Consider the following 56149-nt stretch of genomic DNA (forward strand, 5'->3'; position numbering starts at 1 on the left):
GACCTCGTCATGTCGGGCGGGCTCTTCCACGGGCTCCAGCTCTGGGTGAACCTCCCGGCCGCGAACAAGATGATGGACCCGCGCTACCAGGACATCCGCGGCGGCCAGGTGCAGCTGCTGACCTCCCCTGACGGCGGCGCCCTGCTCCGGGTGATCGCCGGCGAGCTCGACGGGCACGAGGGGCCGGGCATCACCCACACGCCGATCACGATGATCCACGCGACCCTGCGGCCGGGCGCGCAGATCACGCTGCCGTGGCGCGAGGACTTCAATGGCCTGGCCTACGTCCTCGCCGGGCGGGGCGCGGTCGGCGCCGAGCGCCGGCCCGTCCACAAGGGCCAGACCGCGGTCTTCGGCGAGGGCGGCGCCCTGACCGTGCGGGCCGACGACAAGCAGGACGGCGTGGGCACCGGTGATCTGGAGATCGTGCTGCTCGGCGGCCGGCCGATCCGGGAGCCGATGGCGCACTACGGGCCGTTCGTCATGAACACCCGCGAGGAGCTCCAGCAGGCGTTCGAGGACTTCCAGAAGGGCCGCCTCGGCACCATTCCGGCCGTACACGGCATGTGAGTCCCCCGGGCTCCGGGGACGGCAACCCGGGGTGGGCGGCCGACACCGCCCGCCCCGGGCCTCCGGGAGGCAACCGGACGCACCCTGACCGACGAGTCCCCCTCCGGTCCCGACTGACAGGGCGTCACCCGTCCGGCCCGGCGGACGGGACGGGGTGCGCCGGACGTGATCGGCTGGGTACGTGCCGCCGCAGACCCTTCTCCCCCGGCCCGTGCAGCGAGTCGCCGCCTGGTGTGCCGTCGCGCTGCTCGTCGCGGGGGTCGCCGCCGTCGGCATCTGGCTGGTCGTCGAGTTCAAGACCGCCGTCACCCCGCTGCTGCTCGCGCTGCTGGGCACCGCCCTGCTCGGCCCGCTGCACCGGCGGCTGATCAGGATGAAGGTGCAGCGCTCGCTCGCCGCCGGGATCACCTGTGCGGCCGTCGTCGCCGTCGTCGGCGGGGCGTTGTACATCGTGGTCAACGCGCTGATCGAGTCCGGCGACCAGATCATCGCCTCCCTCAAGCAGGCCGCAGCCGACCTCGCCCGGCACTTCGGCGCGGCCGGCACCTCCCTCGACGACCTGACCACCAACTCCAGGGAGCTGCTCTCCAAGTTCGGCGGGACGGCCGCGTCCGGGGTGATCTCGGGCATCAGCGTCGTGGGCGAGACGGTCGCCATCGCCGTGCTGGCCCTGCTGCTGATCTTCTTCTTCCTCCGCGACTCCGACCGCGCGGTCTCCACCCTGCGCTCCCTCGTTCCGCAGTCCACCGGGGACACGGCGGAGGCGATGGGGCGCCGGGCCTTCGAGGCGGTCGAGGGCTTCATGCGCGGCACCACGTTCATCGCCCTGATCGACGCCGTCTGCATCACGGTCGGCCTGCTGATCCTGCGGGTTCCCGGCGCGGTCGGGCTGGGCGCGCTGGTCTTCGTCTTCGCCTACATCCCCTATCTAGGGGCGTTCATCTCCGGTTCGATGGCCGTGCTGGTGGCGCTCGCCGACCGGGGCTTCGTGATCGCGCTCTGGGCGCTCGGCGTCGTCCTCGCCGTGCAGGTGCTGGAGGGGCACGTGCTCCAGCCGATGATCCAGAGCCGCACCGTCCAGATGCACCCGGCGGTGGTGATGCTGGCGATCACGGCGGGTGCCGGCATCGCCGGCATCCTCGGGATGCTGATGGCCGTGCCGCTCACGGCCGCCGCGTTCGGGATCGTCGGCGAGCTGCGCAGCCGCTACGAGGCCGTCGGCGAGCCCACGCAGGGACCCGGCGGCAGCACCTCGGGGGGCCCGTCCAGCGGCCCCGGCTCGTAGAGCTCGAACCAGATCGACTTGCCCTCGCCCCTCGGATCCACGCCCCAGAGGTCGGCGAGCATCTCCATCAGCACCAGGCCCCGGCCGGACGACGCCAGTTCGCCGGGACTCCGCTTGTGCGGCAGCTCGTCGCTCGTGTCCGAGACCTCCACCCGCAGCCGCCGGCAGCCGTGCTCACCGACCGCCTCCGCCACCATCAGCGCGTCCCCGTCGGTGTGCACGAGCACGTTGGTGACCATCTCGGAGACCATCAGCACGGCCGAGTCGATCTGCTCCTCGTCGGCCCAGTCGTGCAGCAGATCGCGCATCTGCCGCCGCGCCGCCGAGATCCGCTCCGGTTCGGCCTGGCGGACGGTCAGGACCGTGCGCCGCGGGGCACGGCGGGCCGGCCTGCCGTGCCGGGACAGCAGCACGACCGCGATGTCGTCCTCGCGCCGGTCCGAGAGCGGACCGGTGGTGTGGTGCGAGGCCGGCCCGTGCACGGCCTGCACCAGCGCGTCCGCGAGCTTCTCCAGCGAGCCCGCCTCGTCCCGGTGCTCCTCCAGCACGGCCCGGATCCGCGCCCATCCGCTGTCCAGGTCGTGGCCGCCGGTCTCCAGCAGCCCGTCCGTGCAGATCATGATCGTCTCCCCGGGCTCCAGCACGATCTGCGTCGTGGGGTAGTCGGAGTCCGGGTCGATCCCCAGCGGCAGACCCCCGGCCGTGGGGCGCAGGATCACCGTGCCGTCGGCCATCCTGATCGCCGGATCGGGGTGCCCCGCCCGGGCGATGTCGATCGTGCCGGTCGCGGGATCGCACTCCAGGTAGAGGCAGGTCGCGAAGCGCGGGGCGGTGTGGCCGCCCACGGGGTCGCCGTCGTCGTACGCCTCGCTCTCCGTGTAGTCGTGCAGCCCGGCCAGGAAGCGGGATGCCCGGGCCAGCACCGCGTCGGGGCGGTGGCCCTCGGAGGCGTAGGCGCGCAGGGCGGTGCGCAGCTGCCCCATCAGCCCCGCCGCCCGTACGTCATGGCCCTGGACGTCGCCGATGACCAGCGCGATCCTCCCGCCCCCCGGCCCCTCGGGACGGGATCCGCCGCCGGGCAGCGGGATGAGGTCGTACCAGTCGCCGCCGACCTGGAGGCCGCCGCCGGTCGGCACGTACCGGGCCGCCACGGACATGCCCGGGATGCCCGGTCCCAGCGACGGCATCATCGATCGCTGGAGGCCCCGCGACAGCTCCCGTTCGTTCTCGGCGACCCCCGCGCGGGCCAGTGCCTGCGCCAGCATCCGGGCCACGGTGGTCAGGACCGAGCGTTCGTCGGGCGTGAAGGCGACGGGATGGCTGAACGCCGCCATCCAGGTGCCCATCGTGCGGCCCGCCACGATCAACGGCAGGAAGGCCCACGACTGCCTGCCGTAGACCTCGATCAGCGGCCACATCGTGGGATACCGGCGCCGGTACTCCTCCGGCGTCGGCACGTAGAGGGCCCGTCCCGTGCGGATGACCTCGGCGACCGGGTACTCGGTGTCGAGCGGCATGTCGGCGAGCGGACCGGCCTCGTGCTCGTCGTAGCCGTGATGCCCGAGGACCTTGAGCCGGTCCGCGGTGACGCCGAAGACGGCCAGCCCGTCGGGCGAGAAGCCCGGCATCGACAGCGAGGCCGCCACCCGCAGCACCTCGGCGGTTGACCGGGCCTCGGCCAGCGCCCGGCCCGCGTCCAGCAGGAACGCCTCGCGGGAGCGCCGCCAGTCACCGGTCACGGGGGTGTGGGCGCTCGTGCCCGGCTGCGGCTCGGGGACCTCCTGGATCGTGCCGAACAGGTGGTAGCCGTCCCCTTCGGGCACCGGCTTGCAGCGGCTGCGCACGACGCGCAGCACCCGCCCCTCCTCGTCGACGACCCGGACCCGGGACTCGGCCAGGGTCCCCTCGGCCACCGCGAGCCCGATGATGCCGTTGACCTCGTTCCAGTCGACGGGGTGCAGTCGGGAGCGCACGGCCGAGGACGTGTACGTGCCGCCCCCACCGGGCAGCCCGAGCAGCCGGGCGGCCTCCGCGTCGAGGCTCACGGTCCCGGAGGCGTTGTCCCAGCGCCACAGGCCGGTCGCCGTCGCGGCCAGGACGTCCTCGGTGCGCATTTTCCTACTGTATTCAGCTTGCTCCGGCCCACACCCGCTGGGTCCGAGGGCCCGGCCTGTCACCGCGGAGCCGCCGCACCGCCGGGCCGCGCTGCACCGCGCCGTAATCCGGAAGGGCGACCACGGGCCGGGCGGTAACCTGGGTGGGTCCGCCCACATCCCCCATCGCGAAGACTGGATGAACGACGATGCATCGGTACAGGTCCCACACCTGCGGCGAGCTCCGCGCCTCTGACGTCGGCACCGACGTCCGGCTGAGCGGCTGGCTGCACAATCGCCGAGACCTGGGCGGCATCCTCTTCATCGATCTGCGCGACCACTACGGTCTGGTCCAGCTCGTCGCCCGTCCCGGCACGCCGGCCAACGAGGCCCTGAGCCACCTGTCCAAGGAGTCCGTCGTCCGCGTCGACGGCAAGGTCTCCGCCCGCGGCGCCGACAACGTCAACCCGGACCTGCCGACCGGCGAGGTCGAGATCGAGGTCACCGAGGTCGAGGTGCTCGGCTCCTCCGCCCAGGTCCCGTTCACGATCAACACGGACGACGGCGTCAACGAGGAGCGGCGCCTGGAGTACCGCTTCCTGGACCTGCGCCGCGAGCGGATGCACCGCAACATCATGCTGCGCACCGCCGTCATCTCCGCCATCCGGCACAAGATGACCGCGCTCGGCTTCAACGAGATGGCCACCCCGATCCTCACCGCGACCTCCCCCGAGGGCGCCCGTGACTTCCTGGTGCCGTCGCGGCTGAACCCCGGCAAGTTCTACGCCCTGCCGCAGGCCCCGCAGCAGTTCAAGCAGCTGCTGATGATCGCGGGCTTCGACCGCTACTTCCAGATCGCGCCCTGCTTCCGCGACGAGGACGCCCGCGCCGACCGCTCGCCCGGCGAGTTCTACCAGCTCGACATCGAGATGAGCTTCGTCGAGCAGGAGGACGTCTTCCAGCCGGTCGAGCGGCTGATGACCGAGCTGTTCGAGGAGTTCGGCGGGGGCCGCCACGTCACCTCGCCGTTCCCGCGGATCCCGTTCCGCGAGGCGATGCTCAAGTACGGCTCCGACAAGCCGGACCTGAGGGCGCAGCTGGAGCTCGTCGACATCACCGACGTCTTCGAGGGCTCCGAGTTCAAGGCGTTCGCCGGCAAGCACGTCCGGGCTCTGCCGGTGCCGGCCGTCCAGGACCAGCCGCGGAAGTTCTTCGACCAGCTCGGCGAGTACGCCGTGGAGCAGGGCGCCAAGGGCCTGGCCTGGGTCCGTGTCGGTGACGACGGCGCCCTCTCCGGCCCGATCGCCAAGTTCCTCACCGAGGAGAACGTCGAGGTCCTCACCGAGCGCCTGGGCCTCAAGCCCGGTCACGCCGTGTTCTTCGGCGCCGGCGAGTTCGACGAGGTCTCCAAGATCATGGGAGCGGTGCGGGTCGAGGCCGCGCGCCGCTCCGGCCACTTCGAGGAGAACGTCTTCCGGTTCTGCTGGATCGTCGACTTCCCGATGTACGAGAAGGACCCGGAGACCGGGAAGCTCGACTTCTCGCACAACCCCTTCTCCATGCCGCAGGGCGGTCTGGAGGCCCTGGAGACCAAGGACCCGCTGGACGTCCTCGGCTGGCAGTACGACATCGTCTGCAACGGCGTCGAGCTGTCCTCCGGCGCCATCCGGAACCACGAGCCCGACATCATGTTCAAGGCCTTCGAGATCGCGGGCTACGACCGTGAGACCGTCGAGCGCGAGTTCTCCGGCATGCTCCGCGCCTTCCAGTACGGCGCCCCGCCGCACGGCGGCATCGCCCCGGGCGTCGACCGCATCGTGATGCTGCTGGCCGACGAGCCGAACATCCGCGAGACCATCGCGTTCCCGCTGAACCAGAACGCGCAGGACCTGCTGATGGGCGCCCCCGCGGAGGTCGAGGAAGCCCGTCTGAAGGAGCTGCACATCGGCATCTACAAGGGCCCGGCGAAGGCGACGCCGTACAAGCCCACCAAGTGAGGCCGTGCGAGGCCGCCGAGTGAGGCGGGCCGTACGGCGGCACTGACGCGGCAGCGATCCCGGAAGGGCCCGGAACCATCAGGTTCCGGGCCCTTCCGCGTTGTTTTCGTGCTCCTTCCGAGTCGTTCACGGCGCCGCGCCGACGAGGGGCGGCACGGCAGCGGGAATGCACGCGAAGAGCCGTCGACGGCCCACCGGGACCCGGCCGCCCGGCGCGGGACGCGCCGCGGGAGCCGCCCGGACCGCACGCGCCGTGTGACCGCCCGGACCGTCCGGCCGCTCGCACCGCGCGAGGATCACGAGAGGACATCGCGGAGTGCTCAGCACCGTACTGACCAGAGCAGCGCTGCCACTGCTGGCCGCCGGACTGCTGCTCGGGGGCTGCGCGAAGCCCTCGGCGCCGCCCCCGGCCGCCGGCCCCCGGACCGCGGCACCCGACGCCGGGGCGCCGTACGCCGGCCCGCCGGCCGGTTCGGCCGCGGGACCGCACGCCGGGCCGCCCGCCGCGGACCGGGCCGGACTCCCCGGGCTCGGGCCCAGGACCAGTGGCCTCGTCCCCGACGGCACCGACCAGGCCTTCGTGGTGAGAGGGAGGTCCACGAACTCGAGCGAGTCCACGGCGACGCTCTACGAGCGCGACGAGGAGAGGGTCTGGCGGGCGGTCGCCGGGCCCTGGCCCGCACGCAACGCCCTGAAGGGCTGGACCGACGAGCACTGGGCCGGGGACCACCGCTCGCCGATCGGCGTCTTCGGGCTCACCGACGCGGGCGGCCGACTGCCCGACCCGGGCACGAAACTCCCCTACCACCAGTCCGAGGAGTTCGTGGCGATCGGCACCGGCTTCCGGGGCGAGAGCCTGCGGGGGTCCTTCGACTACGTCGTCGCGATCAACTACAACCGGGAGTCCGGACTGACCCCGCTCGACGAGCGGCGGCCCATGGGCTGGGACCGCGGCGGGGGCGTCTGGATCCACGTGGACCACGACGGCCCCACCCAGGGCTGCGTCTCGCTCGGACTGGACCGGATGGCGGACCTGCTGCGCCTGCTGGACCCGGACAAGCGGCCGGTGGTGGTGATGGGGGACAGCGTCTCACTGGCGCGCTGACCCGCCGGCCCACCGTCGGGCGTCGGATACGCGGACGGGCCTGGGAAACCGTGTCCCAGGCCCGTCCGTACGCTCGGGCGCGCGTCACGCACGCGGCCGGTGTCGGCGGCGAGTACCGTCCGCTCCGGCCGCTCAGGCCTTGCTGGGCTCCTCGAGACGCGGGAAGAGCACCGCGCCCTTCGTCACCGTCGAGCCCGCCGGCAGCCCGCCCCACTCCGCCGCGTCCTGGACCCGCTGGTCGGCCAGAGCGCCGAGCGACGCCTCCGCGCCGAGGGAGTCCCACAGCTTCTGCGAGGTGTCCGGCATGACCGGGTTCAGCAGCACGGCCACGGCGCGCAGCGACTCGGCGGCCGTGTAGAGGATGGTCGCGAGGCGGGCCCGGCCCTCCTCGGATTCGTCCTTGGCCACCTTCCACGGCTCCTGCTCCGTGATGTAGCCGTTGACCTGCTTCACGAAGTCGAAGACCGCCAGGATCCCGCCCTGGAAGTCCAGCTCCTCGCCGATCTTGCGGTCGGCCTCGGCCACGGCCTTCGCCAGGCCCGCCTGGACCGCCTTCTCGGCCTCGCCGTCGGCGGATGTCCCCGGCAGCGAGCCGCCGAAGTACTTGCCCACCATCGCGGCGACCCGCGACGCCAGGTTGCCGTAGTCGTTGGCGAGCTCGCTCGTGTAGCGGGCGGAGAAGTCCTCCCAAGAGAACGATCCGTCCTGGCCGAACGCGATCGCGCGCAGGAAGTACCAGCGGTACGCGTCCACGCCGAAGTGCGAGGTCAGGTCCTGCGGCTTGATGCCCGTCAGGTTCGACTTCGACATCTTCTCGCCGCCGACCATCAGCCAGCCGTTGGCCGCGATCTTCCCGGGCACCGGGAGCCCCTGCGCCATCAGCATCGCGGGCCAGATGATCGCGTGGAAGCGGAGGATGTCCTTGCCGACGAGGTGGACATTCGCGGGGAACGTGTCCTCGAACTTCGCCGGGTTCTCGTTGTAGCCGACCGCCGTCGCGTAGTTCAGCAGGGCGTCGACCCACACGTAGATGACGTGCTTCTCGTCCCACGGGATCGGGATGCCCCAGTCGAACGTCGACCTGGAGATCGACAGGTCCTGCAGGCCCTGCTTGACGAAGTTCACGACCTCGTTGCGGGCGGACTCGGGCTGGATGAAGCCGGGGTTGGACTCGTAGAACTCCAGCAGCTTCGGGCCGTACTCGCTGAGCTTGAAGAAGTAGTTCTCCTCCTTGAGGATCTCCACCGGCTTCTTGTGCACGGGGCACAGCTTCTCGCCGGCGTACTCCCCCTCGCCGTCCAGCAGCTCGCCGGGGAGCTTGTACTCCTCACAGCCCACGCAGTACGGGCCCTCGTACCCGCCCTTGTAGATCTCGCCCTTGTCGTACAGGTCCTGCACGAACTCCTGGACGCGGTCGGTGTGCCGGCGCTCGGTCGTGCGGATGAAGTCGTCGTTCGCGATCTCCAGGTGCTCCCAGAGGGGCTTCCACGCCTCCTCCACGAGCTTGTCGCACCACTCCTGCGGGGTGACGCCGTTCGCCTCCGCGGTGCGCATGATCTTCTGACCGTGCTCGTCCGTGCCGGTGAGGTACCACACCTTCTCGCCGCGCTGACGGTGCCAGCGCGTGAGCACGTCGCCTGCGACGGTCGTGTAGGCGTGGCCCAGGTGAGGAGCGTCGTTGACGTAGTAGATGGGGGTCGATACGTAGAAGGCCTTCACGCCTTCGCTCGTCCCCTGCTTCTCGGATCCAGTGGCCGCCATGGTCGAAATCCTAACGGCCGCCGGAAGATCGACTCACACGCATAAAACCCGACCGCCCGAACCGCGCCGGCGGACCGGCCACCGGACCGGGCCGTCCGAGGCCGGGTGCGGAAGGCATCGCTCCGCCCCTGGAGAGGTTCCCGAAACATCCGTTCCGGTAGGAAGGGGGGATGCGGGTACTGGTCGCGGAGGACGAGGAAGTGCTGGCGGCGCTGGTCGCCACCGGGCTGCGGAAGGCCGGTTTCGCCGTCGACACCGTCCACAGCGGTGACGAGGCCCTCGCCCAGCTGGGTCTCCACGCCTACGACGTGGTCGTCCTCGACCGCGACCTGCCCCGGCAGCACGGGGACGACGTGGCCCGCGAGCTGGTCGCCACCGCCTCGACGACCCGCATCCTGATGCTGACGGCGGCCGCCTCCACGGAGGACCGGGTGGCGGGGCTCGACCTGGGCGCCGACGACTATCTGACCAAGCCGTTCGAGTTCCCGGAGCTGGTCTCGCGCGTCCGGGCCCTGCGGCGGCGCAGCGCCCGGCCCCCGCTGCCCCCCACGCTGGAACGGCACGGGGTGCGGCTCGACACGGTGCGGCGCACGGCCCATCGCGACGGACGGGACCTGGAACTCTCCCCGAAGGAGTTCACCGTGCTGCAGATCCTGCTGGAGGCGGACGGTGCCGCGGTGTCCGCGGAGGAACTCCTGGAACGGGCCTGGGACGCGCACGCGGACCCGTTCACGGCCGCGGTGCGGGTGTGCATGAGCAAGCTGCGCGGAAAACTCGGGGAGCCGGGGCTCATCCGCACCCTCCAGGGCGTGGGGTACGTGCTGTGACCGGCAGGCTCGGCGCCGGCTCCGCGATCAGGACCCGTATCGCGATGGTCTACGGCGCGGTCTTCCTGGTGCTCGGCGCCTGTCTGCTGGCGATCGTGAACCTGCTGTCCAGGACCGGCACGCGGGACGAGGCGGCGGCGATCGCCCTGCGCGAGGCCAGTGCGCCCACGTCGCCGGTGACCGTCCACCGGCTGTCCGACCTGACGGGCAACGTGAGCGACGCGGCGTCCGAGCAGATGCTCATCTGGTCCGCTTTCGCACTGCTGGGCACGGCGGTGTGCGCGGTGGTCGTGGGGTGGTGGACGGCGGGACGGGTGCTGCGCCCGGTCCACGAGATGACCGCCAGGGCGAGAAGGCTCTCCGAGCGCACGCCCGCGGGAGTCCCCCGGGGCGAGGGCTGGGGAAGGATCGCCGTGCGCGGCCCCGACGACGAGCTCAAGGAGCTGGGCGACACGGTCGACGCGCTGCTGGCGCGGCTGGAGAAGGCCTTCGACAGCCAGCGCCGGTTCATCGCGAACGCCTCGCACGAGCTGCGGACGCCGCTCGCCACACAGCGGACCGCGATCCAGGTGGGCCTGGAGGACTCGGACGTGAAGCAGGTCCTGCTGGACGCCAACCGCCGCAGCGAGCGGCTCATCGAGGGACTGCTGGTGCTGGCGCGCAGCGAACGGGGCCTGGAGGAGACGGAGAAGGCGGATGTCGGGCTGGGCGACGTCGTCGAGGAGGAATGCGCACGGCACGGCGTCCACGCGGACGTCTCGCGGGCCGGGACGGTCCGCGGCAACCGGCTGCTGCTGGCCCAGCTCGTACGGAATCTGGTGGCGAACGCGGTGGCCTACAACGTCCCGGGCGGGTCGGTCGAAGTGTCGGCCGGCGGCGGTCTGCTGACCGTCGCGAACACCGGCCCCGTGGTCGAGGCCGCGGACGTCGCCGGACTCTTCGAGCCGTTCCGCCGCGGGGAGGGGCGGGACCGGATGGGGCCGGGCGCGGGGCTCGGCCTCAGCATCGTCCGGTCGATCGCCGTGGCGCACGGCGGGACGGTGCGGGCGGAGCCGGGACCGGCTGGGTCCGGTCCCGGAGGTGGGCTGGTGGTGCGGGTGTCGCTGCCGGTGCGGGGCGAGCCGTGACCGCGGCGGGGGGCGGCCCGTGCGGAGTCCCCGCGCGGGGACTCCGCCGTCCGTGACCGGTGCGGCCGCCGGGGCCGCACCGGTCGGGTTCGCGGCGATCAGCCTTCGCGGCGGTCCAGCCACTTCGGGAAGGCGCCGAGCAGACCCTCGTAGAGCTCCTCGTCGGTGAGCTCGCGGGGGTCCGGGCCGGCGTGGAAGAAGGCGGCGTTCTCCACGGAGGCGTCGGCGTCGAGCTTGCGCAGGAAGTCGAAGCCCTTGGCCTCGTACTCGCCGAACGCCACGAACTGCCAGAAGAGCGGCTTGCCCGCAGCATCGGCGAGCGCCTGCTTGGCGGGCTGCTTGGCGTCGGGCGCGCCGTCGGTCTGGAAGACGACGAGTGCGGGCCCGTCTGCGCCCGACTTCTCGAAGTGCGCGACGACCTCCTCGACGGCCCGGTGGTAGCTGGTTCGTCCCATGTGGCCGAGGCCCGCGTGCAGCTCGTCGACGCGGCCCTCGTGCTCGGCGAGCGTCAGCTCGCCGGTGCCGTCGATGTCCGTCGAGAAGAACACGACGTGGACGGACGCGTCCTCGTCGAGGTGCGCGGCGAGCGCGAGGGTCTGCTCGCCGAGCTGCTGTGCGCTGCCGTCCTTGTAGTACGGCCGCATCGACCCGGACCGGTCCAGCACGAGGTAGACCTTCGCCCGGGCCCCGGCGGCCCCGGCCCCCTTGAGCGCCACCCCGGCGGCCTTGTACGCCCCGACGAGACCCGCGGCCCGCGCCTTGACCCGCGCGAGGGAGAAGGCGGGCTTGCCCGATGCGGCGTCGTCGGTGGTGGATGCGGCGGCGGGCTCGGGCTCGGGGGCTGCCTCGCTCGGCTCGGGCCCGGCGGCGATGGGCTCGGGCTCCGCGACTGCGGCGACCGGCTCGGGCTCCGCGACCGGCTCCGCGTCGGTCTCGGGCTCGGTGGCCGCCGTGCCGGCGGCTGCGGCGGCGACCGGCTCGGCCTCGGTGGTCGCTGCGACGGCCTCGGGCTCGGTGGTCGCTGCCACGGGCTCGGCTTCGACGGTGGCCTCCGTGCCGGCGGCCGCGGTCGCGGCGGCGACCGGCTCGGCCTCGGTGGTCGCTGCGACGGCCTCGGCCTCGGGCGCGTCCGCATCGTCGGCCGGGGCCGTCCCGGTGGCCTTGCCGTCGGTGGCGACGGGCTCGGGAGTCGTGGGGGCGGTGTCGTCCGCGGCCCGGTCCGCCCCGGCGGCGGTGTCCGACCCGGCGGACGACTCCACGGCGTCGGTGGTCGCGTCCGCGGTGACGGCCTCGGCCTGCGCCGCGTCCTCCTCCGCGGGCTTCGCGATCGCCGCGTCGGCGTCGGTGCCCGGCTCCACCGCGGTACCGGTCCCGGCGGCCGTCTCCGCCGTGACCGGCTCGACCCGCGCGGCGTCCGGCTCCTCCGCGTCCGTGTCCACGTCGGCGGCGGAGGGGGCTTCGTCCGCGCCGGCCACCGGCTTGGCGTCCTCGGCGTCGGCCGAGGGGGCAGGCGCGGCCTCCGGCGTCGTGCCGTCCGCGTCCTTCGCGGCGGGAGCCGTCTCCGAGCCGGCCGCGGGCACTTCGGCCGCGGTCGCCGGCTCGCCGGCCGGGGTGGCCTCGGCCTCGGCAGCCACGGCGGTCTCGGGGGCACCGTCCTCAGCGGGCTTCTCCCGCCCGGCCGCGGCCGGTTCCTTACCGGTGGACGTGTCCGCGTCCGTCGTCCTCTCTCCCGTCGCGGCGTCGGGCGTGGACGGCGTCCGGGCCGGCGGGATCGTCGGGCGCGTGCCCGGGGGAGTGTCGAACGCCGCTGCCACCAGATCTGCCGCACGGTCCTGCGGGTTGGGGGCCTCGGCCTGGGGCGGGACGGACGCGGGGACGGTCGGGGTCGTCGTGGAGGCCGGTGAGGACGACTCCGTACGCTCGCGTCCAAACACCTTTCGCAGCAAGCTCCGAATGCCCATGAGCGAGGCCTTTCGCGTGAATTGGGTGCGATCAATGTCCGCATTTTCCGGCATTGTCCGGCCTGGCTGGGGCAACGCCGCAGCTCCGGCCAGCGCGGACACGTAAGGTTAGCGGCCGCCTCTTCCGTACGGCCGCAAGCCCCTCCCGCGTCAAGAGCGCCCCGGTCGCTCCGGATTCATCCCTCGTTCACCTGGCTGCCTCCGCACTGCACACATGTGCCCCTACCGTCACGGCCGGAGACATTCCGACACGATGTCGGCGCGGGGTGCGCCGAGGGGATTGGGGAAGACGTGCGCAGAATCCTGCCGCTCCTGAGCTCGAACCACGCGGGCGGTCGTTCCGCCCTCACCTGCCGCTACCGCTGCGGTGACGCCTGCTTCCACGAGGTGCCGAACACCAGCGCAAACGAGTACGCCGGCGACGTCATCGCCGCGACGCTGTCCCGCCGTTCGATGATGCGCACCGCCGCCGTCGTGACCGTCGCCACGGCCGCAGGCGGAGCCGTCATCGCGCAGAACGCACCGTCCGCGCAGGCCGCCGCGGTGCCCGCCGCCGGCGACGCCCGCCACGGCGGACCCGGGGGCGGCGCCGCGGACGGTGCCCGTGGTCTGCGCTTCTCGCCGGTCGAGCCCAACACCGCCGACAAGGTGACCGTTCCCGCCGGGTACACGCAGAACGTGGTGATCCGCTGGGGCGAGCCGATCCTGCGCGGGGCGCCGGCCTTCGACGCCGACAGGCAGACGGCGAAGGCGCAGGCCGGCCAGTTCGGTTACAACAACGACTTCCTCAGCCTGCTCCCGCTGCGCGAGCACGGCCGCCAGGTACTCGTGGCCAACCACGAGTACACGGACGAAGTCCTCATGTTCAAGGGCTACGACGCCGCCAACCCGACCCGCGAGCAGGTCGAGATCGCCTGGGCCGCACACGGACTGTCCGTGGTCGTCGTGCAGGAGGAGCGCAAGAGCGGCAGGCTCACGCCCGTCTCCCGACACTGGCTCAACCGCCGTCTGACGGCGACCAGCGAGTTCCGGCTCACGGGCCCGGCCGCGGGCAGCGCCCTGCTCAGGACGTCCGCCGACCCGACCGGCACCAAGGTCCTCGGCACGCTCAACAACTGCGCCGGCGGCACGACCCCCTGGGGCACCACGCTCCACGGCGAGGAGAACTTCAACCAGTACTTCGCCAACGGCACCAGCGCCACCGACAAGCGCTACGGCCTGACCACCGGTGCCACCGAGCGCAAGTGGGAGCGTTTCGACAAGCGCTTCGACGCCGCCCAGGAGCCCAACGAGTCGCACCGCTTCGGCTGGGTCGTCGAGCTCGACCCGTACGACCCGGACTCGACGCCCCGCAAGCGCACGGCCCTCGGCCGCTTCAAGCACGAGGCCGCCCAGCCCCGGCTGACCCGTGACGGCCGCCCGGTCGTGTACATGGGCGACGACGAGCGCTTCGACTACTTCTACAAGTTCGTCTCGTCGAAGCGGATGAAGAAGGGCGACAGCCGTGCCGCCCGCGAGCACAACCTGACGCTGCTGGACGAGGGCACGCTGTACGTCGCGAAGCTCACCGGCGACTCCCCCCAGGACGTCGACGGCACCGGCAAGCTCCCGAACGACGGCGAGTTCGACGGCAGCGGCGTGTGGATCCCGCTGGCCACCGGCGACGTCTCGCACGTCCCCGGCATGACCGCCGAGGAGGTGTACGTCTTCACCCGCCTCGCGGGCGACAAGGTCGGCGCCACCAAGATGGACCGCCCCGAGGACGTCGAGCCGAGCCCGCGCACGGGCCGGGTGTACGTCGCGCTGACGAACAACACCGACCGCGGCAAGGCCGGCAAGCCGGGCGCGGACGAGGCCAACCCGCGCAATCTCAACAAGCACGGCCAGATCCTGGAGCTCGCCGAGCACTGGGACGACCCGTCGGCCGACGGCTTCGCCTGGCGGCTGTTCCTGGTCGCGGGCGACCCGGAGGACCCGGCCACCTACTTCGCCGGCTACCCGAAGGAGACGGTCAGCCCGATCTCCTGCCCGGACAACGTGGCCTTCGACCCGCACGGCAATCTGTGGATCTCCACCGACGGCGCCCAGCTCGGCTCGCACGACGGCCTGTTCGGCGTCGCGACGACCGGTGAGCGCCGCGGTGAGCTGAAGCAGTTCCTCACGGTCCCGAAGGGCGCCGAGACCTGCGGTCCGATCATCCAGGACCGCCGGGTTCTCGTCGCGGTCCAGCATCCGGGCGAGGTCGACGGGGCGACCGTCGAGAAGCCGGCCTCGGAGTGGCCCGACGGACCGGGCCGGCTCGTGCGCCCGTCGGTCGTCGCCGTCTACCGCAAGGACGGCCGCGACATCGGCGTCTGACCCCGGTGAGCCCCGTGGGCCCGGCAGCTCCCGCCGGGCCCGCGGGGGAGGCCGTGCCCGTCCGCTGCGCGCACCGTGCCGGACGGGGGCGTCAGTCCGGGTCGGCGGCCGTGCGGAACCGGACGAACTGCTCGGCGGGGTCGCCCGTGTACGACCAGGGAACTCGCGCCGCCCTCGCGCCCAGCATCGTGAACAGCCGGCGCGCCACGTCGGTCTCGCCCGCGTAGCAGGCTGCGTGTGCCAGGTAGTTGAGCTCGGCCACCTCCTCCGGGAGGACGGGGCCCTCCGGCCGGCCGCCGATCCACCGCTGCCAGGTCCGCTTCACCTCGGTCACCGCCAGCTCGTGCTTCCAGTGCTGGCCGAAGTCGCGCACCGGGGCCCGCCCGCGGGAGCACTCCGCCACGTAGCGGAACTCCTCCACCCGCGCGATCTGCACGAGCACCGGCAGCGGGGAGCCGGGCGGGGCGGCGCCCGCCGCGTCGCGGGCGACGTCGTACATCGAGCCGTGCGTGCCGTGCCAGCGTGCCGACCAGTAGCGCAGCAACTGCACGTGGCCCTCGATGTTGTCGGGGTCGCGCCGCCGCAACTCGTCCCACCAGGACCGCAGTTGGCGCCGTCCCACCCCGCCGTCGTACAGCCGGGCCACCGTCAGCAGCGACACCCAGGGCATGGGATCGGCGGGCGCCGCCTCGGCGGCACCGATGCAGGCCATCACCGCCACGTCGATCCGGTCGCGGTCCACGGCCGTGCCCCGGCCCCGCGCGATGGCGTCGTCGAAGACCCGGACGACCGCGGTCGCGGCGCGCAGCACGGCCGCGTCGGAGTTGTCCGGTTCGGCCGCCCACCACGCCTCTACGGCCGAGGAGCCCGCCGCCGCGTGCGAGAGCTGCCGCAGCCGGTGGGTGCGGCGCGGCCAGTCCCGCCCGGTGGCGTGCAGCAGGTCGCGCACCCCCTGCCAGCGCCCGATCACGATGTCGTGGCGGGCCTCCGTCAGCGCGCGGTCACCGAAGTCCGGGTCGAAGACCGGCTCGAAACGGCGGCGAGCAGCAACCATGTCCCTGCCTGCTTTCTGCGGTCAGAAGTCCGTCGCCATGGCGTCGCGAGGACCGTCGTGCCGGGTGGAGGCCGAACCGGAGTACGCGGCCTCCGCCTCGATGGCGCGGGCCGCGTCCAGTTTCGCGGGCCGGTAGTACGTGCTGCCCTGCCGCCAGTACCAGAGCATCGGCACCACCCCGGCCGCCAGTCCGCCGAGGCCGATCACGAGCGAGGCGGTGCTCAGCTCGCCGAGCGACTCGAAGAAGATCCAGAACATGAAGGCCGAGCCGAGCAGCGGCCATGCGCCGCCGAGCACGAAGTTCTTCACCGACGTCAGCACCATGCTGCGGTAAGCGGCGACGGCGGCGATGCCCGCGAGGCCGTAGTACACCGCGATCTGGAGGGAGATCGCGTTCACGGCGTCGGAGAGCACGTCGCCGACCGAGCCGAGAGCGGTCGCGGCGAAGAGCATCACCAGAGCGACCGCGCCGACCACGGCGATCGCGACCCACGGGGTGTTCCAGCGCTCGTGCACGGTGCCGAGCGCGGAGGGCATCGTGCGGTCCCGGCCCATCGCGAACAGCGAGCGGGTGACCTGGATCAGGGTGGTCTCCAGAGTCGCGACCGTCGACAGCATCACCGCGATGATCAGCAGCTTGCCGCCGACGCCGGGCCAGATCTCGTCGCCCAGCACACCGAGGACGTTTCCGCTGCCCGCCCGGATCTGCTCGGACGTGAGGATGGTGTTGACGGCCACCGTGAACGCCACGAAGAGCAGGAGCACCACGCCGACGCCGACGAGGCTCGCGACACCGGCCGTCCTGCGGCTGTTCCGCGTCTCCTCGCTGAGGTTGCTCGTGACGTCCCAGCCCCAGTAGTAGAACGCGGCGACGAGCGCGCCCGAGGCGAAGCCCGAGGCGCCGTCGAAGTGCGAGAAGCCCAGCCAGGACCAGTCGAAGGCGGCCGCGGAACCCTTGTGCAGCAGCGCGGCCAGCAGGAACAGCACGAGCAGCAGCACCTCGACGCCGGTCATCAGCAGCTGTGCCCGCACGGTCAGCCGCGCCCCGCCGAGGACCACAAGCAGCATCACCAGGAACCAGCCGGCGCCGACGAGCGCCGCGAGCCCGGTGTTGTCGGCGAGGCCCGGGTCGAAGAGCGCGAGGGTCATCGCACCGGCCGGCAGCGAGCCGGCCACCATGAAGATCGTCGCGGAGACGACCAGGGCCCAGCCGGAGAGGAAGCCGAGACAGGGGTGGAGCGTGCGGCCCACCCAGGAGTAGCTCGCTCCGGCGTTGACGTCGATCCGGCCGAGGCGGCCGAAGGCCAGGACGATGCCGAGCATGGGTATCGCGCAGTACAGCAGCGCGGCCGGACCGGCCAGGCCCACCGCGCCCACCAGGACGGCGGTGGTCGCGGCGAGCGAGTAGGCGGGGGCGCTCCCGGCGACCGCCATCACGATGGTGTCGAACGTACCGAGGACGTTGGGCTGGAGCCCTCTGCCGGTGTTGCTGCTCATCGAATGTCCTTGTGTGGCAGGCCATGTGGCGATGGATCAGGGTCGCCGTCCGCACTGAAGGGGTGGTTCCGCGACGGGGGACGGAGCGCATCGTAGTCGTCCCCCGTACCCTCGGTGGTATGGCGGATGACGCAGGGACCCCAGGGGCTGCGGAAGGCACCGTGCGGGTCGACAGCTGGATCTGGTCCGTGCGGCTGACCAAGACGCGTTCCCAGGCGGCGACGGCCTGCCGCGGAGGGCATGTCCGGGTCAACGGCGAGCGCGTCAAACCCGCGCACGCGCTGAGGGCCGGAGACGAGGTGCGCCTCTTCCACGCGGGCCGGGAGCGGATCGTGGTGGTCTCCCGCATCATCCGCAAGCGCGTCGGTGCGCCCGCCGCGGTGCAGTGCTACGTGGACAACAGCCCTGCGCCCCCGCCGCGCGAACTCACCGCGCCGATGGGAGTGCGGGACCGGGGCGCGGGCCGGCCGACGAAGCGCGACCGACGGGACATGGAGCGCCTCCACGGCCGCACCTCGTCCCGCTGACAGGGACGCCTGCCGGGCCCGGGGCCCGCGGCTCCGCCCCGGTGGGCGGGGGCGCCGCCGCCGTCACGGCCTGCCGGGCCCGGGGGCCGGACACCTCCGGCCTCAGGGGCCCGGCGCGTTGGACGCGGGGGACGGGGACGCGATGGTGCGGGCCGCCGTCACCTCCTGGCGCAGCGGCTCGAGGACGCTCCGCTCGTCGCCCTCCAGCTCCGCCCGCGGCCCGGTGCGCCCCTCCCGGGAACGGATGTCCTCGGCGAGTTCGCGCAGGTGCCGTACGACGTCGTCGACCTCGGCCCGCGTGGGCGGTGGGGCGCCGTGGTCCACCCGGACCCTGGCCGCGGTCGTGGCGTCCGCGATCCGCTCGACCGCGACGACGAGCGGCCACCACGCGGCCGCGCGCGTGCCCGCGGGCGGCGGCTCGGTGAGCGCCCGCTGGAACTCCGAGCGCACGGCGGACAGATCCCGGTACAGCCGGCGCCGGGACCGTGCCCGCCCGCCCTGGTCGGCATCGGCGCCGAACGCCAGCCCCACATGGCGCGCGGCGTGGTCGACCGAGTCCGCGAGCCGGTCCCCGATCCGGCTGTGCCAGCTCTCGGGCCAGAGCAGGTACCCCGCGACCAGCGCGATCGCACAGCCGATCAGGCTGTCCACGAGACGGGCCCCGACCAGCCCGATCCCCTGGCGGTTGAGCAGGTCGGACAGCAGCAGGATCACCGGGGTGATCGCCGCGGTCTGGAAGGCGTACCCCTTGGCCGAGAAGGCGGGGATGAGCCCGCCGAGGACGATCATGACGGGCACGTCCCACCAGCCGCGCGGCACCTCGGCCAGCACGGCCGCGGCGACCGCCAGGCCCGCCACCGTGCCCAGTCCGCGTCCCACCGCGCGGGAGAAGACCGAGCCGAAGTCCGGCTTCAGGACGAAGGTGACGGTGAGGGCGACCCAGTAGGACCGGTCGAGTTCCACGGTGGAGGCCAGCGCCTGGGCCAGGCCGATGCAGAGCGCGAGACGCAGCCCGTAGCGCCAGGAGGCCTCGGAGAAGAGCACGTCGCGTGCAGTGCGGCGGATGCGGACGCCCAGCGCGGCCGGCCGGCCGAGGCGGTCGTCCACGTTGTCGGGGTCGGGGTCCGTCCCGAGGACCACGGTCGCCGCGTGCCGCAGCGCGTGGTCCACCGCGCGCTCGGTGGGTGTCGTGGGCGCCGGCAGGTCCGGTTCGTACGGGCCGCGCCGGCCGCGCTCGACGGCGTCCGCGAGCACCCGTACCGCCGCGGGGATCGCGGCGGGCAGCCGACGGCCGCGCTGGTGCGCCGCGGGGGCGGCCTCGACGACCGGGATCAGGGCGTTGAGCTGGGCCAGCAGCCGCACCAGCGTGGGATTGCGGCCGTGGTCGCGGGCGCGGCGGGCGAGGATCAGATCGTACGAGTCGTCGAGCGACTGCGTGACGGCCTGGCGGCGTTCGTCGTAGGCGTCGCCGCCCGCCGCCGCCAGCAGGTCCGCGACCGACCGGTAGGCGCGGGCGACCGCCGACCGCTCGGGCGCGCCGCCGCGCAGCGGCCAGCCGAGCAGGGCGAGCGCGAGCACGAGCAGACCGCCGAAGCCGAGCAGCAGTGGCGCCGCCCACCAGGGGCTGGGCATCGGCAGCCCGGCCCCGACCACCGCGTTGAGCAGGAGCAGCAGACCCGAGACCGAGGCGACCGCGCCGATCGAGGAGATCATCCCGGAGACGAGGGCCACCGACGTGAGGACGGCGACCGCGAGCCCGGGCCGGTCGTACACCAGCGTGCCGAGCGTGACGCCGACGGCGCCGAAGGCCTGGGGTACGGCGATGTTGAAGATCCGCATCCGGTAGGCGTCGGCGGTGTCGCCGATGACTCCGGAGAGCGCGCCCATCGACACCAGTGCCCCGTACACCGGCCGTTCCACGGCGAAGCCCACGGCCAGGGGGGCCGAGAGTGCCACGGCGGCGCGGACGACCGCCGCCCGGTTGACCGGTGTGGGCTGCGGGCGCAGCCCGGCCACCAGCCACGCCGGCGGGCCCAGCCCTACTCGCTCCTTCACGGTCACCCCTGGTGCAGGTCGAGGCCGACGATCAGTGCGCGGTGGTCCGTTCCGCGGAGGTCGAGGAAGCGTGCACCGCGTACGCCGAAATCATCGCTCACCAGCACGTGGTCGATCTGCGCGCCGAGCGGCCGGGGTGCGGCGGCCGGCCAGGAGGGCGTGCGGAACGCCCCGCCGAGCCGGGCGCTGTCGTGCAGCCCGCCCGCGTCGAGGACGCGGCGGAAGGCGGCGTGGTCCTGTCCGGAGTTGAAGTCGCCCGCGAGGATGGCCGGGGTCCCTCTGCTGCCGGCAGCCCAGGCCCGTACCCGGGCGAGGTCCGCCCGCCAGGCGTCGAGTCCGCCGGGGACGGGCGGCAGCGGGTGGGCGAGCTGCAACCGGACGGTGCTCTTGCCGACCGTCGTCACCGCGCCCGGCATGGCCAGTACGCCCGGGATGCCGCCGGTGCCGCTCAGCGGATGGACCGAGAGGATCGCGGAGCCCGCGGCGAGATCGCCCTCGACGACCCGGCGGTACGGGTAGTCCCGGCGCGAGAGCTCCGACGCGAGCGCGGCGGAGCAGGTGCGTTCGCACTCCTGGACGAAGACGATGTCGGGCCGCTCGCGCCGGACGGCGGCGAGCAGATCCGGGGTGGCCCGCCCGAACTCCACGTTGGCGGTGAGCACGTCGAGCCGCGCGACCACGGGCCCGCGCGGTGGTGCGGGCTCCGGCCCGTAGGGCTGCACGTACCCGCCGGTGACGGCGAGCACCACCAGCGCCCACACCAGGAGCGTCCGCCGCCGGGCGAACGCGGCGAGCAGCAGCGCCGCCCCGGCGGGCAGCAGCAGCCACGGCAGGAACGCGAGCAACTGCGGCACGGGCGTCGGGCCGTCGACGTCGAGCACCCGGCAGCCGGCGACCACCGACACTCCGGCGAGCAGTGCTCCTGCGGTCCACCCGGCGGCGCGCCGCCCTGCGATTCCCGGCTCCATGTCCGGCCAACGGCCCACGGCCCGGAAGAGTTCGGCACGGGGTTCCGCCCGGGTCCGGCCTGCCGTCGGCGGCCGGGCCCGGGTACGGCGCGGCCGCCGTGGCGGGCTCTCAGTGCCGGACCGCCTGCCCGATCTCGGCCGGGGGCGTACCGGACAGGTCCCGATGGGTCGTCGCCTTCGCCGACTTCGTACCGCCCGGGGGAACGGCGTCGATCGACACCACGGTCGAGTCGAGGAGATTCCCGCTGCTGTCCTTCCAGTTGACCAGGACCGTGTAGTCGGCTGCCTTGTCGGTGGGGTTCGTCGCGGTGATCTCGTTGGTCAGGCGGTTGTTCTCGGCCTCCGTGGGCCCGGCCTTCACATCGGCCTTGGCGTCCAGGCCGCCCTTGATCTTCGCCATCTCCGAGGCCGCCGCCGCGGTCGCCGACTCGACGGCCTCGCCCGCCTTGGACGCCACCGACTTCGGCGTCTCGCCACTGTCGTTCGAACAACCGGCCATGCCGGCCGCGAGCGCGACGGCGGTCGCGGCGGCCATGACGGCGTTCCGTATGCCATGGCTCGATCTCATACGCACCAGCGTGCGCCCCCGGCACCCGTTCGGCCACTCGGCCGATCCGGCGCCGGGGGACGGTGGCAGGACCGCGCCGCCCGGGCCGGGCACCGGCCGAAGCCGCGTCAGTCCCGCGCCACCGGGGCCAGTCCGCGAAGCGCCGTGATGAGCAGCTCGACGCCGAAGGCGAACTCGGCCTCGTGGTCGTTCACGGCCAGGATCGGCGCGACCTTGGCGACGGCGGGGAAGCCGGAGCCGGCGAAGTACGCGGTGCGGGCCGCCAGCCTCTCCTCCGGGGCCCGGCCCTCGCGGCCCGATCCCGGCGCGCTGCGGACCTCCTGGAGGAGGGTGCCGACCTGGAAGGAGATGAACAGCCGCAGCACGTGCACGGCGATCTCCTCATCGAAGCCGTGGTCGAGCATCATCGCGATCATCGTGTCCACCGGTGCGAGCGCGGTGGGAGTGGACAACTGCCGCATCAGCACCAGTTCACAGGCCCGCGGGTGGCGCAGTGACGCCCGGCGGAAGCCGTACGCGATGTCGCGGACGCCCTCCTCCCAGCCTCCCGTCATCCGACGCGGCATCCGCATGTCGGTGGTGATGAACTCGGTCACCCCGTCCAGAATGTCGTCCTTGCTGCGCACATGGTTGTAGAGGGACATGGCCTGGACGCCGAGGCGGGCCGCGATACGGCGCATCGACAGTGCCTCCACGCCCTCCTCGTCGATGATCACCAGTGCCGCCCCGACGATCCGTTCCCGGCTCAACGGCTCGCGAGGTCCGGGGACTTCAGGTCGTGCTCCTCGGGCCATGAACGACGGCTCCTCTTTCGGGTGGCTACGTGCGGTAACGCTTGACGACTTACAGCGTAAGTGCTTCGCTCCTGTCTCGTACTTACGGTGTAAGTGGCGCAACTGCTGTGGAGGCAGGGCGAGATGAAAGACGGACGGCCGCGCACGACGCGGCCGTCCGTATGAGCGCCTTCCGGGACCGGAGCCACGAGCGAACGGTCCGCCGAGCACAACAGCACAGCCGCCATCCTCTCCCAGCCCGGTCGTCTCGCGCCCGGGTATCCCCCTGTGAGCAGGAGGCACAGATGTCTGTGCGTACGACCCCGATCCGCCAGCGGCGCTCAGCCGTCACCATCCACCACCTCGACTGCGCGCCGATGCGCCCCCTGGGCGGTACGCCGCTCGTGGCGCACTGCCTGCTGATCGCGACCGGGAGCGGGCTGGTCCTCGTCGACACCGGTCTCGGCGCGGCCGAGGTCTCCGATCCGCGAAGGCTCGGCACGCTCTTCCGCCGCACGATGCGGCCGGTACTGGATCTGTCCCGAACGGCCGTCCACCAGGTCCGGGCACTGGGCTACGACCCGTACGACGTACGGGACATCGTTATCACCCACCTCGACCTGGACCATGCCGGTGGACTCGCGGACTTCCCGCGCGCCCGCGTCCACGTGATGGCCGACGAGTACCGCGCGGCGATGCGGCGCGACACCCGCCTCGAGGCGAACCGGTATCTGCCCGCCCAGTGGGCGCACGGCGTCGACTGGGTCGTCCACGACCACGCCGACTCGGACTGGATGGGCTTCCCGGCCTCGCGGGTGCTGCGCGCCCCCGACATCCTGCTGGTCCCGCTGCCCGGCCACACCCGCGGCCACAGCGCGGTCGCGGTCCAGGAGCCGGACCGCTGGCTGCTGCACGCCGGCGACGCCTACTTCTTCCACGGCGAGATCGATCTGCGCCGCCCGCGCTGCCCCCGGCCGCTCGCGCTCCACCAGCGGCTCGTCGCCGACGACCACGAGATGCGGCTGGGTCAGCTGGAACGGCTGATGCGGTTGCGCCGGGCCCATCCGCGCCTCGTGCGGATCTTCTCCTCGCACGACCCGTTCGAGTTCGAGCTGATGGCGAACGGCGGTTAGCCACGCGCCCGGTGGCGTGCGGAGCGGGTGCGTGCGTCGGCTGCGTGCGCCCGGGCGCGTGCCCGGGCGCGGCCGGCGTCAGGCCCCGGATCAGGCGGTGGTGCGCGATTCCGTGGTCACCAGCGCCCAGATGATGAACACCGAGATGGCCATCGAGAAGATCGCCCATACCGGCTGGTAGGGCAGGAACAGGAACTGGACGATGATGTTGAGCGAGGCCAGGGTGACACCCAGATACCGCGACCACGCCATGTTCTTGAGGATTCCCCAGCCGGTCACCGCCACCAGGATCCCGAGGACCAGGTGGACCCAGCCCCAGGCGGTGAGGTCCCAGGAGAAGACGTAGCTGCCGACCTGGGCGTAGACCTCGTCCTCGACGATTCCGGCGATCCCCTCGAAGATGCTGATGACACCGGTGACCATCATCAGGACGCCGGCGAAGAGCGTGCCCCCCGCCGCCCATCCGGTTTCCGGACCGGCCCCGGACGTGCCCCGTGCAGTGTGTTGGCTCATGGCGCCAGCATGCGCCGAACGGTGCACAACGGACATTTCGGGTGGGCCGTTCGGGGTACGCCCGCGCGGCGGTGCCGGATTCGCCGGGCGGCGGCGGTACCGGCAGGTTCGTGGCTCGGGCGGCGGCGTACGGCGTCGATTCCGGCGGCCGCCCTTCCGGTGGGCGCCTTGCCGGAAGGCGGGCCGGCGCGGGCGCTCGGACCGCCGCCCGGCTCCGTTCCGGGGCAGGTCGTCCGGAGGCTCCCGGCCTGATCCACTTGCCACGCCTGCCGCCCGGGTGTGCGCTGGTGGAGGGGAACCGGGGGGAGCGGAAGGAGCTCAGTCATGGCCCACGCGGCGGTGCCCGAGCGGCACCACGGCACCACCCTCGGCATCGCGTTGCCGGCCGTGATCGGCGTGATCTACGGCCTCTACACGTCCTTCATCGCCCGCATGTCCGGAGAGTCCGCGGGCGCACAGTTCGCGATCGGGCTCATCTCCTGCCTGGTGATCGCCGGGCTCTGCTACGCGCTCGGCCGCTACCAGCACAGCCTCCCGCGTGAACTGCGCGCGGTGGCGTACGCGGCGCTCGTCGGCTGCTCGGTCGGCTACCTCAACAGCCTGTCCGGCGACAGCATCCTCACGTCGGTGGTCCTGTCCGTGATCATCGCGGCGGCGACGTTCTGCGTGATGTTCTACACCTTCTACGTCCACGAGGAGTGACCCCCTCTCCTCCACGGGCACCTGGGCCGTGTCGGACGCGGCCTCGCGAGGCGCGGCCGCCAGATCTGATCTGGCGGCCGCGCCTCGCCGTCTCGCGCCTACGGGGTGGGACCGGGAAAGCGGCTGCCAGGCCCCGGGGGAAGAAGGGGAGGAGGCGCATCGTGCAGGAGCGGAAGAAGGCGGAGCCGCTGCGCGTCGCCGTCATCATCGGCAGCACGCGCGAGGGGCGTGTCGGCGAGAGCGTGGGCCGGTGGTTCACTGAGCGGGCCGCCCCGCGCGACGATCTGGAGTTCTCCGTCGTCGACCTGATCGACTACGACTTCCCGGCGCACTACCCGGACCGGGCCACCACCGGGATCCGGGAGTTCACGGACGAGGTGGCCCGGGCGGACGCGTTCGTCGTGGTCACGCCGGAGTACAACCGCTCCTTCCCGGCCTCCCTCAAGCAGGCCATCGACTACGCCTACGACGAGTGGCGGGCCAAGCCGGTGGCGTTCGTGAGCTACGGCCATGGCTCGCGGGGACTGTACGCGGTCGAGCACTTGCGTTCCGTGTTCACCGAGCTGCACGCGGTGAGTTTGCGCAACGGCGTCGGTCTGAACCTCCTGGAGGACCTGTTCGAGCCCGACCAGGACCGGTCAGTGGGGCCGATGCTCGACCAGCTCGCCTGGTGGGGCCTCGCACTCCGCGATGCCCGCGCCGCCCGCCCGTACATCTCCTAGACCGCCCGCCCGCGCCGACACGTTCCCCGCCTCGACCGCCTCGACCGCCCGGCCGTCCACCTCGACTGCCCGACCATCCCGCGGACCGCGACCGCGACCGCCACAGCGAAGGAACCGAAGGAACTCGACGATGAGTACAGATCTGGCCATCGAGACGAACGGCCTGGTGAAGGTGTTCGGCGACAACCGGGCCGTCGACGGTGTCGATCTCCGTGTGCCCGCCGGCACCGTCTACGGCCTCCTGGGGCCGAACGGCGCCGGCAAGACGACCACGGTGAAGATGCTGGCCACCCTCCTCAGGCCGGACGGCGGCGAGGCGCTGGTCTTCGGCAGCGACGTGCTGAAGGACGCCGACACGGTGCGCGGCAGAGTAAGCCTCACCGGGCAGTACGCCTCGGTGGACGAGGACCTCACCGGCACGGAGAACCTCCTTCTGCTGGGCCGGCTCCTCGGCCACGGGAAGCGGGCGTCGCGCGAACGGGCGGCGCAACTGCTCGACGCGTTCGGGCTGACGGAGGCCGCCGACCGCCAGGTGAAGAACTACTCGGGCGGCATGCGCCGCCGCATCGACATCGCCGCGTCCATCCTCAACACACCGGACCTGCTGTTCCTGGACGAGCCGACCACCGGTCTCGACCCGCGCAGCCGCAACCAGGTCTGGGACATCGTGCGGGCCGTCGTCGCCCAGGGGACGACGGTCCTGCTGACCACGCAGTACCTGGACGAGGCCGACCAGCTGGCCTCCCGGATCGCCGTCATCGACCACGGCCGGGTGATCGCCGAGGGCACCAAGGGCGAGCTGAAGGCGTCCGTCGGAGCCGGAGCCGTCCATGTGCGGCTGCGCGACGCCGACCGCCGCCCGGACGCCGAGCGCGTCCTCACCGTCGCGCTGAACGCCACGGTCCAGCTCGAGGCGGACCCGGTCGCCCTGACGGCACGGGTCAACGGCCACGGCACGGAGCTCGGAGCGGCGGAGCAGGCCGCCCGCGCCCTGGCGGAGCTGGCCCGAGAGGGCATCACCGTCGACAACTTCGCGCTGGGTCAGCCCAGCCTGGACGAGGTCTTCCTCGCCCTCACCGACCGCAAGCCCGCCACCGAGAAGGAAGCCGTCGCATGAGCACCGCAGCCACCCGGGAAGCAGAGGACCTCACCTTCACCGCGCCGAAGACGGAGTCCCTTGCGGCCCTGCTCGTCGCCAGGGAACGCCCGCCGCGGCCGAGCGCCCTCGCGGCATCCGTGACCTTCGGCTGGCGCGCCATGCTCAAGATCAAGCACGTGCCGGAGCAGCTCTTCGACGTCACGGCTTTCCCGATCATGATGGTGCTGATGTACACGTACCTCTTCGGCGGGGCGCTGGCCGGCTCGGTCGACGCGTACATCCAGTTCCTGCTCCCCGGCATTCTGGTGATGAGCGTCGTGATGATCACGATGTACACGGGTGTCGCCATCAACACCGACATCGACAAGGGCGTCTTCGACCGCTTCCGTACGCTGCCGATCTGGCGGCCCGCGCCGATGGTCGGCTATCTCCTCGGCGACGCCGTCCGCTATGTCATGGCCTCCGTCGTGATGCTGACGGTCGGCATGATCATCGGCTACCGGCCGGAGGGCGGCCCGATGGGCGTCCTGCTCGGCGTGGTCCTGCTGCTGGTCTTCTCCTTCGCCTTCTCCTGGATCTGGACGATGTTCGGGCTGATGCTGCGCACGGAGAAGTCCGTCATGGGCGTCAGCATGATGGTGATCTTCCCGCTGACCTTTCTGAGCAATGTCTTCGTCGAGCCGAAGACGATGCCGGGCTGGCTGCAGGCGTTCGTCAACAACAGCCCGGTGACCCATCTGGCGACGGCCGTGCGGGAGCTGATGGCCGGCAACTGGCCGACGGCCGACATCGCTTGGACGCTGGGCTGGGCGGCGCTGTTCGTGGTCGGGTTCGGTGCCATCACCATGCGTCTGTACAACCGCCGCTGAGACCCGAGCCGGCCCCGCTTCGAAGGGGCGTGCGCACCAGGGGCCGATCGAGCGAGGAGGCGCGGGCGGTGGACGCCGGTGGTTCACACGGGGGTGGAACCACCGGCGTCCGCCGTGTCGTCCTTCTCCCTCCGGTGACGGCCGGCTGTTGACCTTCCCGGCGGGGGAAGCCCCAGCATCGGCCGTACCGGGCGCGTCGCCCGGTACGAGGAGGAAGGCGGGGAGCCGGTATGGGGCTGCTGACCATAGGGGCGTTCGCACGGGCCGCGCGGCTCTCGGCGAAGACGCTTCGCCGTTACGACGAGCAGGGCCTGCTGCGTCCGGTCCAGGTCGACCCGTTCACCGGCTACCGCTACTACGACCCGGCACAGCTGGAGCACGCCCGGCTGGTGGCCTGGTTGCGGCGCATCGGCATGCCGCTCGCCCGTATCCGCTCCGTCTGCGCGCTCCACTCGGCGGACCCGGACGCGGCGGCCCGGGACATCCGTGCCTACTGGGCGCGGGTGGAGGCCGAGACGGCAGCGCGGCGCGACCTCGCCGACTTCCTCGTCGACCGGCTGTCCGACGCGGCAGCGAGAAAGGACCGTCCGATGCAACGACTCGGCGCACCTCTGGGGCTCCGCTACGCCGCCCTCTCCGACCGCGGCCTGGTCCGCGACACCAACCAGGACTCCGTGTACGCGAGCCCGCGTCTGCTGGCCGTCGCCGACGGTTACGGCGGCGGCGGCCAGCAGGCGGGCGGGGCGGCGATCGACGCCCTCCGTCCGCTGGAGAGCGCGTCCGCCGAATCCGGCGACCTGCTCAATCTCCTGGCCGACGCGGTGCAGCTCGCCCATCGCGCGGTCCGCGACCTCCCGGACTCCGGCACCACCCTCACGGCACTGCTGTGGACCGGTTCCCGGCTCGGTCTGGTCCACATCGGCGACACCCGCGCCTATCTGCTGCGCGCCGGGAGGATCTTCCGCATCACCCATGACCACACCGTCGTCCAGGCGATGATCGACGACGGCGGCCTCACCGAGGACGAGGCCCGCTCCCACCCCCAACGGGCCATGCTGCTCAAGGCACTCGACGGAGCGGACTCGCCTGCGGAACCCGATCTGCGCCTGCACGACGCGGAGGCCGGGGACCGCTATCTGCTCTGCTCCGACGGGCTGTTCACGGTCGTCCCGGAGTCGGAGCTGCGTCGTGTGGCGGCCACTGTCGCCGATCCGGAGCAGGCGGTACGGGAGCTGATCGTTCTCGCCAACGAGGCCGGCGGACCGGACAACGTCGGCTGTGTGGTGGCCGACGTGGTGGAGCTGTGAGCTGAGCCCTGGGGAAGGACGGGGACCGAGTGGGCCCGGCTCCGTGCATACGGGGCCGGGCCCACGCGTTCCGGTCCGAACAGCCCGTCCCGGTACGGACCTTCGAGTGCCGGGAGGGGCTGGTCCACGGGTGGCGGGGCGGAAGTCCCTCGTTCAGAGCCGCCACCGCACCGGCTGCTCCGGCCGGTAGCCGCACGCGGACCCCGTGGAGACGGACGCCCTCAGATGGGCGGCCAATTCCGGGTGCAGGGAGCCGAGTTTGCGGAGGGTGTCACGGATCCGGGCCGTGACGGCCTTCCGGGCGCGCTCGGCCTCGTCACCGAGCCGGCGGGTGCGGCCGCCCAGCCCGGCGGCGCTGCGGAGTTCGTCGAGGAGCGCCGCACGTTCGCGGTCGTATGCGGCGGCGCGGTCGTCGTCCCCGGAGGCCGACGCACGGTCTATTGCGTCGTCGAGCTGCTCCAGACGCCTTCGATACCTGGTCTTGGCCTCTTCGTCCAGCACCGGATCGCCGCCGAAGCTCCGTGCGGCGACGGCGGTTTCGCCGGATCCCGCGGCGACGAGCCGGACGGCCGGGACATCGGTGCCCGGGGCGGCCAGCAGGGTCGCCAGATCGCGCAGGCCCTTGGCGTCGGGGACATGGACCGTACGGCCCTCGTAGGCCAGCAGCCATACGGCGCCCTCGCGTCGGAACACGCCCTGCCTCTCCTGCGCGCCCTGCTCGGGCGGTGCGGTGTGCGGCTCCCCGGCCGGTCGGCGGGCATGGGAGAGCGACGGAGACAGGGCCGGCCGGGGGGACTCGGGGGCCTGCGGTGCCGGTGGTGGCTGGGATGCCTGCGCGGCTGTTCCGGTCAGATGGGGACGCGAGCTCTCCGGCACGCCGGGGCGAGTCGACGGGCCGGGCGGCCCGGACTGCGCCTGTGCGGCGGGCCGTTCGGCCGGCGGGCCACCGGGTGCGCCGGCACCCTGCTCCTGCTGCTCCTGCTGCCCGGCCGGCGGCCCGGCGAACGGTGCCGTGACCGCGGCCTGCATGCCGAGGGACTTCGCCTCCTCGGCGGTCAGTGCGGCGAGCTCTTCCGCCCGGACCCGGTCGGACGCCGTGGCCCGGCCGCGCAGGGCCCCGGCCAGGGCCGCTCTCGCGCGCAGCGCCCAGGGGCGGGCGCTCAGCCTGTCCGCCGAGGCGACCGCCGAGTCGAGTTCTGCGACGGCCGCGTCCCAGCGCCCCGCAGCCGCGTCGAGCAGACCGAGCCAGAGGTCGACGGGACCGCTGATGTCACAGCCGTACAGGGACACCACCCACTGGCCCCGGTACGGCTCCAGGGCGCTTCGTGCCGACGCGATGAGGGCCTCGTCCCCCGACAGGGCCGCCGCCTGCGCCCGTAGCCGGATCCACAGCGGTTCGAAGATCCGTGGGAACGGCTCGGGCAGCCCTTCCAGCTCGGCCACCACCCGGAGCGTGCGGGCCCGGTCGCCGAGCTCCGCGGCCGTGATGCCTTCCAGCAGCCCCGGATACGGGTGCCCGACCGCACCCAGCTGTCCCAGGATCTCCTCCGCCTGCGCGAACCGGCCCTGGAGCAGCCGCAGACCCCACACGATGTGCAGCGCCATGAAGGCGAAGGGGGAGTGATCATTGCCCAGGTCGGTGACCTGCGAGAGATGTCCCTCCGCCTCCTCGAAACGGCCGTTGAGGGAGGCGACCAGACACTGGTCGACGGAGACGCCCAGGTCCGTGCGGCGTACGCCCATCCGCTCGGCGAGGGCCCGGGCGATCCGCAACTGGTCCAGATAGCGGGGGTCGTCGAGTTCGAGCAGCGTGACCCAGCGCATCGAGGTGGCGTGGAACTCCATGTCCCGGTTCCTGGTCCGGCGCGCGACCGCGGCCATCTCGTGCGTGAGGGCGAGACGCTCCTCCGACGTGCCGAGGCCCCAGATCGAGTCGTGCCGGGCCCAGAGCGAGAAGGCGAGGGCGTCGTCGTCCTCGCCGCGCCGGGCGAGCGTCGTGGACAGCCCCGCGAGCTCCTGGGCGATCAGCTCGGGCGGGAGCCTGTCGGGGTCCGGCCGGCCGGGGTCGGTCCCGCCGCCGGTCAGCGCGCGGTAAGCATCGCGCAGCAGCGCCGTGCTGCGGGTGCGCGTCGGGCCGTCCGCCAATGCGCTGTGCGTGTACAGGGTGATGGCGACCCGGGCGAGCAACTCGCCCTCGCCCACCGCGGTGGCGAGCGCCGCCGCCCTGTCGAACACGGCCCACGACTCCGCGTCCGCGCCGTTGTGGTGCAGCTCCCCGGCGAGATCCAGGGCCACCAGTGCGGCCCGCCGCCTCAGCGCCCGCGTGGCTTCGGAAGCGTCCGCCCGGTCCGCCCGGTCCGCGGGGTCCGCGGGGTCGGTGCGGTCCGCGGGGTCGGTGCGTGCCTCCTCGTACGCGCCCGGGTGTTCGGCGCCGTGCGGGTCCGTACCCGGCGTGCCCGCACTCCGCGTGCCCGTCCCGGACGGAGCGGATTCGCGCGGTGGTGCGGCCGCCGTCCCGGGTGGTCCGCCCCGCTCCCCGTCCGCCGGTCCTGGGGCCGCCCCGAGAGCCGGTCCGTCGGCCGGTTCGCCGCCTCCGTCCGCGGCCGCCGCCCCGGCCGTCGTGCGCTCCGCCGCCGACTCCGCGATCTCCAGGGCCCGGCGGTAGTGGCCCACTGCCTCCTCCGAGGCCAGCCGTCCGCCGGCGTCGCGCCCCGCCTCCACCAGGAGCTCGACGCGGAGCTCGGGTGGCAGCTCCTCGCCCGCCAGGTAGGCGTGACCGGCGAGGTCGCCGGGCAGGATCCGCACCTGCTCCGGCAGCCCGGCCGCGCCGTGCAGCGCGCGGACGACCGCCGCGTGGCGAGCGCGTGCGTCGGACTCGTCCAGCGCGTCGTACAGCGTCTCCCGCACGAGATCGTGGGCGAACGCGAACCGTCCGGACGCCCGCGCCGTGACCAGCCGGGCCGCCACCGCCCGCTCCAGCAGCCGGTCCACATGCGGGACCGGCGCCCCGGCCACCAGGGCCAGCACCTGCCGGTGGAAGTCGCGGCCCAGCACGGCGGCCACCGTCAGCAGCGCGCCGACGGGTCCCGGCAGCAGGCCCAGCCGCCGTCGCACCGCCTCCCGTACCCCGGGCGCCACGGCGGTGACGGGGCTGCCGCTGTGCCACAGCCGGGCGGTCTGCTCGACGAAGAACGGATTGCCGCCGGTGCGCCGGTGCACCTCCCCGACGAGCGCGGGGTCCGGTTCGCGACCGGTGGTGACGGTCATCAGCGCCCCCACCTCGTCGCGCTCCAGCCCGGTGAGCGTCAGCGTCGTCGCCCGCGAGGCGAGCGGCAGGATCAGCTGCTGCAGCGGGTGGCCGGGCGTCTCCACCTCGGCGTCGCGGTAGGTCCCGAGAAGCAGCAGCCGCTCGAACCAGGCGTGCTGCGCCGCGAATTCGAGCAGTTTCAGCGACGCGGGGTCCGACCAGTGCAGATCGTCGAGCACGACCACCACCGGGCGGCCCTGCGAGACGGTGACCAGCGCGGTCGTCACCGCGTCGTACACCGCGAACGGCTCCTTGTCCCCGTCGGCCGCGAAACGCTCCTCGGGCTCCTCGCCCACGGCCCCGGCGTCGCCCGCGCCGCGCGCCCCGCCGGTCTCCCCGAGGAGCACGGCCAGACGTCCGCCCGCCGCCCCCTCGGCCCGTGTCCACTCCTCCTCGCCGACGGCCCGCCGGAGCGCCCGGACCACCTGGACCCACGGCCAGTACCCCGGTGCGCTGTCGGAGTCCCAGCACGATCCGCCGAGCACCAGCGCACCGCGCTGCCGGGCCTCCCGGGCGGCCTGTGTCACGAGCGTCGTCTTGCCGATGCCCGCCTCACCCGTGACCAGCACGAGGCCCCCGTGGCTGTCCGTCGCCCGGCCGATCTCGGCCCGGAGGACGCTCACGGGGTGCTCGCGCCCGATGAGTGCGGGAGTCATGGCGAAAACGATAGGAGGCGCCACCGACAACCGGTACGTGAAGCCGCGCACGGGGTCGTCGCGAGCCGTGTCCGGTCGCCCCTGTCCGCACTCCGCGTCCCCGGGCCGCCCCGGGGTGCCCTCGCGGCCGCAGCGGCCCGGCGGCCGCGTCCACCGGCCGCTCGGCCCTCTGCCCGGCGGCCGGTTCGGCCTCCCGCCCCCGGAGATCCAGCGGCCCCCGACTGCTCCACCGACAGTCCCCGACCGCTCCGGCGACGGGTCGGCGACCGCTCCGCCGGCCGGCCCGCACGACCGGATCAGCCGAGCCCGGACCGGTCACCCGCGAAAGCCGTCGACCGCGGATCGGCGGCCCGCCCTGGACCGTCACCCGCGGATCGGCGGCCCGCCGCGGGACCGTCACCCGCGGATGGGCGGCCCGGATGGGCGGCCCGCCGCGGGACCGGCCGCCCGTGGACCGGTCACCCGCGAGAACCGTCCCCCGATGACCAGTCGCCCGCGGATCGATCGCGACGGTGCCGATCCCACCCGGGTGCGTGCCGATCAGTCGAAGCGCAGGTCGGCCAGCTGCCGCTCGTACTCCCCCGGCTCGTCCGTGCTCTCGTCACGGGCGGGACGGCTCGCCATCAGCTCGGCCAGCTCGCCGCCGGCCCTGCGGATCCGGGCGGGCAGCCCCTCGGTGTACTCGTCGCCGCTGGAGCCCCAGTCCTCCGACGCCGCGTACACGGCGGTCGGCACGACCAGCGCCCGCAGATAGGCGAAGAGCGGCCGCAGGGCGTGGTCCAGGGCGAGTGAGTGCCGGGCGGTGCCGCCGGTCGCCGCGACGAGCACGGGCTTCCCGGTCAGCGCCTGCGGGTCCACCAGGTCGAAGAACGACTTGAACAGCCCGCTGTACGAGGCAGTGAAGATCGGTGACACGGCGATCACGCCGTCCGCCTTCGTGACCGCGTCGATCGCGGCGCCGAGCGTGGGCGAGGGGAAGCCCGTCACCAGGTTGTTGGCTATGGCGGTGGCGAGGTCGCGCAGCTCGATCACCTCGACCTCGACCTTCCGGTCCTGTTCCGCCAGCCGCTCCTGGGCCGCCTCGGCCAGCCGGTCGGCCAGCAGCCGGGTGGACGAGGGACTGCTCAGCCCCGCCGACACGGCGACGAGCTTCAGCTGTTCCATGGTCAGTCCTCCTTGCCGGGGGTGCCGGGGGTGCCGGTGGTGCCGGTCGTTCCGGCGGGGCCGTGGGTTCCGTTGCCGCGGGCGGCGGCCACGGCCGGGTGGACCGGGGCGTCCGGGACCCCGGCGGGCCGCAGGTTGGCGAACTCCTTGCGCAGCACCGGGACGACCTCCTCGCCGAGGATGTCGAGCTGCTCCAGCACGGTCTTCAGCGGAAGTCCGGCGTGATCCATCAGGAACAGCTGGCGCTGGTAGTCGCCGACGACCTCACGGAAGCCGAGGGTCCGATCGATGACCTGCTGCGGCGACCCGACGGTCAGCGGTGTCTGCTCGGTGAAGTCCTCCAGCGACGGGCCGTGCCCGTAGACGGGCGCGTTGTCGAAGTACGGGCGGAACTCCCTCACCGCGTCCTGGGAGTTCTTGCGCATGAACACCTGCCCGCCGAGGCCGACGACGGCCTGCTCCGGCGTGCCGTGCCCGTAGTGCGCGTACCGCTTCCGGTAGAGCGCGACCATCCGCCTGGTGTGCTCGGCCGGCCAGAAGATGTTGTTGTGGAAGAAGCCGTCGCCGTAGAACGCGGCCTGCTCGGCGATCTCCGGCGAGCGGATCGAGCCGTGCCAGACGAAGGGCGGGACACCGTCCAGCGGCCGCGGCGTGGACGTGAAGCCCTGCAGCGGCGTGCGGAACTTGCCCTCCCAGTCGACGACGTCCTCCCTCCACAGCTTGTGGAGGAGGGCGTAGTTCTCGATGGCGAGCGGGATGCCCTGACGGATGTCCTGGCCGAACCAGGGATAGACCGGTCCGGTGTTGCCGCGGCCCATCATCAGGTCGACGCGCCCGTCCGCCAGATGCTGGAGCATGGCGTAGTCCTCGGCGATCTTCACCGGGTCGTTGGTGGTGATCAGCGTCGTCGAGGTGGACAGGATCAGGTTCTCGGTGCGCGCCGCGATGTGCCCCAGCATCGTGGTCGGGGACGACGGCACGAAAGGCGGGTTGTGGTGCTCGCCGGTCGCGAAGACGTCCAGGCCGACCTCCTCGGCCTTCAGCGCGATGGCGACCGTCGCCTTGATCCGCTCGTTCTCGGTCGGGGCCCGACCGTTGGTCGGATCGGTGGTCACGTCACCGACGGTGAAGATTCCGAACTGCATCGCGCTTCGCCTCCAGGAGCCAGTTGGTTGAATCTTAAACTGTCATCTGGAACGGACGCCACCCAGGAACTATTCCGCCCGTACGCTGGAGTCCCCGGAGCGCCGTGCCCGGGGCCCGGGAGGATGCAGCCGATGAGCGAGACCGCGCGCGAGAGCGAGCGCGAGAGCGAGCGCTGGAAGGAGCGCGGCGTGGCCCTGCGCGTGTTCGTGTACGTCTTCGCCACGCACGCCTTCGCGGGCTTCGTCTGGCTGCTCTTCTACGTGGGGCAGAACGCCCAGAAGTGATCAGCGGTCCCTCTGCCGATGACGGTGCCGCGACACCGCCCAGGCCGCGCGGATCACCTGCTCGGAGGTCCTCGGCCCAGAGGCCCAGGTCGAACGGCGCCGGCAGGTGGAGGGGCGCGCCGAAGGGGTGCGGCCCGTCCACACGCGTGCAGCCCAGCCGGCCCGGTTCCCCGCATCGCGTCACGCTGCGCTCCTTCGCAGGCGCGGGGGTGACGTCACGGATCCACGTTCCCGGAGGCATCCCCTGGGGCAGGCGCTTCCGCGCATCCTGAGCGCCCGATCGCGGACACTGCTCGATCGGTGCTCGAGACGACCGCACCGCGGGCATGCGAGGACCGGAAGCGATCAGCCGCCCGCTGCCGGAGCCACCGCGCCGTCCGTGACGGTCGCCCCCCGCTCCGCGCTCCCCGGCGGCCGCGGCCGCGGGCTGTGGCGGAGCCAGGACTGGACGGAGTGGACCGCGGGCTCGGTCCAGCGGGCGGCGAGCGGGCCCAGGATCACCAGGACCAGCACGTATGCGGTGGCCAGCGGCACGACGCGCGGCTCGGTTGCGGCCGCCAGTCCGGCGATGACGATGGAGAACTCGCCGCGGGCGACGAGCATGCCGCCCGCCCGCAGCCGGCCGCGCGGGCCGATACCGGCGCGGCGGGCCGCGTACCACCCGGTCGCGATCTTGGTCAGGCTGGTGAACACGGCCAGCAGCAGCGCGGGCACCAGCACCGGAGGGATCGCCGTCGGGTCGGTCGACAGCCCGAAGAAGACGAAGAAGACCGCGGCGAAGAGGTCGCGCAGCGGGGTGAGCAGCCGCCTCGCGCCCTCCGCCACCTCGCCCGACAGCGCGATGCCCACCAGGAACGCGCCCACCGCCGCCGACACCTGCAGCTCCTGCGCCACACCCGCGACCAGCAGGGTGAGGCCCAGCACGACCAGCAGCAGCATCTCCGGGTCGTCGGAGGAGACCGCCCGGCTGAGGTGCCTGCCGTGGCGGACGGCGAGGAGGAGGACGAGGGAGACCGTGCCGACGGCGATCAGCAGGGTGATGCTGCCGCCGGCCAGTCCGAGGCCCGCGAGCAGCGCGGTCAGCAGGGGCAGGTAGACGGCCATGGACAGGTCCTCGATGACCAGGACGCCGAGGATCACCGGGGTCTCGCGGTTGCCCAGCCGTCCCAGGTCCGTGAGGACCTTGGCGATCACGCCCGACGACGAGATCCAGGTGACGCCGGCCAGTGCCACGGCCCCCACCGGTCCCCAGCCGAGCAGCAGCGCCGCCGCTGCACCCGGCGGAGCGTTGAGCAGGAAGTCCACGAGGCCCGAGGGGTACTGGGTGCGCAGGCTCGTCACCAGCTCGGACGCGCTGTACTCCAGGCCCAGCAGCAGGAGCAGCAGGATGACGCCGATCTCGGCGCCGACGGCGATGAAGCCCCCGCTGGCGCTGAGCGGCAGCAGTCCGCCTTCGCCGAAGGCGAGACCGGCCAGCAGATAGAGGGGGATCGGGGACAGCCCGAAGCGTCCGGCGAACCGGCCGATCAGCCCCAGCGTGAGGATGATCCCGCCGAGCTCGATGAGGAGCATGGTCGTGCCGTGCACGGTCAGCCTCCGGCACCGGAGACGCCGGGATCGTCTCCGGAGTCGCCGGGAACGTCCCCGGATCCCGCGATGATCTCGGTGAGCGCGTCCACGCCCTCCCGGGTGCCGACGACGACGAGCGTGTCCCCGATCATCAGCCGGAAGCCGGGTCCGGGCGAGGGGTGCACATTGCTCGGGCGGCGCACGGCGACGATCGAGGCGCCCGTGCGGGTACGGGCGCGGGTGTCGCCGAGCGGCCGTCCCGAGTACGGCGAGCGTGCCGAGACCGGAATGTGCTCGGTCACCAGGTCGAGCCCGTCGGTGCGCACGCCCTCGACGGCAGCCGGGTCCAGCAGGTGGGCGAGCGTGCCGGCCTCGTCGGGCGTGAGCGGTACGGACGACGCGCACTCGTCGGGATCGTCCGCGGAGTAGAAGCCCAGGAACCGCCGGCCGTCCTGGTGGACGACCAGCGAGAGGTGATGACCGCTCTCCGAGGTGAAGTCGTACTGCGTACCGACGCCCGGCAGGGGGGTCCGTCGAGTGGCCATGGCTGCCTCCCGGAGCCGAGTCGGACGATGAGGCGGGCGTGGCGGGGCCGGGACCAGGGGCTGGTTCTTCAGTTCAGTATCACGTGATCTTGGACGGCCCGCGCGCCGGTGACGGGCGTCTCACTCCCCGCGAACCGGCAGCCACCTGCGCGGACAGTAGAGTCCGGTCCGTGATTTCCGATCCCCGCCCCGCCGTCTCCGTCGTCGGGATCGGCGCCGACGGCTGGGACGGACTGCCCGAGACCTCGCGTGCCGTGCTGCGCGCCGCGGACGTCCTCGTCGGCGGCGCCCGCCAGCTCGCGCTGCTGCCCGCAGCCGAATGCGCGGGCGAGCGCGTGCCGTGGCCGTCGCCGCTGCGCCCCGCTGTGCCCGCGCTGCTCGCCGAGCACGCGGGCCGCCGCCTCGCGGTCCTCGCGAGCGGCGACCCGATGTTCTACGGCATCGGCCGCACCCTCACCGAGCTCGCCGGCGCCGACGCGCTGCGCGTGCTGCCGCATCCGTCGGCCGTCTCGTACGCCTGCGCCCGCCTCGGGCTGCCGGTGGAGGAGACCGAGGTCGTGACGCTGGTCGGCAGGCCGGCCGCCGGGCTCGCCGCGGCGCTCCACCACGGCCGGCGGCTGCTGGTGCTGAGCGCCGGCGCCGACACCCCGGCCGAGGTGGCGGCGCTGCTGACCGAGAGGGGCTTCGGCCCCAGCCGGATGCAGGTGCTGGAACAGCTCGGCTCCGAGCGCGAGCGCCGGGTCGGCGGCACCGCGGAGACCTGGGAGCACCCGCCGGGCGATCCGCTCAACGTCGTCGCCGTCGACTGTGCGCGGGCCACCGGGGCGCTGCGGCTCGGCGCCGTGCCGGGACTGCCCGACGAGGCGTACGAGAACGACGGCCAGCTGACCAAGCGCCATGTGCGCGCCGCGACGCTCGCCGCGCTCGCGCCGGCGCCGGGCGAGCTGCTGTGGGACGTGGGCGGCGGTTCCGGCTCGATCGCGATCGAGTGGATGCGCACGCACCGGTCGTGCCGGGCGGTCACCGTCGAGCGGGACGCGGAACGGGCCCGGCGCATCGAACGCAACGCGGAGTCGCTCGGCGTGCCCGGACTGCGGGTCGTCACGGCGGCGGCGCCGGCCGGACTGGCCGGGCTGCCCGTGCCCGACGCGGTGTTCATCGGCGGCGGGCTCACCGCGCCGGGACTGCTCGACGCCTGCTGGGACGCGCTGCCGGAGGGCGGACGGCTCGTCGCGAACACCGTGACGCTCGAGTCGGAGGCACTGCTGGCGGAGCGCTGCCGGCGGCACGGCGGCGAGCTGGTGCGGCTCGCCGTTGCGCACGCCGTTCCGGTCGGCGGTTTCACCGGCTGGCGGCAGGCGATGCCCGTCACGCAATGGTCCGTCACCAAATCCTCTGCAGGAGAGCCCTCATGACCGTCTACTTCATCGGTGCGGGACCCGGTGCCGCCGATCTGATCACCGTGCGCGGCGCGCGGACGCTCGCGTCGTGCGGCGTGTGCCTGTACGCGGGCTCGCTCGTCCCGGCCGAACTCCTCGCCGACTGCCCGCCGGACGCGCGTCTCGTGGACACAGCGAACCTCGATCTGGACGCGATCACCGCGGAGTTCGTCCGCGCCCACCAGGAGGGGCACGACGTGGCCCGGCTGCACTCCGGCGACCCGTCCGTCTTCAGCGCGGTGGCGGAGCAGATGCGGCGGCTCGACGCCGCGGGCATCCCGTACGAGGTCGTCCCCGGCGTTCCGGCGTTCGCGGCCGCGGCGGCCGCGCTGAAGCGGGAGCTGACCGTGCCGACGGTCGGCCAGACGGTCGTCCTGACCCGCGTCGCCCAGCAGGCCACCCCCATGCCCGAGGGCGAGGACCTGGCCACGCTGGGCCGCAGCGGTGCCCTGCTCGTCCTGCACCTCGCCGCCCGCTACGTCGACCGCGTGGTCGCCGAACTGCTGCCGCACTACGGCCCCGACTGCCCCGCCGCGGTGGTGGCCATGGCCAGCCGGCCGGACGAACTGATCCTCCGGGGCACGCTCGAGGAGATCGCCGGGCTGACGAAGGAGGCGGGTGTCACGAAGACGGCGGTCATCCTCGTGGGGCGCACTCTGGCGGCGTCCCAGTTCCGCGACAGCCACCTGTACGACCCGGCGCGGGCCCGGCACGTCTGCTGACGGCCCGTCCGCCGTACGGGCTCGCCGGCCCCTCGCCTCAGGCCCGGGCGTCACCCAGTCCCCGGCCGTGTCCCGGCCCTCGGACCGGCGTCACCCGGTCCCCGGAACCTGCCCCAGCCCCGTCACCCACACCAGTGCCTCCTCCACCGTCGTCGCCGTCGGGACGCCTTCAGGCACCGGCGGACGGCTGATCACGACGACCGGGAGGCCCGCCTCGCGGGCCGCGGCGAGCTTGGGGGAGGTCGCGTCGGCGCCGCTGTCCTTGGTCACCAGGACGTCGACGGCGTGCTCGGCGAGCAGGGCCCGCTCGCCGTCGAGGGTGAAGGGGCCTCGGTCGAGGAGCACACGCATCCGCGCGGGGTGCGGCGGCTCGGGCGGGTCGACGGAGCGGACCAGGAACCACAGGCCGTCGAGGTGCGCGAAGGACGCCAGGCCCATGCGGCCCGTCGTCAGGAACACCCGGCGCCCCAGCGACGGCAGCACGTGCGCCGCCTGCGCGAGCGAGTCGACCCGGTGCCAGTCGTCGCCCGCCACCGGGACCCACCCGGGCCGCCGCAACGCGAGCAGGGGAACATGGGCCTGGTCCGCGGCGCGCGCCGCGTTGAAACTGATCGTCCCGGCGAAAGGGTGGGTGGCGTCGATGAGCACGTCCACCTGGTGCTCGCGCAGCCAGGCGGCGAGGCCCTCCGCCCCGCCGAAGCCTCCGATCCGGACCTCGCCCCTGGGCAGTCTCGGCGCCGCGACCCGCCCCGCCAGCGAGGTGGTCACCCGCTCCCCGCGCGAGTGCAGCGACTCGGCGAGCTTGCGCGCCTCCGTCGTGCCGCCGAGGACCAGGACGTGCACGGGGAACCTCCATGAGTGAACACGCGCCCGTGGGCGGACGCAGCGCCCAACTCAAGCACACCGGTCTCCGGCCCGGCTGGACCACCGGGGCCTGTGCCACCGCAGCGACGACCGCCGCGTACACCGCGCTGCTCACCGGCGACTTCCCGGACCCGGTGACGATCACCCTGCCGAAGGGCCAGACGCCCGCGTTCGCGCTGGCCGCGGAGGAACTGGCGCGCGGCAGGGCGACGGCGGCAGTCGTGAAGGACGCCGGCGACGACCCGGACGTCACCCACGGCGCGCTGATCCGTGCGAGCGTACGGGTCCTGCCCGCCGGTTCGGGCGTGGTCTTCCGCGCGGGGCCCGGCGTCGGCACCGTCACCCGCCCCGGGCTGCCGCTCGACGTCGGCGAGCCGGCGATCAACCCGGTGCCCCGGCAGATGATGCGCGACCACGTCGCGGAGGTCGCCGCCCGGCACGGCGGCGCGGGCGACGTCGAGATCACCGTCTCCGTCGACCACGGCGAGGAGATCGCGCGGTCCACCTGGAACCCGCGCCTCGGCATTCTCGGCGGACTGTCCGTCCTCGGCACGACGGGCGTCGTCGTGCCCTACTCCTGCTCGGCGTGGATCGACTCGATCCGCCGCGGTGTGGACGTGGCCAGGGCGGCGGGACGCACCCATGTCGCCGGATGCACGGGCTCGACGTCGGAGAAGACGGTCGTCGCCCTGTACGGGCTGCCCGAGGACGCACTGCTCGACATGGGCGACTTCGCGGGGGCGGTGCTCAAGTACGTCCGCAGGCACCCCGTCGAGCGGCTCACCGTCTGCGGCGGCTTCGCGAAGCTGTCCAAGCTGGCGGCGGGCCACATGGATCTGCACTCCGCCCGCTCCCAGGTGGACAAGGGCTTCCTCGCGGAGCTGGCCCGGCGGGGAGGAGCGGACGAGGAACTGGCGGCCGAGGTCGCCGCGGCCAACACCGGCCTCGCGGCGCTCCAGTCGTGTGCGGCGGGTGGGGTACCGCTGGGCGATCTCGTGGCCGCGACCGCCCGTGACCAGGCACTGGAGGTGCTGCGGGGCGCGCCGGTCACGGTGGACGTGGTGTGCGTCGACCGGGCCGGCACGGTGGTCGGCCGCTCGACGCCGAAGGGGCCCTGAGGCCGGGCGGCGGGGGAGGCGGCGCGGGCTCCGGCCCCGAACGCCCGGTGCCCCGGCGCCTTACGCGGGCTCGTGGGCGCGCCACGCGTCCGCCTCCGCAGCGGGCCCCGCCCAGCGCCCGCCGAGGCCGGCGTCTGCGCACCCGCCCACGACCGCGCGGCGCCTTACCGCCCTGCGCCTCAACGCCCTCGCCTCACCGCGCGGCGCCTCACCGACGAAGGGCCGCCCGGGCAGCGCCCCGACGGCCCTCCGGCTCAGCTCTCGTCGCTCAGCCGCGCCGCGATCCTCGCGAGCCGCTCGCCCTGGTAGCGCGCGGCCTCGAGCGTCTCGTCGGCCGGTGCGCCGGCGCCGCCGGGGTGGGAGGTGCCGTAGGGGTTGCCGCCCGCGCCGTACACGACGGGGTTGGTGTAGCCGGGCGAGACGATGATCGAGCCCCAGTGGTGGAGCGTGTTGTACAGCGCGAGCAGCGTGGACTCGTTGCCGCCGTTGGCGTTGTGCGCGCTGGTGAAGCCCGTGGCCGGCTTGTCGGCCATGACGCCCTGCTGCCACAGCCCGCCGGTGGTGTCGAGGTACTGCTTGAGCTGCGCCGCGATGTTCCCGAATCGGGTCGGCGAGCCGAGTGCGTAGGCGTCCGCCCACTCCAGGTCGTCGAGCGTGGCGACCTCGACGTCCTTCGTCGCCTCGACGTGCTCGCGCCACGCGGGGTTGGCGTCGATGGCCGCGTCCGGAGCCAGCTCCGGCACCCGGCGCAGGCGCACCTCGGCGCCCGCCTTCTCGGCGCCTTCGGCGACGGCCTTGGCGAGCTGGTGCACGTTGCCGGTCGACGAGTAGTAGATGACCGCGACCTTGGCGCTCATGGGGTGGCCCCTTTCCGGGGGAGACGGTGGATTTCCGGGAGGACGGTAAGCGGATTGCTATCCGCTTCTCTCGTCCGGAGTAAACCGGATAGCTATCCGGTTGGCAAGCGGGTCCGGTACCCTCGGCGAGGTGGAAGACATGCGCGGCAGCGTCCGCACCGAACTGGCGATCACCGGCCAGCCGCCGGCCGAACGCGCCGACGCCGCGCGCAACCGCCGGAAGATCCTCGACGCTGCGGCGGGGCTCGTCGCCGAGCGCGGGCCCGAGGCGATCACGATGAACGCCGTGGCGCAGGCCGCCGGGATCGGAGTGGGCACGGTCTACCGCCGCTTCGGCGACGTGGCCCAGTTGCTGTTCGCACTGCTCGACGACCGCGAGCGGCAGTTCCAGGAGGGGTTCCTCAGCGGGCCCGCACCCCTCGGGCCGGACGGGCGGCCCGCCGAGCGGCTGCGCGCCTTCCTCCACGCGCTCGCCGACCATGTCGCCGAGCAGCAGACGACGATGCTCGCCGCGGAGGCCGCCTCACCGCTCGCGCGCTACACGAGCGGCGCGTACCTCACCATGCACACGCACGTGTCCATGCTGCTGCGCCAGGTACGGCCCGAGGCGGACGAGGCCGTACTGGCGCACCTGCTGCTGGCCCCGTTCCTGCCGAGCCTGTTCCGGCACCTCACCGCGGAATGCGGGAGGTCGCCGGAGCAGATCAAGGCGGGGATCGATCAGCTGATGGGGCTCTGCGCCGGGGAACTGCGGGGCTTCTGCGCGGAGTAGGCCCCGGGCGCGGCGCTCGGCACCGCCCCCGGGCGCGTACTCACTCCGGCGCCGGGCCGTTCGCGGTCGCCTGCGCGCCGGCCGGTTCCGGGTACGTCCGCGGGGTCCAGACGATCTCCTCGCCCGAGCCGCGGCGCACCGTCCGGGTCTGCGACGAGCCGACGAGCAGCAGCGTCCGCATGTCCACCACCGCCGGGTCGAGTTCGCCGAGGCGCACGATCCGCACGCTCTCCTCGGGGCCGCCGACGTCGCGCGCGACGACGACGGGGGTGTCCGGGGCGCGGTGGCCGAGCAGCAGCTCACGGGCCTTGGCGACCTGCCAGGTCCGGCTCTGCGAACCGGGGTTGTAGAGGGCCAGGACGAGATCGGCCCGGGCCGCCGCCGTCAGCCGCTCCGCGATGACCTCCCACGGCTTCAGCCGGTCGGAGAGGGAGATGGCCGCGTAGTCGTGCCCCAGCGGTGCCCCGGCACGCGCCGCGGCGGCGTTCGCCGCGGTGAGGCCCGGCAGCACGCGTACGGGCACGTCCGCGTACGGCTCCTGCGCCGCCACCTCCAGCACGGCCGTGGCCATGGCGAACACCCCCGGGTCGCCGCCCGACACCACGGCCACCCGGCGGCCCCGCCGCGCGAGGTCGAGGGCGAACTCCGCCCGCTCCGACTCCACCTTGTTGTCCGAGCCGTGGCGCCGCTGCCCGGCCCGCAGCGGCACCCGGTCCAGATAGGTCGTGTAGCCGACCAGGTCGTCGGCGGCGGCGAGAGCGCCGCGCGTCTCGGGCGTCAGCCACAGGGGCCCGGCCGGTCCGGTGCCCACGACGACGACCTCGCCCTGAGGGCGCGCCTCGGGCCGCACCTCGTCGATCCGGCTCGGCAGCACCGCCACCGAGAAGTACGGCACCGACTCCGGGTCCACGTCCGCCAGCCGCCCGGTGCGCTCGCCGGTCATCGTGGCCCGCTCCACGTAGCGTGCGTCCTCCAGGCGGCCCGCCCGCTCCAGCGCCCGCCGCACGGCGGGAAACGTCCGCCCGAGCTTCATCACCACCGCCGAGTCCGTGGCGGCCAGACGGGCCGTCAGCTCCTCCTCGGGCAGCGTGCCCGGGACGATCGTCAGCACCTCCTCCGCCTCGCAGAGCGGCTCCCCGAGCCGCGCGGCCGCGGCGCTCACCGAGGTCACGCCCGGGATCACCTCGGTCGGGTACCGGTGGGCCAGCCGCTTGTGCATGTGCTGGTAGGAGCCGTAGAAGAGCGGGTCGCCCTCCGCGAGCACGGCCACGGTCCGCCCCGCGTCGAGATGCGCCGCGAGCCGGGCCGCGGCCTCCTCGTAGAAGTCGTCGAGCGCCCCCCGGTAGCCGCCGGGATGGTCGGTGGTCTCCACGGTGATCGGGTACATCAGACGCTCCTCGATGTGGTCGGGGCGCAGATGCCCCGCCACGATGGAGCGCGCGATGGAACGGCCGTGCCGGGCGCAGTGGTACGCCACGACGTCCGCCTTCGCGACGACCTCGGCCGCCCGGAGCGTCATCAGCGACGGGTCGCCGGGGCCGAGCCCGACGCCGTACAGCCTGCCGGTCTGCTGTGTGCTCACTCCGCCTCACTCGCCATCGCGTTGATCGCGGCCGCGGCCATGGCGCTGCCCCCGCGCCGGCCGCGTACCACCAGGTACTCCAGTCCGCCCCCGTGTGCGGCGAGGGCGTCCTTGGACTCGGCCGCGCCTATGAAGCCCACCGGTGCGCCGATCACCGCGGCCGGGCGGGGCGCGCCCTCGTCGATCATCTCCAGCAGCCTGAAGAGCGCGGTGGGGGCGTTGCCGACGGCGACGACGGAGCCTTCGAGGCGGTCCCGCCAGAGTTCGAGTGCCGCGGCGCTGCGGGTCGTACCGAGCCCGGCGGCCAGCTCCGGCACGGACGGCTCGGACAGCGTGCAGATCACCTCGTTGCCGGCGGGCAGCCGCTTGCGGGTGACGCCGCTCGCCACCATCTGCGCGTCGCACAGGATCGGAGCCCCGGCGCGCAGTGCCTCGCGGGCGCGTGCCACCACCCCGGGCGAGTACGCGAGATCGCGGACGAGGTCGACCATCCCGCAGGCGTGGATCATCCGCACCGCGACCTGGCTGACGTCGGCCGGGAGCCCGTCGAGCTCGGCCTCGGCGCGGATCGTGGCAAAGGACTGGCGGTAGATCTCCGCGCCGTCCTTCTCGTAGTCGAACACGGTCTTGTCGCTCATTTCGTCGTACGGGTTCGGGCTGTGGCGATGGTGTCGGCGAGCTCGGCGCGGGACGGCACGGGTACGGGGACGCCGTGCGCGGTCACCCGGTACGCGCCGTCCCCGACGGCCACGACGTCCACGTAGTCCCCCCGCGGACGGCCGCAGCGCCGCTCGCAGCCGGACCAGTACACGGGCAGTCCGCCCCGGCCGGGTACGGCGTCGGCCCGCACGTCGGCCAGGGACTTGGCGCACCCGGGCCGCCCGGTGCACGCGCCGACCCCGTACCAGGGCGAGTCCGCGCGGGTGATGAGGCCCGCCCGCCCGAGTGCCCGGAGCCGCGCCTCCGCCGTGCCGCGGTCGGCGAACCCGGGCAGGACCACCCCGCGCCACGGGGTCAGCCGCACCTCGTCCGCGGGAGCCGGCAGCAGCTCCCGCAGCTGGTCGGCGGTGAGCCGCCCGAGCGGAGCCGCGACGGACACGGCCCAGCCGTCCGGTCCCGCCACGACCCCGGGCAGGGGACCGCCACCGGGCCCCGCGGGCCCGTCCGGGGGCGGTCCTGGGCGCGCATCCGGGGCGGAGTGTTCCGTTCCGTCGGCGGGGTCCGGTGGTACCGGCACCACCCCCGCCCGTTCCAGCCGCGCACCCACGGCGACGTCCTGCCCGTCCGGCAGCTCCCGCACGCGCCAGGCGCCCGTGCCCGCCTCGGCGGCCGCGGTCAGGAACGCCTCCGCGGCGGCGAGCGCGGCCCGTGCCGCGTCGGCGGCACGCACCCGGTGGGTGTGGCGCCCGATCCGCAGCACCGCGCGCCCGTCCGACTCTGCGAGCAACGTCACATCCGCACCGAGCCCGGCGACATCGCCCCGGCCGTCGTCCAGCGCGAACAGGAACCGGCCCGACAGACCAGCGGCCGGCCCGCTCGCGCACAGCAGCGCGTCCAGCTCCGAGGCCCACAACTGCACGTCGGAGCGGCCGAGTCCGTCGAGTCCGGCCAGCGGCGAGGCCACGATGTTGCGCACCCGCTCATGGGTTTCGGAGGGCAGCAGTCCGGCGTCACGCAGCAGTTCCGCCAGCTCCGCCCCGCAGCCGTCCGCGAGGCCGCGCAGCTCCGCGTTCCCCCGGGAGGTGATGCTCAGCGCCCCGTCGCCCAGCCGTCCGGCCGCGACGGCCAGCGTCTTCACCTGACCACCCGTCAATTTACCTGCGGGCAGGCGCAGTCGGGCCAGCCGCCCGTCGTCCGCCGGATGCAGCCGCAGCGCACCCGGGCAGGCGTCGCCCCGGTCCCGTATGCGGGGTTCGCCCCGGTCCGGGGGTGTTGTCGGTGTGGGCGGCATGGCGGCGAGCATACCCACGTCCTTCCAGGTGGCCGCCTGCCGGCGGACCGCAGCCTCTACTATGCAAAACGGCACAGGGTCCCAGGGCCCTAGGGAGGAAGCCCGGTGAGAATCCGGCGCGGTCCCGCCACTGTGAACCGGGTCCCGGCAACGGGCTCCGGTGAGTCAGGAACTCCCGCCGACCACGACCACCCGGGGCGCGGAAACCCCGAGGAAGGCCTGCGCACGCGATGACGCACGCGACGATCCTGCTGCTGTCGACCTCCGACACCGACCTGCTCAGCGCCCGTGCCGCGGAGGGCCCGGTCCGGTACCGCTTCGCGAACCCTTCCCGTCTCCCGCTCGAGCGGCTGCCGGAGCTCCTCGACGGCACCGATCTGGTCGTCGTGCGCCTCCTCGGCGGCATCCGCGCCTGGCAGGAGGGCCTCGACGCACTGCTCGCGCAAGGCCGCCCGGTGGTCGTCCTCACCGGTGAACAGGCCCCGGACGCACAGCTGATGGAGGCGAGCACCGTCCCGATCGGCATCGCGGCCGAGGCGCACGCCTACCTCGCCCACGGCGGTCCGGACAACCTGGAGCAGCTCGCCCGCTTCCTGTCCGACACCGTCCTGCTCACCGGCCACGGCTTCGCCCCGCCCGCCCCCGCCCCCACCTGGGGCGAGCTGGAGCGGACCACGCGTCGCGACAGCGGCCCGCTCGTCGCCGTGCTCTACTACCGGGCCCACCACATGAGCGGCAACACCGCCTTCGTCGGCGCCCTGTGCGACGCCGTCGAGGACGCGGGCGGCCGGGCCCTCCCGCTGTACGTCGCGTCCCTGCGCGCCCCCGAGCCGGAGCTGCTGGAGCGGCTCCGCGACGCCGACGCCGTCGTCACCACCGTCCTCGCCGCGGGCGGCACGCGGCCCGCCGAGGCCCAGGCCGGAGGGGACGACGAGGCATGGGACGCGGGCGCGCTCGCCTCGCTCGACGTGCCCGTGCTGCAGGCACTGTGCCTGACCGGGCCGCGCAGCGCCTGGGAGGAGAACGACGAGGGCCTGTCCCCGCTGGACGCGGCCAGCCAGGTCGCCGTCCCCGAGTTCGACGGCCGCCTGATCACCGTGCCGTTCTCGTTCAAGGAGATCGACGAGGACGGCCTCCCGGCGTACGTCGCCGACCCGGAGCGGGCCGCCCGCGTCGCGGGCATCGCCGTCCGCCACGCCCGGCTGCGGCACATCCCGAACGCCGAGAAGCGCCTCGCGCTCGTCCTCTCCGCGTACCCGACGAAGCACTCCCGCATCGGCAACGCGGTCGGCCTCGACACCCCCGCTTCCGCCGTCTCGCTGCTGCGCCGACTCCGCGACGAGGGCTACGACTTCGGCACCGAGGAGATCCCCGGCCTGGCGTCCGGCGACGGCGACGAGCTGATCCGCGCGCTCATCGAGGCCGGCGGCCACGACCAGGACTGGCTCACCGAGGAGCAGCTCGCCCGCAATCCGGTCCGCATCCCGGCCGCCGACTACAAGCGCTGGTACGCGACCCTGCCGCAGGAACTGCGCGAGCACGTCGAGGAGCACTGGGGCCCGGCGCCGGGCGAGATGTTCCTGGACCGCTCCCGCAATCCCGAGGGCGACATCGTCCTGGCGGCCCTGCGCCGCGGCAACCTGCTGATCGTCATCCAGCCTCCGCGCGGCTTCGGCGAGAACCCGATCGCGATCTACCACGACCCCGATCTGCCGCCCTCGCACCACTACCTCGCCGCATACCGCTGGATCGCCGCCCGGCAGGAAGACGGAGGATTCGGCGCCGACGCGATGGTCCACCTCGGCAAGCACGGCAACCTGGAGTGGCTGCCCGGCAAGAACGCCGGACTGTCCGCGGCCTGCGCGCCCGACGCCGCGCTCGGCGACCTTCCGCTGGTCTACCCGTTCCTGGTCAACGACCCGGGCGAGGGCACCCAGGCGAAGCGCCGCGTCCACGCCACCCTCGTCGACCACCTCGTCCCGCCGATGGCGCGCGCCGACTCGTACGGCGACATCGCGCGCCTGGAGCAACTCCTCGACGAGTACGCGCAGATCTCCTCCATGGACCCGGCGAAGCTGCCGGCGATCCGCGCCCAGATCTGGACCCTGATCCAGGCCGCGAAGCTCGACCACGACCTCGGGATGGAGGACCGCCCCGACGACGACGGCTTCGACGACTTCCTGCTGCACGTCGACGGCTGGCTGTGCGAGGTCAAGGACGCCCAGATCCGCGACGGACTGCACGTCCTCGGCGGCGCGCCCACCGGCCCGGAGCGGGTCAACCTCGTCCTGTCGATCCTGCGCGCCCGGCAGATCTGGGGCGGTACGACCGCGCTGCCCGGACTGCGCGAGGCGCTCGGCCTCGACGAGTCCGCCGCGACCCGTACCACCGCCGACGAGGCCGAGGCCCGCGCCCGCGCCCTGGTCGAGGCGATGGAGGACGCCGGCTGGGACCCGGCCGCCGTCGCCGCCGTCGCCGAGGGCCACGGCAAGGCCGTCGCCGACATCCTCGGCTTCGCCGCCCGGGAGGTCGTCCCGCGGCTCGCCGCCACCACCGACGAACTCGACCACGCCGTCCACGCCCTGAACGGCGGCTTCGTCCCGGCCGGACCGTCCGGCTCGCCGCTGCGCGGCCTGGTCAACGTCCTGCCGACCGGCCGCAACTTCTACTCGGTCGACCCCAAGGCCGTGCCCTCCCGCCTCGCCTGGGAGACCGGCCAGGCCCTCGCCGACTCCCTCCTGGAGCGCTACCGCACGGACAACGGCTCCTGGCCGACGTCCGTCGGGCTCTCCCTCTGGGGCACGAGCGCGATGCGCACCGCCGGCGACGACGTCGCCGAGGCGCTGGCGCTGCTCGGCGTCCGTCCCGTCTGGGACGACGCCTCCCGCCGCGTCAACGGCCTCGAACCGGTCCCGCTCGCCGAGCTCGGCCGCCCCCGCATCGACGTCACCCTGCGCATCTCGGGCTTCTTCCGCGACGCGTTCCCGCACGTCATCGGCCTCCTCGACGACGCGGTCCGGCTGGCCGCCTCGCTCGACGAGCCCGTCGACGACAACTTCGTACGGGCCCACGCCCAGGCCGACCTTGCCGAGCACGGCGACGAACGACGCGCCACCACCCGCATCTTCGGCTCCCGCCCCGGCACGTACGGCGCCGGACTGCTCCAGCTGATCGACTCCCGCGACTGGCGCACCGACGCCGATCTCGCCGAGGTCTACACGGTGTGGGGCGGCTACGCCTACGGCCGCGGACTCGAAGGCCGCGCGGCGCGCGAGGAGATGGAGACGGCGTACAAGCGGATCGCGGTCGCCGCGAAGAACACCGACACCCGCGAGCACGACATCGCCGACTCCGACGACTACTTCCAGTACCACGGCGGCATGGTCGCCACCGTCCGCGCCCTGCGCGGCAGCGCACCCGAGGCGTACATCGGCGACTCCACCCGCCCGGAGACGGTCCGCACCCGCACCCTCGTCGAGGAGACCTCCCGCGTCTTCCGCGCCCGGGTCGTCAACCCCAAGTGGATCGAGGCGATGCGCCGCCACGGCTACAAGGGCGCCTTCGAACTCGCCGCCACCGTGGACTACCTGTTCGGCTACGACGCCACGACCGGCGTGGTCGCCGACTGGATGTACGACAAGCTCGCCCAGGCGTACGTCCTGGACCCCGAGAACCGCGAGTTCCTCCAGCAGGCCAACCCCTGGGCCCTCCACGGCATCGCGGAGCGACTGCTGGAGGCGGAGTCGCGCGGCATGTGGGAAAAGCCCGACCCGGCGGTCGTCGACGCCCTGCGCCAGGTCTTCCTCGAGACGGAGGGCGAGCTGGAGGGCGACGGCTGACGCCGGCACCACGGAAGCCCTCCGGCCGGTCCCGGCCGTCCGGCGTTGTCCGGGCCGGCCGGCGGGCGTAAGACTTCCGTCACCACCCGGAACCTGCCCTCCGCCGGCCCGGGCGACTTCAATGGAGTCATGAGGACATCGGTGGTACGCAGGCCCCTGGTGATCGTGGGGCTGGTGGTGGTCGCGGTGGTGGCCGTCGCCGGACTGTACTGGTTCCAGCCCTGGAAGCTCTGGGTGGACGAGACCGTGCGCGAGGAGCTGCCCGCGGCCTCCCCGGCCTCGCCCGACGGGCCGGGGACGTCGGCGGACACGGCGCCGTCGGCCCCGTCCGCACCGGAGGTGCTGGCCACGGGGAGCTTCATCAGTCATGAGCACACCACGACCGGCAGTGTGAAGATCGTCCGGCTCCCGGACGGGTCCCGCATCCTCCGGATCGAGGACCTGGACACCAGCAGTGGCCCCGACCTGCGCGTCTGGCTCACGGACGCGCCGGTGAAGGAGGGCAGGGACGGCTGGCACGTCTTCGACGACGGGGAGCACGTCAGCCTCGGCAAGCTGAAGGGCAACCAGGGCGACCAGAACTACGCGCTGCCCGCCGACGCCGATCTGAACCGTCTGACCAGCATCAGCATCTGGTGCGACCGCTTCGACGTCTCCTTCGGCGCCGCGGAGCTCGGGAAGGCGCCCGCGTAGCCTGAGAGCACGATGAACACCTTCACCACGCCATGGGGCGACCTCGGGCTCACCCGCTTCCCCGAGGACCCCCGTGACCCGCTCCGCGCCTGGGACGCCTCGGACGAGTACCTGCTGCGCCGGCTGGAGGGCGAGACGCTCGACGGCACCGTCGTCGTCGTGGGCGACCGCTGGGGCGCGCTGGCCACGGCGCTCGCCGCGCTCCGGCCCGTGCAGATCAGCGACTCCCATCTGACCCAGCAGGCGACCCGCGCCAACCTCGCCCGCAACCGCACGGCCGCCGAGGCCGGCGGCGTACGGCTGCTGTCCACCCAGGACACCCCGCCGGAACGCGTCGACGTCCTGCTGGTCCGCGTCCCCAAGAGCCTCGCGCTGCTGGAGGACCAGCTCCAGCGGCTCGCGCCCCGGCTGACCGCGGACACCCTCGTCGTCGGCACCGGCATGGTGACGGAGATCCACACCTCGACGCTGAAGCTCTTCGAGCGGATCGTCGGCCCCACCCGCACGTCACTGGCGGTGAAGAAGGCCCGGCTCATCCACTGCACCCCCGCCCCGGACCGCATCGGACCGGCGGCCGTCGCGGAAGGGCCCTGGCCCCACAGCTACGCGCTGCCGGCCGGCGTCGGCGTGATGTCGGGACGGCAGGTGACCAACCACGCGGGCATCTTCTGCGCCGACCGGCTGGACATCGGCACCCGCTTCTTCCTCGAGCACCTCCCCGACCGCCGCGGTCCGCTCCGCGTCGTGGACCTGGGCTGCGGCAACGGCGTGGTGGGCACGGCGGTGGCGGTCGCGAACCCGGAGGCCGAGGTGGTGTTCACGGACGAGTCCTTCCAGGCCGTCGCCTCGGCCGAGGCCACCTTCCGGGCGAACACGGGCCCGTCCGCCAAGGCCGCCTTCGTGGTCGGCGACGCGCTGTCCGGGACGGAGCGGGAGTCGGCCGACCTCGTACTGAACAACCCCCCCTTCCACACCCACCGCGCGCTGACCGACAGCACCTCGTGGCGGATGTTCACCGGCGCACGCAGGGCCCTGCGACCCGGCGGCGAGCTGTGGGTGATCGGCAACCGGCACCTGGGCTACCACGTCAGACTGCGCCGGATCTTCGGGAACTGCGAAACCGTCGCGAGCAACCCCAAGTTCGTGGTCCTGCGTGCGGTGAAGCGCCGCTGACGAGCGGGGCGCGGGGATCAGGGAGGCCGCGCGGGCGGGCCCGACGCGCGGGGGCCCGGCGCGGCCGACCGCCGGGAAGCGGTCCGCCGAGCCGGGCCCCGGGCCCTGACCCGCGGCGCGGACGGGATCAGTGGTTGTTGACGCCGTTGCCGGAGAGCACCGGGACGTCGTCCAGGACGTGCGACAGCGGCTCGTCGCCCTTGGCCTGCGTCGAGTTCTCCGCGCACTGCTGGTTCTGCGGGTTGGCCAGGACGTTGAGGTCCTGGACGCCGACCGGCACCAGACCGACGAGCGAGCCGGCGCTGGCCTTCGCCGGCAGCCCCACGCACAGCTTGTTCAGCGAACCCTGAACGGCGCTGAGCTGCGGGCTCTGGGCGCCGTAGGTGGCCGAGTTGCCGTAGACCTGCGCGGCCTCGTTGCCGCTCAGCGACGTGGTGCCGCCGTCGTCACCGATGGCCAGCGCCTGCGGGGCGGCGGTCAGCGAGACTCCGGCCACGGACGCGGTCACGGCTGCTGCTGCCCACAGCTTCTTCATGGTGTTTCCCTTCAGGGACGTTCGCGATGTACGGGGCGTCTGGATGCGCACTCCACCGGTGAGTGACGCAGTGATCAACCCCGCCCTCCGCGCCCCGGTTGCGGCCTGTAACCCGATCAGCCGAGCGCGGAGGGCGCTGTTCGGGACGTTCGGTTCTTTCGCACCAATGAGCCCGGGCGGTACGGGATATTGGGGGCATGGCGGAGCACAAGGGCCGTTGGGAACGGCAGGGGCTGATTCCGGCGAGTCGCAGGGAACCGGAGGGCGCGAGGGATCCGGTGGACCGGGGCAGACCGGCGGCCCGGCCGGTCGCGGACCGCACGGTGGAGCCCATCTACGCGTCACTCATGGCCAGTTGGTACGCCCAGGGGAGGACCCTTCCCGGCGTCCAGGACCGTGAGTGGTCGGACCTCGTCTCCTGGTCCTGGCCGCGCTGGTGAGCCCGTACCGCGCCCGTCGCTCCCCCCGGCGGGCGCGCACGGCGGTGTACGGGCACGCAGGCCGGGCGGACGCCCGGGCGCCGACGCGAACGGGCCGGGCCGCCGCGGAGCACCGCGACGGCCCGGCCCGGCCGGAGGACGAGGACGACGGTCAGCCGTTGCCCTGACCGTTGGCCGAGAGCACCGGGATGTCGCTGAGGATGTGCGACAGGGCCTCGTCGCCCTTGGCCTGCGTGGAGTTCTCCGTGCACTGCTGGGACTGCGGGTTCGACAGGACGTTGAGGTCCTGGACGCCGACCGGCACCAGGCCGACGAGAGAACCGGCGTTCAGCTTGGCGGGCAGACCGACGCAGGGCTTGTTCAGCGAACCCTGGACGAGCGCCATCTGCGGGCTCATGTTGCCGTAGGTGGCGGAGTTGCCGAACACCTGCGAAGCGCCAACGCCGCTGGCCGACGTGGTGCCCGTGTCATTGCCGACGGCCAGGGCCTGCGGCGCCGCCGCGGCCGAGACGCCGACGACTGACGCGGTGACGGCCGCAGCCGCCATAGCCTTCTTGAACACGAGTGATCCCTTTCCTGGGTTCGGGGTTCCTGGGGGTTCCGGGGGGCTCCGAGAGGGGCTGGAGAGCCCGGTTCGCAGAACCTCCTGACCAACTCGGGCTTGTGGAGTTGGTTCTTCCGCTTCACTCCAAAGGGCGGTGCCGGCGACCGCCTGCGGGCCGTCCTGCCAGGCGATTCCCCCGGCTGCCGACAGCCTTCGGGCCCGCCTCGCGACGGTCGCGCGATCAGGGCTGTTCGGGTGAAGTCCCGAAACCAAACGTCCGCCGTTCAGTTTGAGTCGGTGCGCAGACGAGCTGGAGTGTTCCTGCAGAAAGGCAAGCAAGTGATGATCAAGAAGGTTATGGCTGCGGCTGCGGTCACGGCCTCCGTAATCGGTGCCTCGGCCGCCGCTGCCCCCCAGGCACTGGCCATCGGCGACGACACCGGTACGACGTCCGCCAGTGGCGTCGGTGCCTCGCAGGTGTTCGGCAACTCGGCCACCTACGGAAACCAGAGCCCGCAGCTCGCCCTGGTCCAGGGTTCGCTGAACAAGCCCTGCGTGGGCCTGCCGGCCAAGGCCAACGCCGGCTCGCTCGTCGGTCTGGTTCCGGTCGGCGTCCAGGACCTCAACGTCCTGGCCAACCCGCAGAACCAGCAGTGCGCGGAGAACTCGACCCAGGCCAAGGGCGACGAGGCCCTGTCGCACATCCTCAGCGACATCCCGGTGCTCTCCGGCAACGGCGAGGGCAACGGCTGAGTCCCCGTTCCGACCCGATTCTCGGGTCGGCCGTCCGGGCATCCGGGTGAATTGCGCGGAGCCTCGGGCCGCAGAAGGGTTTCCTCGGTCGGCACGGCTCGTTGGCAGGGCGTCGTGGCATTGCCCGTGCATTTCCACGGCTCTCACTCCGACCGCCGAACAGAAGGAAATCCGATATGAATTTCAGAAAGACCACGACGGTGCTGGCGGGACTGGTGCTGGCCATGGGAATGGCCTCGCCGGCGCTCGCGGACTCCGGTGCGACGGGTGTCGCGTCCGGCTCGCCGGGGGTGCTCTCCGGGAACGTCATCCAGATTCCCGTGCACGTTCCGGTGAATGCCTGCGGCAACTCCGTCAATCTCATCGCCGTGCTGAACCCTGCGTTCGGCAACCTCTGTGTGAACGACTGACATTCAGTCCTCGCATACAGCCCTGAAGGGTCGTTTTCCGCCGGTCCTGGGGCGTGCCCCGCGGCACCGCACCGGGACCGGCTCGTGAAGCGAAAGCGGGAAGAACAACAACATGCGACAGGTCATCAGCAAGGGAATTCTGACGGCCGCGGCGGCCACCGGGATTCTGTCCTTGACCAGTGTGTACGCCAGCGCCGACTCCCAGGCGGACGCCGAGGCCGCGAACTCGCCCGGCGTGCTGTCCGGCAACAACGTCCAGGCCCCCGTGCACGTGCCGGTCAACGTCTGCGGCAATTCCCTGAACGTCGTCGGGGTGCTCAACCCCGCGTTCGGCAACGCCTGCGTCAACGACTCCGACGCGGGGGCGGCCGGGTCCGGGGGCGCGTCCGCCGAGGGCTCCGCGGTGGGCTCCCCGGGCGTCGCCTCGGGCAACAACGTCCAGGTTCCGGTGGACGTCCCGGTCAACGCCTGCGGGAACACCATCGACGTCATCGGTGCACTGAACCCGGCCGGCGGCAACGCCTGCGGCAACGGCTCGGCGGCGACGCCGCTGACCCCGGAGACGCCGGAGACGCCGGAAACCCCGGTGACCCCGGAGACGCCGGAGACGCCGGAGACGCCGGTCACCCCCGAGACGCCGGAGACGCCGGTCACCCCCGAGACGCCGGAGACGCCCGAGACGCCGGTCACCCCCGAGATTCCGGAGGTGCCTGAGGTTCCCGAGGTGCCCGAGGTTCCGGAGGTCCTGGTGCCCGTGGTGGACACCCCGGTCGACGACCGGGTCGTCGACTCCTCGACCACGGACCAGCTGGCCCAGACGGGCGGCAACGCCGGCACGCTGGCGGCCGGTGCCGCCGCGGTCGGCCTGCTGGCCGGCGGCGCCCTGCTGTACCGCCGCGGGACGGCCGCCGCGCG

At 73.1% G+C, this 56149-nt stretch carries 48 protein-coding genes and 1 riboswitch (2 of these 49 running past the window's edge); of the genes, 26 read left to right on the plus strand and 22 right to left on the minus strand.

Annotation, left to right across the window (positions count from 1 at the left end; translation table 11 throughout):
* On the plus strand, positions 1–570 hold the 3' portion of the coding sequence (locus BLT82_RS10885; RefSeq protein ID WP_093653708.1) for a pirin family protein. The gene continues 390 nt to the left of window position 1, outside the view; the window shows 570 of its 960 coding nt (coding positions 391–960); the start codon falls outside the window, past its left edge; the stop codon is at positions 568–570.
* 181 nt (positions 571–751) lie between these two features.
* Positions 752–1855: an AI-2E family transporter gene (locus tag BLT82_RS10890; protein WP_093653709.1), complete on the plus strand. Its 1104-nt coding sequence runs from the start codon at positions 752–754 to the stop codon at positions 1853–1855.
* On the opposite strand, the gene BLT82_RS10895 is transcribed toward BLT82_RS10890, so the two are convergent.
* The gene (locus BLT82_RS10895) at positions 1777–3969 is read right to left on the minus strand and encodes an ATP-binding SpoIIE family protein phosphatase (protein WP_093653710.1); all 2193 of its coding nucleotides are present in this window, start codon (positions 3967–3969) and stop codon (positions 1777–1779) included. The genes BLT82_RS10890 and BLT82_RS10895 overlap by 79 nt on opposite strands.
* Before the next feature lie 188 nt (positions 3970–4157).
* Between BLT82_RS10895 and aspS the strand changes: the two genes are divergently transcribed.
* Positions 4158–5945 (plus strand): aspartate--tRNA ligase, encoded by a 1788-nt coding sequence (aspS, locus tag BLT82_RS10900; RefSeq protein WP_093653711.1) that lies wholly within the window; start codon positions 4158–4160, stop codon positions 5943–5945.
* Between the two features lie 316 nt (positions 5946–6261).
* Entirely contained in the window at positions 6262–7050 is a 789-nt protein-coding gene (locus BLT82_RS10905) for a hypothetical protein (RefSeq protein WP_093653712.1), read from the plus strand.
* A 132-nt stretch (positions 7051–7182) separates the two neighbouring features.
* Here the strand turns inward: BLT82_RS10905 and metG are convergent, their stop codons facing one another.
* Positions 7183–8811 (minus strand): methionine--tRNA ligase, encoded by a 1629-nt coding sequence (metG, locus tag BLT82_RS10910; protein ID WP_093653713.1) that lies wholly within the window; start codon positions 8809–8811, stop codon positions 7183–7185.
* 170 nt (positions 8812–8981) lie between these two features.
* Here metG and BLT82_RS10915 point away from each other — a divergent pair, with 170 nt between their 5' ends.
* A complete protein-coding gene (locus BLT82_RS10915) occupies positions 8982–9638 on the plus strand; it encodes a response regulator transcription factor (RefSeq protein WP_093653714.1) in 657 nt (218 codons plus the stop codon).
* A gap of 44 nt (positions 9639–9682) precedes the next feature.
* Positions 9683–10765 carry a sensor histidine kinase gene (locus tag BLT82_RS10920; RefSeq protein WP_093653912.1) on the plus strand — a complete coding sequence of 361 codons (1083 nt, stop codon included), beginning with the start codon at positions 9683–9685 and terminating at the stop codon, positions 10763–10765.
* A gap of 98 nt (positions 10766–10863) precedes the next feature.
* Here BLT82_RS10920 and BLT82_RS10925 read toward each other — a convergent pair whose 3' ends face one another.
* Positions 10864–12726, minus strand: coding sequence for a VWA domain-containing protein (locus tag BLT82_RS10925; RefSeq protein WP_093653715.1), 1863 nt, complete (start codon positions 12724–12726; stop codon positions 10864–10866).
* A gap of 291 nt (positions 12727–13017) precedes the next feature.
* On the opposite strand from BLT82_RS10925, the gene BLT82_RS10930 reads away from it, so the two are divergent.
* The gene (locus tag BLT82_RS10930) at positions 13018–15084 is read left to right on the plus strand and encodes a PhoX family protein (protein ID WP_093653716.1); all 2067 of its coding nucleotides are present in this window, start codon (positions 13018–13020) and stop codon (positions 15082–15084) included.
* Between the two features lie 91 nt (positions 15085–15175).
* Here BLT82_RS10930 and BLT82_RS10935 read toward each other — a convergent pair whose 3' ends face one another.
* Complete coding sequence (locus BLT82_RS10935) at positions 15176–16138, minus strand: hypothetical protein (protein WP_093653717.1); 963 nt, start codon at positions 16136–16138, stop codon at positions 15176–15178.
* Positions 16139–16159: 21 nt separating this feature from the next.
* On the minus strand, positions 16160–17635 hold the full coding sequence (locus BLT82_RS10940) for an APC family permease (protein ID WP_093653718.1): 1476 nt from the start codon (positions 17633–17635) through the stop codon (positions 16160–16162).
* A 119-nt stretch (positions 17636–17754) separates the two neighbouring features.
* Between BLT82_RS10940 and BLT82_RS10945 the strand changes: the two genes are divergently transcribed.
* Positions 17755–18162 carry an RNA-binding S4 domain-containing protein gene (locus BLT82_RS10945; RefSeq protein ID WP_404203651.1) on the plus strand — a complete coding sequence of 136 codons (408 nt, stop codon included), beginning with the start codon at positions 17755–17757 and terminating at the stop codon, positions 18160–18162.
* 102 nt (positions 18163–18264) lie between these two features.
* Here the strand turns inward: BLT82_RS10945 and BLT82_RS10950 are convergent, their stop codons facing one another.
* The 4 genes from BLT82_RS10950 to BLT82_RS10965 form a co-directional block, all read right to left on the minus strand.
* Positions 18265–20178, minus strand: a complete 1914-nt coding sequence (locus BLT82_RS10950) for an FUSC family protein (RefSeq protein WP_093653720.1) — start codon at positions 20176–20178, stop codon at positions 18265–18267.
* Between the two features lie 41 nt (positions 20179–20219).
* Positions 20220–21185 (minus strand): endonuclease/exonuclease/phosphatase family protein, encoded by a 966-nt coding sequence (locus BLT82_RS10955; protein WP_093653721.1) that lies wholly within the window; start codon positions 21183–21185, stop codon positions 20220–20222.
* A 109-nt stretch (positions 21186–21294) separates the two neighbouring features.
* Complete coding sequence (locus tag BLT82_RS10960) at positions 21295–21753, minus strand: FxLYD domain-containing protein (protein WP_244291914.1); 459 nt, start codon at positions 21751–21753, stop codon at positions 21295–21297.
* 107 nt (positions 21754–21860) lie between these two features.
* Positions 21861–22547, minus strand: a complete 687-nt coding sequence (locus tag BLT82_RS10965) for a TetR/AcrR family transcriptional regulator C-terminal domain-containing protein (RefSeq protein WP_244291915.1) — start codon at positions 22545–22547, stop codon at positions 21861–21863.
* Positions 22548–22831: 284 nt separating this feature from the next.
* On the opposite strand from BLT82_RS10965, the gene BLT82_RS10970 reads away from it, so the two are divergent.
* Positions 22832–23659, plus strand: a complete 828-nt coding sequence (locus BLT82_RS10970) for an MBL fold metallo-hydrolase (RefSeq protein ID WP_093653724.1) — start codon at positions 22832–22834, stop codon at positions 23657–23659.
* Positions 23660–23749: 90 nt separating this feature from the next.
* Here the strand turns inward: BLT82_RS10970 and BLT82_RS10975 are convergent, their stop codons facing one another.
* Entirely contained in the window at positions 23750–24172 is a 423-nt protein-coding gene (locus tag BLT82_RS10975; protein ID WP_093653725.1) for a DUF7144 family membrane protein, read from the minus strand.
* 324 nt (positions 24173–24496) lie between these two features.
* On the opposite strand from BLT82_RS10975, the gene BLT82_RS10980 reads away from it, so the two are divergent.
* The 5 genes from BLT82_RS10980 (at position 24497) to BLT82_RS11000 (ending at position 28871) form a co-directional block, all read left to right on the plus strand.
* Complete coding sequence (locus tag BLT82_RS10980; RefSeq protein WP_093653726.1) at positions 24497–24874, plus strand: hypothetical protein; 378 nt, start codon at positions 24497–24499, stop codon at positions 24872–24874.
* A 161-nt stretch (positions 24875–25035) separates the two neighbouring features.
* Positions 25036–25596, plus strand: coding sequence for an NADPH-dependent FMN reductase (locus tag BLT82_RS10985; protein ID WP_208867830.1), 561 nt, complete (start codon positions 25036–25038; stop codon positions 25594–25596).
* 130 nt (positions 25597–25726) lie between these two features.
* The gene (locus BLT82_RS10990) at positions 25727–26713 is read left to right on the plus strand and encodes an ATP-binding cassette domain-containing protein (protein ID WP_093653727.1); all 987 of its coding nucleotides are present in this window, start codon (positions 25727–25729) and stop codon (positions 26711–26713) included.
* On the plus strand, positions 26710–27564 hold the full coding sequence (locus BLT82_RS10995; RefSeq protein WP_093653728.1) for an ABC transporter permease: 855 nt from the start codon (positions 26710–26712) through the stop codon (positions 27562–27564). Before BLT82_RS10990 ends, BLT82_RS10995 begins: the two co-directional genes overlap by 4 nt.
* Before the next feature lie 230 nt (positions 27565–27794).
* A complete protein-coding gene (locus BLT82_RS11000) occupies positions 27795–28871 on the plus strand; it encodes a MerR family transcriptional regulator (RefSeq protein ID WP_093653729.1) in 1077 nt (358 codons plus the stop codon).
* A gap of 153 nt (positions 28872–29024) precedes the next feature.
* Here the strand turns inward: BLT82_RS11000 and BLT82_RS11005 are convergent, their stop codons facing one another.
* From BLT82_RS11005 to BLT82_RS11015, 3 genes are all read right to left on the minus strand, one after another.
* The gene (locus tag BLT82_RS11005) at positions 29025–32834 is read right to left on the minus strand and encodes an AAA family ATPase (protein ID WP_093653730.1); all 3810 of its coding nucleotides are present in this window, start codon (positions 32832–32834) and stop codon (positions 29025–29027) included.
* Positions 32835–33374: 540 nt separating this feature from the next.
* Positions 33375–33998 carry an FMN reductase gene (locus BLT82_RS11010; RefSeq protein ID WP_093653731.1) on the minus strand — a complete coding sequence of 208 codons (624 nt, stop codon included), beginning with the start codon at positions 33996–33998 and terminating at the stop codon, positions 33375–33377.
* A 2-nt stretch (positions 33999–34000) separates the two neighbouring features.
* The gene (locus BLT82_RS11015) at positions 34001–35143 is read right to left on the minus strand and encodes an LLM class flavin-dependent oxidoreductase (protein WP_093653732.1); all 1143 of its coding nucleotides are present in this window, start codon (positions 35141–35143) and stop codon (positions 34001–34003) included.
* Between the two features lie 132 nt (positions 35144–35275).
* On the opposite strand from BLT82_RS11015, the gene BLT82_RS37120 reads away from it, so the two are divergent.
* Complete coding sequence (locus tag BLT82_RS37120; RefSeq protein ID WP_167745994.1) at positions 35276–35428, plus strand: DUF6126 family protein; 153 nt, start codon at positions 35276–35278, stop codon at positions 35426–35428.
* Between the two features lie 345 nt (positions 35429–35773).
* On the opposite strand, the gene BLT82_RS11020 is transcribed toward BLT82_RS37120, so the two are convergent.
* Positions 35774–37015, minus strand: coding sequence for a cation:proton antiporter (locus BLT82_RS11020; protein WP_093653733.1), 1242 nt, complete (start codon positions 37013–37015; stop codon positions 35774–35776).
* A 2-nt stretch (positions 37016–37017) separates the two neighbouring features.
* Entirely contained in the window at positions 37018–37542 is a 525-nt protein-coding gene (locus BLT82_RS11025) for a cation:proton antiporter regulatory subunit (RefSeq protein ID WP_093653734.1), read from the minus strand.
* Positions 37543–37712: 170 nt separating this feature from the next.
* Here BLT82_RS11025 and cbiE point away from each other — a divergent pair, with 170 nt between their 5' ends.
* Both cbiE and cobM read left to right on the plus strand, forming a co-directional pair.
* The gene (gene cbiE / locus BLT82_RS11030; RefSeq protein WP_093653735.1) at positions 37713–38957 is read left to right on the plus strand and encodes a precorrin-6y C5,15-methyltransferase (decarboxylating) subunit CbiE; all 1245 of its coding nucleotides are present in this window, start codon (positions 37713–37715) and stop codon (positions 38955–38957) included.
* Positions 38954–39703 carry a precorrin-4 C(11)-methyltransferase gene (gene cobM, locus BLT82_RS11035; RefSeq protein WP_093653736.1) on the plus strand — a complete coding sequence of 250 codons (750 nt, stop codon included), beginning with the start codon at positions 38954–38956 and terminating at the stop codon, positions 39701–39703. The genes cbiE and cobM overlap by 4 nt, the downstream gene beginning before the upstream one ends.
* Positions 39704–39793: 90 nt before the next feature.
* Here the strand turns inward: cobM and BLT82_RS11040 are convergent, their stop codons facing one another.
* Positions 39794–40546 carry a cobalt-precorrin-6A reductase gene (locus BLT82_RS11040; protein WP_093653737.1) on the minus strand — a complete coding sequence of 251 codons (753 nt, stop codon included), beginning with the start codon at positions 40544–40546 and terminating at the stop codon, positions 39794–39796.
* An 11-nt stretch (positions 40547–40557) separates the two neighbouring features.
* Here BLT82_RS11040 and BLT82_RS11045 point away from each other — a divergent pair, with 11 nt between their 5' ends.
* Complete coding sequence (locus tag BLT82_RS11045; RefSeq protein ID WP_093653738.1) at positions 40558–41685, plus strand: cobalt-precorrin-5B (C(1))-methyltransferase; 1128 nt, start codon at positions 40558–40560, stop codon at positions 41683–41685.
* Positions 41686–41939: 254 nt separating this feature from the next.
* Here the strand turns inward: BLT82_RS11045 and wrbA are convergent, their stop codons facing one another.
* Positions 41940–42542, minus strand: coding sequence for an NAD(P)H:quinone oxidoreductase (wrbA, locus tag BLT82_RS11050; protein ID WP_093653739.1), 603 nt, complete (start codon positions 42540–42542; stop codon positions 41940–41942).
* 139 nt (positions 42543–42681) lie between these two features.
* Between wrbA and BLT82_RS11055 the strand changes: the two genes are divergently transcribed.
* Positions 42682–43314, plus strand: a complete 633-nt coding sequence (locus BLT82_RS11055; protein ID WP_093653740.1) for a TetR/AcrR family transcriptional regulator — start codon at positions 42682–42684, stop codon at positions 43312–43314.
* 40 nt (positions 43315–43354) lie between these two features.
* On the opposite strand, the gene BLT82_RS11060 is transcribed toward BLT82_RS11055, so the two are convergent.
* From BLT82_RS11060 to BLT82_RS11070, 3 genes are read right to left on the minus strand one after another with little or no spacing between them, the layout of a single operon-like run.
* Positions 43355–44896 carry a precorrin-2 C(20)-methyltransferase gene (locus tag BLT82_RS11060; protein WP_093653741.1) on the minus strand — a complete coding sequence of 514 codons (1542 nt, stop codon included), beginning with the start codon at positions 44894–44896 and terminating at the stop codon, positions 43355–43357.
* Positions 44893–45534 carry a precorrin-8X methylmutase gene (locus BLT82_RS11065; RefSeq protein ID WP_093653742.1) on the minus strand — a complete coding sequence of 214 codons (642 nt, stop codon included), beginning with the start codon at positions 45532–45534 and terminating at the stop codon, positions 44893–44895. Before BLT82_RS11065 ends, BLT82_RS11060 begins: the two co-directional genes overlap by 4 nt.
* Positions 45531–46847, minus strand: a complete 1317-nt coding sequence (locus BLT82_RS11070; RefSeq protein ID WP_244291916.1) for a hypothetical protein — start codon at positions 46845–46847, stop codon at positions 45531–45533. Before BLT82_RS11070 ends, BLT82_RS11065 begins: the two co-directional genes overlap by 4 nt.
* 61 nt (positions 46848–46908) lie before the next feature.
* Positions 46909–47035, plus strand: a riboswitch (cobalamin riboswitch).
* Positions 47036–47077: 42 nt separating this feature from the next.
* Here BLT82_RS11070 and cobN point away from each other — a divergent pair.
* From cobN to BLT82_RS11085, 3 genes are all read left to right on the plus strand, one after another.
* Positions 47078–50686: a cobaltochelatase subunit CobN gene (gene cobN, locus BLT82_RS11075; RefSeq protein ID WP_093653744.1), complete on the plus strand. Its 3609-nt coding sequence runs from the start codon at positions 47078–47080 to the stop codon at positions 50684–50686.
* A gap of 129 nt (positions 50687–50815) precedes the next feature.
* Positions 50816–51379, plus strand: coding sequence for a DM13 domain-containing protein (locus BLT82_RS11080; RefSeq protein WP_208867836.1), 564 nt, complete (start codon positions 50816–50818; stop codon positions 51377–51379).
* A 12-nt stretch (positions 51380–51391) separates the two neighbouring features.
* Positions 51392–52552, plus strand: coding sequence for a methyltransferase (locus BLT82_RS11085; protein ID WP_093653745.1), 1161 nt, complete (start codon positions 51392–51394; stop codon positions 52550–52552).
* Positions 52553–52679: 127 nt separating this feature from the next.
* Here the strand turns inward: BLT82_RS11085 and BLT82_RS11090 are convergent, their stop codons facing one another.
* The gene (locus BLT82_RS11090; protein ID WP_093653746.1) at positions 52680–53087 is read right to left on the minus strand and encodes a rodlin; all 408 of its coding nucleotides are present in this window, start codon (positions 53085–53087) and stop codon (positions 52680–52682) included.
* Positions 53088–53284: 197 nt separating this feature from the next.
* Between BLT82_RS11090 and BLT82_RS11095 the strand changes: the two genes are divergently transcribed.
* Positions 53285–53527, plus strand: coding sequence for a hypothetical protein (locus tag BLT82_RS11095; protein WP_093653747.1), 243 nt, complete (start codon positions 53285–53287; stop codon positions 53525–53527).
* 151 nt (positions 53528–53678) lie between these two features.
* Here the strand turns inward: BLT82_RS11095 and BLT82_RS11100 are convergent, their stop codons facing one another.
* The gene (locus BLT82_RS11100) at positions 53679–54089 is read right to left on the minus strand and encodes a rodlin (protein WP_208867838.1); all 411 of its coding nucleotides are present in this window, start codon (positions 54087–54089) and stop codon (positions 53679–53681) included.
* A 324-nt stretch (positions 54090–54413) separates the two neighbouring features.
* On the opposite strand from BLT82_RS11100, the gene BLT82_RS11105 reads away from it, so the two are divergent.
* The 3 genes from BLT82_RS11105 to BLT82_RS11115 form a co-directional block, all read left to right on the plus strand.
* A complete protein-coding gene (locus BLT82_RS11105) occupies positions 54414–54824 on the plus strand; it encodes a rodlin (RefSeq protein ID WP_093653915.1) in 411 nt (136 codons plus the stop codon).
* 176 nt (positions 54825–55000) lie between these two features.
* Positions 55001–55234 (plus strand): chaplin, encoded by a 234-nt coding sequence (locus BLT82_RS11110; protein ID WP_093653749.1) that lies wholly within the window; start codon positions 55001–55003, stop codon positions 55232–55234.
* A 112-nt stretch (positions 55235–55346) separates the two neighbouring features.
* Positions 55347–56149: the 5' portion of a chaplin gene (locus BLT82_RS11115; protein ID WP_093653750.1), read on the plus strand. Its footprint extends 7 nt past the window's final position; 803 of the gene's 810 nt are visible here — the first part of the coding sequence; its start codon is at positions 55347–55349; the stop codon falls past the right edge of the window.

It is taken from the genome of Streptomyces wuyuanensis (assembly GCF_900103455.1).
Taxonomy (GTDB): domain Bacteria; phylum Actinomycetota; class Actinomycetes; order Streptomycetales; family Streptomycetaceae; genus Streptomyces; species Streptomyces wuyuanensis.

What these genes read in the sequence shown, in the direction of transcription:
- BLT82_RS10895 (WP_093653710.1), bottom strand. Translation starts at nt 3,969, where the DNA reads ATGCGCACCGAGGACGTCCTGGCCGCGACGGCGACCGGCCTGTGGCGC.
- aspS (WP_093653711.1), top strand. Translation starts at nt 4,158, where the DNA reads ATGCATCGGTACAGGTCCCACACCTGCGGCGAGCTCCGCGCCTCTGAC.
- metG (WP_093653713.1), bottom strand. Translation starts at nt 8,811, where the DNA reads ATGGCGGCCACTGGATCCGAGAAGCAGGGGACGAGCGAAGGCGTGAAG.
- BLT82_RS10915 (WP_093653714.1), top strand. Translation starts at nt 8,982, where the DNA reads ATGCGGGTACTGGTCGCGGAGGACGAGGAAGTGCTGGCGGCGCTGGTC.
- BLT82_RS10920 (WP_093653912.1), top strand. Translation starts at nt 9,683, where the DNA reads ATGGTCTACGGCGCGGTCTTCCTGGTGCTCGGCGCCTGTCTGCTGGCG.
- BLT82_RS10925 (WP_093653715.1), bottom strand. Translation starts at nt 12,726, where the DNA reads ATGGGCATTCGGAGCTTGCTGCGAAAGGTGTTTGGACGCGAGCGTACG.
- BLT82_RS10935 (WP_093653717.1), bottom strand. Translation starts at nt 16,138, where the DNA reads ATGGTTGCTGCTCGCCGCCGTTTCGAGCCGGTCTTCGACCCGGACTTC.
- BLT82_RS10940 (WP_093653718.1), bottom strand. Translation starts at nt 17,635, where the DNA reads ATGAGCAGCAACACCGGCAGAGGGCTCCAGCCCAACGTCCTCGGTACG.
- BLT82_RS10945 (WP_404203651.1), top strand. Translation starts at nt 17,755, where the DNA reads ATGGCGGATGACGCAGGGACCCCAGGGGCTGCGGAAGGCACCGTGCGG.
- BLT82_RS10955 (WP_093653721.1), bottom strand. Translation starts at nt 21,185, where the DNA reads ATGGAGCCGGGAATCGCAGGGCGGCGCGCCGCCGGGTGGACCGCAGGA.
- BLT82_RS10960 (WP_244291914.1), bottom strand. Translation starts at nt 21,753, where the DNA reads ATGAGATCGAGCCATGGCATACGGAACGCCGTCATGGCCGCCGCGACC.
- BLT82_RS10965 (WP_244291915.1), bottom strand. Translation starts at nt 22,547, where the DNA reads ATGGCCCGAGGAGCACGACCTGAAGTCCCCGGACCTCGCGAGCCGTTG.
- BLT82_RS10970 (WP_093653724.1), top strand. Translation starts at nt 22,832, where the DNA reads ATGTCTGTGCGTACGACCCCGATCCGCCAGCGGCGCTCAGCCGTCACC.
- BLT82_RS10975 (WP_093653725.1), bottom strand. Translation starts at nt 24,172, where the DNA reads ATGAGCCAACACACTGCACGGGGCACGTCCGGGGCCGGTCCGGAAACC.
- BLT82_RS10980 (WP_093653726.1), top strand. Translation starts at nt 24,497, where the DNA reads ATGGCCCACGCGGCGGTGCCCGAGCGGCACCACGGCACCACCCTCGGC.
- BLT82_RS10990 (WP_093653727.1), top strand. Translation starts at nt 25,727, where the DNA reads ATGAGTACAGATCTGGCCATCGAGACGAACGGCCTGGTGAAGGTGTTC.
- BLT82_RS10995 (WP_093653728.1), top strand. Translation starts at nt 26,710, where the DNA reads ATGAGCACCGCAGCCACCCGGGAAGCAGAGGACCTCACCTTCACCGCG.
- BLT82_RS11000 (WP_093653729.1), top strand. Translation starts at nt 27,795, where the DNA reads ATGGGGCTGCTGACCATAGGGGCGTTCGCACGGGCCGCGCGGCTCTCG.
- BLT82_RS11005 (WP_093653730.1), bottom strand. Translation starts at nt 32,834, where the DNA reads ATGACTCCCGCACTCATCGGGCGCGAGCACCCCGTGAGCGTCCTCCGG.
- BLT82_RS11010 (WP_093653731.1), bottom strand. Translation starts at nt 33,998, where the DNA reads ATGGAACAGCTGAAGCTCGTCGCCGTGTCGGCGGGGCTGAGCAGTCCC.
- BLT82_RS11015 (WP_093653732.1), bottom strand. Translation starts at nt 35,143, where the DNA reads ATGCAGTTCGGAATCTTCACCGTCGGTGACGTGACCACCGATCCGACC.
- BLT82_RS37120 (WP_167745994.1), top strand. Translation starts at nt 35,276, where the DNA reads ATGAGCGAGACCGCGCGCGAGAGCGAGCGCGAGAGCGAGCGCTGGAAG.
- BLT82_RS11025 (WP_093653734.1), bottom strand. Translation starts at nt 37,542, where the DNA reads ATGGCCACTCGACGGACCCCCCTGCCGGGCGTCGGTACGCAGTACGAC.
- cobM (WP_093653736.1), top strand. Translation starts at nt 38,954, where the DNA reads ATGACCGTCTACTTCATCGGTGCGGGACCCGGTGCCGCCGATCTGATC.
- BLT82_RS11045 (WP_093653738.1), top strand. Translation starts at nt 40,558, where the DNA reads ATGAGTGAACACGCGCCCGTGGGCGGACGCAGCGCCCAACTCAAGCAC.
- wrbA (WP_093653739.1), bottom strand. Translation starts at nt 42,542, where the DNA reads ATGAGCGCCAAGGTCGCGGTCATCTACTACTCGTCGACCGGCAACGTG.
- BLT82_RS11055 (WP_093653740.1), top strand. Translation starts at nt 42,682, where the DNA reads ATGCGCGGCAGCGTCCGCACCGAACTGGCGATCACCGGCCAGCCGCCG.
- BLT82_RS11065 (WP_093653742.1), bottom strand. Translation starts at nt 45,534, where the DNA reads ATGAGCGACAAGACCGTGTTCGACTACGAGAAGGACGGCGCGGAGATC.
- BLT82_RS11070 (WP_244291916.1), bottom strand. Translation starts at nt 46,847, where the DNA reads ATGCCGCCCACACCGACAACACCCCCGGACCGGGGCGAACCCCGCATA.
- cobN (WP_093653744.1), top strand. Translation starts at nt 47,078, where the DNA reads ATGACGCACGCGACGATCCTGCTGCTGTCGACCTCCGACACCGACCTG.
- BLT82_RS11080 (WP_208867836.1), top strand. Translation starts at nt 50,816, where the DNA reads ATGAGGACATCGGTGGTACGCAGGCCCCTGGTGATCGTGGGGCTGGTG.
- BLT82_RS11085 (WP_093653745.1), top strand. Translation starts at nt 51,392, where the DNA reads ATGAACACCTTCACCACGCCATGGGGCGACCTCGGGCTCACCCGCTTC.
- BLT82_RS11090 (WP_093653746.1), bottom strand. Translation starts at nt 53,087, where the DNA reads ATGAAGAAGCTGTGGGCAGCAGCAGCCGTGACCGCGTCCGTGGCCGGA.
- BLT82_RS11095 (WP_093653747.1), top strand. Translation starts at nt 53,285, where the DNA reads ATGGCGGAGCACAAGGGCCGTTGGGAACGGCAGGGGCTGATTCCGGCG.
- BLT82_RS11105 (WP_093653915.1), top strand. Translation starts at nt 54,414, where the DNA reads ATGATCAAGAAGGTTATGGCTGCGGCTGCGGTCACGGCCTCCGTAATC.
- BLT82_RS11110 (WP_093653749.1), top strand. Translation starts at nt 55,001, where the DNA reads ATGAATTTCAGAAAGACCACGACGGTGCTGGCGGGACTGGTGCTGGCC.